A 57,671-nucleotide genomic window follows, 5' to 3' on the forward strand; every position below is an offset into this window, starting at 1 on the left:
ATATAGAAGCAGTAACGGTGCGGTAATTCCGTAGCGCTCACGGACCTCATGGCTGCGTTTTTTGGGGGTATACTGCTGGCAGTCGATGCCTCTGGACCATAGCTTCAGGCGATGAAAGCCTTGAGCTTGGAGGGAATCGAGGGTTTCGTAGGATGGTGCAAAGGTGGCATCACAGGAGCGGTGAAACCACTTCATGTATTTCCAATAGAGCGGAGCGATTTTTTTCATCCGGTAATATTCAAGATAGCGGTCAAAATGGGTATGATAGGAGGCGACATGGGGCAGATCATGTTTGCGCGCATAACGAAGGCCGCAGAGACCGATATTGAACGGAGTTGCCATATGAAGCAGATCGGGACGAAAAGCTTTCAGCTCTGATTGGATAGAGGACATATTGGGCAGTGCGAGTCTACATTCAGGGTATAAGAAAAAGGGGATGCTGGTAATGGGACGTATGGGATCGGCATAACTGTCTTCAGGAGCAGATTTTGGTGAGAAAAGCAGATGTTCAATACCGCGCTCTTTCAAATGGGTGGTTAATCGTTGAAGCGTACGTGAAACTCCGTTGGTTTGCGGAAGAAATGTGTCCGTGAATAAAGCAAGACGCATGGAACCCCTCCCAGGTACTCTTGATGCCCTGATCATAACAGGCGATTATTTGATGGAGGTCAAACGGATGTTAAACAGAATATAAAAATCCACTGCACCAGGTAAGATAAAGAGGTGTGCAGTGGATTTATTAGTTTTAATGGGATGAAGCCCTACAAGGATTCGTATATCTGTTGCAAAAAGGTAATGCTTTCTCCTAAATGTGACTCAGGAGTGCTTTCCAGGATTCCTTGAATATGAGGACGTTCATATTTCATATAACGAAGGATCGGCTCAAACTCTAGCCACCCTTGACCTACAGGGACTATTTTTATGGCTCCTTCTTGGACGATAAAGTCTTTTAAATGAATGACAGCAATTCGATTTCCTAGAAGCTTCAAAGCCTCCGTAATAATAGCTTCTTGATGCAAGTAATTTGTAGGCGACATTAGATTTGCGCAATCCAATATGACCTGAAGATTGTTAGAAGGGACTTCATCCAGAAGTCGGCGGGTTAAGGGCGCGGTGTACAGCGGATGATGAAGTCCTGCTTCGATTCCTACCGTCACACCAAAACGTTCGGCCTCCGCCACCATGGCCTTAACTGATGCCACCACCTCTTGGAAGGCTTCTTCTGTAAAATTATCTGTGGTATACCCAAGTCCCACACTTCCGGTTTCCGTACCTACCAGACTAGCGCCGAAATCCCGGGCCAAGCGCAGATGGGTATTAAATGCGGCTAACGCTTGCGCCCGTTTGTGAGGATCGGTGTCTACAATATTTACATAGCAGCCCAGAACCGCAATCTGAATACCTGCCTGTCTAAAGGCATTGCCATAATAGCTGGCTGTTCCAGGGCTTATAGCCGTCAGGCTAGGGGCACTATCAGGAAAAGATTTCTTAAGTGCGAACTGGATATGAGTGAAATGATAGGACTTAATCTTCTCAATTAACTCTTGCAATGGAACTTGTGTGAAATCATGTGCTCGAACACCTAGTTGAAGGGGAATGCTCATATGATCGATCGCTCCTATTAGTATTGTTGTTTGTGAGGTGCTAATTTGTCCCAGTCAAAGGTAACACCAGTGCCCGTTACTTCTGGCGCAACTGCCATCCCATTGTCTTTATTAATCACTAGCGGACGTGTAGTGTATTGATCGATAGGGAAGCTATGCATTTCGAGATAACCTGCATTTGGCATAGCTGCTAACAAACTAACGTGCAATTCCTGCATTCCATGTGTGGAAACGGAAAGGTTATAGGCTTGTGTTAAGTGAGCTACCTTTAACCAGCCCGTTATCCCGCCTATATTGGAAGCATCAGGTTGAGGAAAATCAACATGACCATATTGCAGCATGTGATGGAATTCGGTTAATGTGCGCAAGTTCTCTCCGCCTGCAACGGCCATTCCTGTTTCTTCAGCAATCCGTGCATAGCCGACATAATCTTCCGGAATCGTTGGTTCTTCTAAAAAGAGAATGTCGTATTTCAAAAATTCACGTGCGGCTTTTATCGCTTTTTCCACACTCCAGCTCATATTGGCATCGACCATAAAGGCTACATCCGGGCCGACCAATTGGCGTACCGCAGCCACTCGTTCCACATCTTCAGCTAATGTTTTTTGGCCTAGTTTAATTTTGACAGCCTGGAGGCCCATATCTAAGTATTTTTGATTGTTGCGCAGGAGCTTTTCTAATGGGAAGTTTAAATCAATCGCTCCACCATAACATTTGACCTCATTGCTTGCGCCACCCAGAAGTTTGTAGAGAGGTTCATCTGCTTTCTTTGCACGTAAATCCCATAACGCAATGTCACATGCCGCAATGGCGAAGCTAGCCAAGCCCCCGCGAGCAACATAATGTATTCCCCAGTTCATCTGCTCCCAGATACTTTCCACACAGCTGGCGTCTTTGCCAACTAAGATATGTGTTAATTCATTAGCAATTAGTGAGCAGATCGCTTTGCCGCCAAATCCGCCAGTATAGGTATAACCTACACCTTCACGACCGTCATCCGTTCTAATTTTGACAATGGGAACTTCAAAATGAGTATGCAAGCCATGTTTAGCATCCTCCATGATTTCTGGCAAAGGGATACGATAGTACTCCGTAATAACTTCTTTAATTAGAGACATCTTTGATCACTCCTTATAAAAGTTGTTGTAAGTTTGATAGAGATGAGGCTGTATTTTGTTTAAGAGCTTGAACCACAAGTTTAGCAATTTCCCGGGCACCTTCATCTGAGAAATGAGTATCATCCGTAACCCCATTTGGGTAATTGGGATGTGTTTTCGCTGGCAAATGCATGAATAACTTCTTGGATTCCTCTTCGCCTAATGAACGATAGAGCACTTGCGAGGCTGGGAAAATATCAAGTAGCGGAGTGTGCGTTTCTTCAGCCACTTGTCTCATTACCTCGGGATAAGCACCTACAGCAAACGGGTCCAGCTCTCCATCGGCGTTAAAGCGGCGGCGACTTACAGAGGTTAACAGAACCGGAGTCCCCCCTAGCTGCCTAGCAGCATCTATATATTGAATGAGATTATGGCGATATTCGGTTTCAGGATCGGTGTAACGTAATGGATCATCTTTTTTCTCATCGTTATGTCCAAATTGAATAAACAGGTAGTCGCCGGGTTGGAAGTCTTTTCTGATAGCATCGAGGCGGCCGTCTGTTATGAACGATTTGGTGCTTCGACCATTAATTGCACGATTCTGGATTTGAATAGAAGTCCGAAAATAACTTTGCAGGTATTCTCCCCAGCCGGTCATAGGTTTTTCTCCAGCGCCTTTAATGGCCGCAGTGGAATCGCCTGCAATAAATAGTTGTTGTCTCATAAGGTCTTCTTCTCCTTTAACGTATTGGCGTTCCCTTAACCATTTCTCAGCAAGGGAAAGCCATTGCTGGCAATGAGGGTGTTCTTTTGCAAGCCCTAAACCATGCCGCCCTTCTTCAAAGATATGTAATTCAAAAGGAATTCCCTGATTAGACAGGGCAGAGGCGAACAACAGACTATTCTCCACGGGAACGCTGGCATCGTTCGCTGTTGTCCAGATAAAGGTTGGAGGTGTGAGTGAATCCACCTGGGCTTCTGAGGAAAAGGAGTCAAGCTCCGCTTGTGATGGGTCGTCTCCAAGAAAATGTAGCCGGCTTCCCTTGTGCGAATGGGGCTCTTGGAAAGTGATTACAGGGTAACCTAATAGAAGAAGGTTTGGTTTCTCTGCTCTAGTGGTAGAAAAGATGGAAGCTAAGTGTCCTCCTGCCGAGAATCCAATCATCCCTACTTTGTCTGAGATCAAATTCCAAGCTTTGGGTGCTTCCCTAATCCATTTGAGAGCTTCCTCAACATCATTTAACAAAGAAGAGACGTTGAAATCTCCGACCTGATAATCTAGTACACCTGCATGAATACCTAGACTGTTTAGCCATTGAGCCACAGGTTCTCCTTCATGTTTGGCTAAGTGCTGATAACCTCCACCAGGCAATACCAATATAAAAGGACGGGGGTGATCCGTCTCAAGCGGATAGAGGGTGAGTAGTGAGGTTTCCTGAGAAATCGCATCTTGTTCTACACGGTTAGTATTTAGACGAAAGTTCAACATTGCGTTCAAATTCCTCCCTAAATGGTTATATGCACACGTTAACATATTTTCCGAAAAAAAGAGAGACTCTTTTTTTTTTAGATTCGGCCTTGAACGATTATTTTGTGATTTTTACATAGATTCGTCAAATGTTGGTTTGGATTTAGCGCCTGTATTGTTATCCCGGTACTGTCCAGGGGTCATCCCTTCCTGTTTACGGAAAGATCGAATGAAATTCTGAGAATTGTTGTATCTTAATTTGGCTGCGATATCTTTGATCGGCATATCGGTTTCCTGCAGCCATTTTTTTGCCATTTTAAATCGGTACATCGTTAAATATTCGCTGAAATAGTATTGGGTCTCCTTACGGAAGACACTGCTGATATAGTTGGCGTTGTAATGCAGTCGAGAAGCGCATTCTTCCAAGGTTAGATCCGTATCATATTCATGTTGGATCAGATCAATGATTTTCTCAGAGATGTTTTGGTATTGGGCATTTTGCCTGCTGATAAAAATTTTGATCATCGGGTAAATGACCATGCTCCAGAACCAATCCTCAATCTCAGCCACGGTATGAAGGTCATGTAATTCCTCAAAAATAGAGCCATTAGCATGATAGATCTGATTTAAGCTAATGCCCGATTCCTGCATCATAATGAGCAAGTTATTGAGTAAGCGGGTCAACGGGATTTGATATTCCTGTGGTGAAAGCTCAAGGGCAAAGATAGATTTAAAAAGCAAATGAATCAGTTCCTTGGCTTTATCCGTTTCAGCCAGCTTGATCGCATCCATTAGATCGTTTTCTTTATGCGTAGGGTAGTTCAAGTTCAGATAATGTTTGCCGGAGTTAATGTTCTCATATTGAATAATAACGCCTTTGCCAAGCTTAATGCGATGCTTCAGTGCTTCAAGACCTTCTCTGTAGGCGATGGCTAGTTTATCGAAGGCGTTGAAGGGCAGGCTCAGCCCAATACTCACCTGCACCTTTAGATAATTATTTATTTCTTGCTGCAGCTTCTCCGTTAACGAATACAGTGTCTTATGAAAAGACTGGGTATCGCAGTCTGGACTGCCCAATAATACGACTACCGCATGGTCCATGATCACTGGAGCCAGCCGTTGTTCAGGACAGATTAACTCTTCGATCATATTGTGGGCAGCGAACAATAAGAGGCTGAGATCTTTTTTCTCATAGCTGGAATCCTCGGCATAATCAATAGACAACGTAATTACTGCCATGGTTTTCCATTCTTCAAGCTGGGTTTGGTAACCGAATTGCCCTAATTCTTCGAGTAAATCACGTTTCTTAACATTGCCGTGGAAGGCATTGATCAGAAAAAACGTACGAACCTGCTGAAAGTGTTGCCGGACTTCTTTTTCCAGCTGTGATTTGGATTGGAACAAAGAATGAACTTGTTCTCCTATAATCTGAAATTCATTGCGATGTCTCGATTTAATATCCGGTTTGCGTTGGCCCATCTGATTAAGCAGTCTTTCGATAGGGGTGTACATACGCCTGGAGCCGATCCAGGCCAGAAGAATGGAGAACAAGAGCATAAAGGTACACACGATTATCGTAAACATACCAATTTTATTGGACTCCTTCGTCAAGCTTTCCATGGAAGTAACCGATAGATAAACCCAGCCATTTAACTGAGAACGCATGAAAGTGACGGAGTAATTCTTTTTGTTGATCACAGTCTTGAACTGTCCGGATTGTTTAGAAGGATCAGAGATTAAAGGGACTTCTTTAAATCCGCCTTGCTCTTTAGGTTTTCCGATTAAGCTGGTATCCGGGTGGAGCAGGAAACGGCCAGCTTGATCCAGAACGATAATGTCATCGAGTGGCTGCACATCTGAATTAATGAAATCCTGAAGACTGCAGACCGGAATATTAGCTAGGGCAAGCCCATATTTTTGCAGCTTATTGGTGGGAAGCTTTTTGATAAGACTGATGCTGTAATTGCAGCCAGTGACGTTAATGCTCTCCTCGCTATAAAATAAGGACGATGGATTCAAAATCCATGAAGTATCGTCAGCTATATTCATTAGATTAGAGAGTTGCGCGTGGTTTTTGTATTCATTCAGACGGTAGACGCCTGAATTTTTGATCATCCAGTTCTGCTGCTGATTGAGCAGGATGACATCCTCAAGTTTCGTATCGAAGGATTGCATATTGCGGATTTCGTTTCTTAAATCATTATATAAAATGAAATCGGTTTCATTTAAAGGGTTATTTAGTGCTTTTTTTAATACACTAGAGTTGATCACTTGGTTTAATGTTTGATTGACAGTTGTTAACTTATGTTCTACATTTGAGGTGATTTGTAATATAAGTTCCATTTTACTGTTGTTTACGTTCTTTTGGATCTCATTAGATGATGTGAAATAGGAAAAAGAACCGATGAATATCACCGGCAACGTGCTAATTACAAAGGCAAAAATCGTTAATTTACTTAAAAAGCTTAATGGTCTCACGGGACTCAGCACCTTTACTTATGTAGAAGTAGACACTTGTTCTTAGTGTATGAAACCTGGTGGAAAATAACAATAATCATCTCGTTCTGCAATAATCATTAACCCTAATTATGACTACAAAATGGAAAATCTTCAAGCTGTAGGGTGAAAATCCTTACAATACCTTAGGAGGCTGTAGAAATGTTTAGACAATTTTTGTGTAGAAGGGCAACGTTATGTTGCTGCTTATTCTTCATGCTTGTTTTCCCTATGTTAAGCGCTTGCAGTGATGGAAAGTCAGCTGGTTCTGTACTGCAAGAAGCTCGCCCGAGCATCTCCATCTTGGCACCCCTTCATTTTCCACAGCAGCCTTCAAAAAAGATTATGGCTGAGATTGAAAGATTAACAGGGGTGGAGCTTGATATCACGTGGGTGCCTGAGGGTGTTTATACCGATAAAATGAATACAGCGTTGACCACTAATTCCTTGGGAAAAGTCACCTTTGTGAAGTTCTCAGACTATAATCTGGTGAAAAACGCCATCCGTTCTGAAGCATTTTGGGAGATCGGCCCATATCTTCAGGAGTTCCCCAATCTTAAAGCACTGGACCCCGCTATTCTTAAGCAGACCGCTGTTGATGGTAAGATCTACGGCCTGTATACAGAACGCCCTTCCTCCAGACAGGGTGTCATAATACGTAAGGATTGGCTGGACACTCTTCATTTAAGCAATCCACAGACCTTAGATGACCTATATGAAGTAATGAGGCAATTTACATATAACGATCCGGATCAGAATGGCAAACAAGATACCCTTGGATTAGTCGATCGTAATGATCTTGTTTATGGTGTATTTAAGACACTAAGCTCTTATTTTGGCACACCAAATAATTGGAAGCTAGAGAATCATCAATTTGTTCCGGAATTCGTAACAGCGGAGTATATGAACACAATGAATTTTATGAAGAAATTATATGATGAAAAAATCATAAATCAGGACTTTGCTCTTACCAGTAAAGAGGTTCAACGCGATAAATTCATTAACGGTATCGCTGGTGTGTTTATTGGCAGCATGACTGATGTGCAGCGGTTGTCAATTGAAGCTCAAGCATACAATCCAAAGGCTGAACTTACGCTGATCAATCGTATCGAGGGGCCTGATGGATATAAAGTGTGGTCTATCCCCAATTACAACGGACTGTATCTCTTTTCCAAAAAGTCCATTGCCACAGAGAAGGAGCTTCGGCAGGTGCTTGGATTTTTTGATCGGACCATGGATAAAGATGTAGCCAATATAATGATGTATGGCTTTGAGGGGCGGCATTATAAGCTTGAAGGCGGAAAAATTATCCTTCCCGAGGAAACCTCACAACTGCGGGTACAGGAAGTGAATCCGCTATATGCTTTAATGATCGCGGACATTAGTAATAAAAACATTATGGAAGTGGCTCAGAAGGAGCAATTAACCTCTCTAGCAGATCAGTTGAGTAAAGATAATGAATTTTTTCTGGTTGATGACCCGACAGTTTCTCTGAGTTCATCTACTTTTGATGAGAAGAATATGGAGTTATCTACAATCATTGTGGATGCTACATATAACTATATATTAGGTAATATTACCGTCGAGGGATTCCAGCAAGAGGTTGAGAAATGGAGAGCTCGTGGAGGCAATCTTATTATTAAGGAATATGCTGAGGCTGAGTTTGGGACAGAAAAGTAAATAGGTTAAAAAGGTTTTGATCCACTGCGGATAATGCGGTGGATTTTTTTGTGCTGCGATATCCCGATAATCATTTGCTCAGATCCCTTTCAGAACGCGCCGTTATGGGGAAATGATTGTTTTCGTAACCTTGCCGACGATGTAACGTGGAACTCGTAACCAATACAAATTATGGAGGTCAAAATGGTATGAAGAAGAAATCCTTCACCATGTTGTTAACAGCACTGTTAACATTCAGCACATTATTAGCTGGATGCGGTGGTAACAACAATAACAAAGAAGAAGCAGCAGCCCCAACTACAAGTGCAGAGAACACTACGAAGGTGGAAGAGACTGAAGCACCTAAAGAGGAACCTACAGAAATCAAAATCATGCTTCCATTGAATACATCAGAGACTCCGCCTGATACGATTAAGAATGAACTTGAGAAATTGACCAACACGAAGCTGACTTATCAATTTTTTCCGGCTGATACTTATGAAGAAAAACTGAATTCATCTTTTGCAACGGGTTCATTGCCGCAAGTAACATATTTGAAGAATCAGACAACCTTCATTCAGATGAAAGAAGCGATAAAAGACGGACAATTCTGGGAAATCGGTCCACTATTAAGCGAATTTCCGAATTTGAGCAAATTGAAACCAGAAATTCTTAATAACACGAAAGTAGATGACAAGCTTTATACCCTATATATCGGGCGTCCACTTGCACGCCAAGGGATCATTTACCGCAAAGACTGGGCAGATAAATTAGGACTTGCTGCACCAGCTAATGTAGATGAATTATTTGAAATGGCTAAAGCCTTCACAGAACAAGATCCAGACGGTAATGGAAAGAAAGATACTACCGGTATTATTGACCGTAATGAGTTGACCTATGGAGCTTTCAAAACTGTTTCGTCTTGGTTCGGAACACCGAATACCTGGGGTGAGAAGGATGGAAAATTAGCGCCTGAATTTACCTTCGATGAATATTTCGACACAATGGATTTTTTCAAAAAAGCTCGTGATGGCGGATACATTAATCAAGATTTCGCTGCCACCAGTAAAACGGATGCAGTAAATATGTTTAAGGCTGGAAAGGGTGGACTCTATATTGGGGGCTCCATGCAAGATATTGATTCCCTCAATAAAGATACTATTAAGAATAACCCTGACGCTGTTTTGGATGCGCATAGTATGGTTGCAAGTCCAGATGGAAAATATGCTCAATGGATGATTCCAGGCTATAACAATGTTGTCTTGTTCCCGAAATCTGCTGTCAAGGATGAGGCAGAGCTGAAGAAGATTCTTGCTTTCTTTGATCAAATGATGACCCCAGAAGTAGCTAATTTGATGTATTGGGGAATTGAAGGTACTCACTATACCGTTGAAGACGGTAAAGCGAAAGCTACTGACGACAAAGAATTGATTGAACGTGAAGTAAAGGGATATAAGGACAGTGTTATCGGCGAAGCTGAAACCAATGGAATGTACGAGAACTATAACACGCTGCCAGGAAGAATTCATGCAGATCAATTGGTTCTTGAGAATGTCAAAGTTGGTGTAGCGGATCCAACAGCTGCTATGGATTCGGCTACCTATACAGAAAAAGGCGTAGAGCTTCAACAGATTATTACAGATGCAACCTATAAATATATTTATGGTCAGATTGACAAGGCTGGATTTGAGAAGGAAGTAGAGAACTGGAAGAGCCGTGGTGGAGATAAGATTATTGAAGAATACAACGCGTTATACAAAAAATAGTAACCCGTACTCGAATAGTTAAGCGACAAATTGTAGCTGAAAAGGTTGTTGATCTTGTTTCAACAACCTTTTCTATTCCTCACTGGGTTCAGAAATATCGTGTTTGAATAAAGAAGGAGAAAGGAAGAATATCATGCAGGAAGTCACCGCACAGCCCAGCTCAGCTCCTCAAATGAATCCTAAGCCTGAAATTTATAAAAGCAGCAGCGAACTGAAAAAGCGGCTGTGGAGAAATAAATGGCTCTACGTCATGCTAACTCCGGGAGTACTGTATTTTTTGATTTTTAAATATCTTCCAATGTACGGATTAATTATCTCATTTCAGGATTACAAACCCTATCAAGGGATCAACGGTAGTGACTGGGTAGGGATGAAGCATTTCAGCAGGTTGTTCACAGAGCCGGATTTCTTAAATATATTAGTGAACACACTTATTCTTTTCGGATTAAATATTCTTATCTATTTCCCGATGCCGATTATTCTTGCCCTGATGTTAAATGAACTTCAAGGCAGCTTTTTCAAAAGAACCTTTCAGACGATCTTCTATTTGCCCCATTTTCTGTCATTGGTTATCATCGTCTCCATTTCTTATGTAATGGTCACGATGGATGGAGGGATTATCAACGAGCTGCTTGTCTATTTTGGCTTTGAACCAATCAATTTCCTGCTTAATCCAGGGTGGTTCAGGCCCATGTATATTATTCAGGTGATTTGGAGAGAAGCAGGTTGGGGAACGATTATTTATCTAGCTTCCATAGCTGCGATTGACCCAGGGCTTTATGAAGCATCGCGTATGGACGGAGCTGGAAGACTTAGACAAGTCTGGCATATCACTCTTCCAGCGATTAGAGGCGTAATTATTACATTATTTATTCTGAAAATTGGTTCCGTTCTTGATCTTGGATTTGAACATGTATATCTGCTACTTAACTCCATGAATCGAGAAGTTGCGGAAATTATCGATACGTATGTATATACTGCTGGTTTGAGACAGGGGCAGTTTAGTTACAGTACAGCTATTGGATTCTTTAAATCGATTGTAGGCTTTGTAATGGTGATGATGGTGAATAAATTATCCAAGAAAATGGGAGAAGAAGGCGTTTATTGATATTTTGTGGGAGGAATCGAAATGGTAGAAGATAAAACAATCAGTGGTAGAATCTTTTCTGCTATAAACTTTACGCTGCTTGCGATCATTGCTTTAATTACTGTGCTTCCCCTTGTTCACGTTGTAGCAGGCTCTTTCACAACGAGTGCAGAACTAGCTTCTAGCAAATTTGTACTGATTCCAAAGGTATGGAGTCTGGAAGCGTACAAGTTCATCTTTTCGACGAATACAATATTTAAAGCCATGGGTGTTTCCATTGGTGTCACGGCAATTGGTTCTATTTTTAGTTTGTTTATAACTTCTTTGATGGCCTACGCTCTTACCAGAAAAGATCTGGATGGTCGTAAAGTGGTTAACTTCATGGTTGTGTTCACCATGCTTTTTCATGGTGGGATGATTCCAACGTTCCTCGTGGTGAAGGAATTAGGACTAATTGACACGTACGCCTCACTGATTCTACCGTCAGCGATTAGTGCCTTTAATATGATCATTTTGAGAAACTTTTTCCAAAATATACCTGAAGGTTTGGAGGAATCGGCCAAAATTGATGGTTGTAATGATTTTGGAATATTATTTCGGATTGTATTGCCACTATCCTTACCTGCGTTAGCGACGATCGGATTGTTCTATGCGGTAACGTATTGGAATACCTACATGAATGCGATTCTGTATTTGAATGATAGTGCGAAATGGCCAATACAGGTTCTGCTCAGACAAATTGTCGTCCTTGCCAGCGGTATGGATCACAGCGCTACACTGGATGCTGCTGTTCCACCGCCAGATCAATCAATTAAAATGGCTGTTATCGTTGTAGCTACCTTACCAATAGTTTGTGTGTATCCGTTCCTGCAAAAGCATTTTGCCAAAGGTGCCATGTTGGGTTCTATGAAGGGCTAGCAAGAAAGAGAGAGACTATACTTAGGGGAGGAGCTTCGAGATGACTGTACAGATACCTACAACGCCGATAGAGTGGGCAAAAAAAGCTTGCGATTCACTAATGGATACTTACAGGGCGGGAGAGCTTCCCCCCGCGCATCGATGGCACTATCATCAGGGTGTATTTCTGTGTGGCATGGAGCTTTTGTGGAATGCTTATCAAGAAGACCGTTATATCAACTATATTCAGGAATATGTAGATGATTTGGTGGATGAATACGGGAACTTTTATTTTGCACGTGATGAGCTGGATGCGGTTCAAGCAGGACAGCTACTATTCACTCTTTATGAACGGACAGGCAAACTAAAGTATCGTATTGCAGCAGAGAAGCTAAGGAATTTACTGCTCACACTAAATAAAACCTCTGAGGGCGGGTATTGGCACAAGGATAAGTACGCCAACCAAATGTGGTTGGATGGACTTTATATGGCAGGCGTATTCTCCTTGAAATATGCGAATGTCTACGATGAACCAAGCTTGCGTGAAACGGTCCTTCATCAGGAAATGTTAATGCGCAAGCATATGAAGGATGAGACAACGGGTTTGTTATACCATGCCTGGGATGAGAGCCGGCGGATGCCTTGGTCGAATCCGGAGACGGGTTGTTCACCGGAGTTCTGGAGCCGATCATTAGGATGGTATGGTCTCGCCTTATCGCAATTTCTGGATCTGTTACCTTCCCATGATTCAGCCCGGACAGAGCTTTCTACTACGCTGAGAGATTTTGTGGATGCACTTATTCGTTACCAAGATCAAAAAAGTGGACTTTGGTATCAAGTCGTAGATAAGGGGCATGAGCCAGATAATTGGCTGGAGACTTCAGGGTCATGTTTGTTCGTCTATACGATTGCCAAAGCCGTGAAGCATGGCGTTGTAAGTGATGTGACTATCGCTACAGCTGCCGCTAAAAAAGGATATGAAGGGTTAACCAAAGTAATCCAGTGGGATGAGCATAACCGATTAGTTCTGCCGGACATTTGTATCGGTACCTCAGCTGGAGATTACGAGAGTTACGTGACTCGGCCTAAGGTTAAAAATGATCTGCATGGTGTGGGCGCATTGGTGATGGCTTGTGTTGAAATACAGTCAATGCTTCAAGAGTGAATCGCTCCGTATCCTTACTAAACAATGACTTGATTCTCTGAGATTTCGGAGAATCAAGTCGTATTATTTTATGTGCAAAGAATCCTTAAATCGGCTGAACCTATTTTTAGTTTTTGAGCTCTTAAATTTATAAATATTTTGGGGGTTGGGATGAAGAAATCACAGTGGGCAATTCAAACGGCAGACTCTATTATGGCGCGGACACCGAAGCTTTATGAAGATAAAGGCTACAAAGGAAGCTGGACCTACGATTATGGCGTGGTATTGAACGGTTTTGAATGGCTTTGGAAGCAGACCGGTGATTCGAAGTATCTGCAGTTCATTCAAGATAATATGGACTACTTTATTCAGGAAGATGGCAGTGTCAAGGGCTACCACCTAGAGGAGTATAATATCGATCATATTAACAACGGAAAATTATTATTGACTCTATATAAAGAAACGAAGCAGGAAAAATACAAAAAAGCGGCTGCTTTACTTAGAAAGCAACTTGAGACCCATCCGCGAACCTCGGAAGGTGCTTTTTGGCATAAAAATATATATCCCTATCAGATTTGGTTAGATGGACTTTATATGGGCGCTCCTTTTTATTTAGCCTACTTGCTAGCTTTTGAAGAAGGGCAGGGACTTGAGGATGTAACCAAACAATTTATCTTGTGTGAGAAGCATACGAAAGATCCGGTAACAGGTCTGCTATATCATGCATGGGATGAACAGCGTATTCAACTTTGGTGCGACCCTGAAACAGGACTTTCGCCTAACTTTTGGGCCCGTTCACTTGGCTGGTATCTCATGGCTTTAGTTGATGTTCTGGAATTGCTGCCTAGTGAGCACTCAGATTATCCAGAGCTGGTACGAATACTAAATGATACCTTAACTGCGGTGAAGAAATATCAGGATAAGGAATCCGGGGTCTGGTATCAAGTGATGAATCTAGGGGAACGCAAAGGAAATTATCTTGAGGCCTCTGCTTCAAGTATGATCGTGTATGCCATGGCTAAAGGTATCCGATTAGGCGTGTTAAACGCTGGATGGTACGAAACATTAGATCTGGCTCAACAAGGACTTATCTCGGAGTTTGTACTAGAAACCAAAGAAGAATGGGTCAATTTAAATAAGAATTGCCAAGTAGCCGGATTAGGTGGAGTGGACCAACGTGACGGTACTTTCGCTTATTACATTAGCGAGCCTATTGTCACTAACGACCAAAAAGGTGTGGGTGCTTTCCTACAGGCTTGTGTGGAATATGAACAATTAAGAGGCTGGATCTGATATAGAACAGGGGGGCTTATGAATGTTGATCTACAATATTGAGGATTTTGGAGCGCTTAAGAATAGTAAAAAGTTAGCGACTGAAGCGATAACGCGTGCGATTGAAGCGGCAAATAAAGCCGGTGGAGGAACCGTTTATGTACCGGCTGGGACGTTCTTAACCGGTGCAATTCATATGAAAAGCAATATCGAATTGAATTTAAATCCTGGTGCCATTCTTTCATTCAGTACGAACCCGGAGGATTACCCTGCAGTGGAATGCAGATGGGAAGGGGTGAAGCAGCAGGTTCATTCACCTTGTATTTATGGAAGAGAGTTAGTTAATGTATCGATCACTGGCAGCGGAATGATTAACGGAAATGGTGAACTCTGGTGGGATAAGTTTCGGAACCGCCGGGAAGAGCTTCAGTATCCCCGGCCGACTCTAATCGGCTTGGACAGCTGTCAGCGGGTAACCCTTAAAGATATCGCGCTGGTCAATTCTCCAAGCTGGACCGTTAATCCGATAGGCTGTTACAATGTGACTATTGATAATATTTCCATTCTGAACCCGGCGGACTCTCCGAATACAGATGGCATTAATCCAGAGTCTTGCACCAATGTGCGAATTAGCAATTGCAATATTGATGTCGGTGATGACTGCATTGCGATCAAGGCAGGAACTGAGGATACCAAAGAACGAGTTCCTTGTGAGAATATCACGATCACCAACTGCACTATGGTACATGGACACGGGGGTGTCGTACTCGGTAGTGAAATGAGTGGAGATATTCGTAATGTCACGATTAGTAATTGTGTGTTTAAACAAACCGATCGTGGAATCCGGATGAAATCAAGACGGGGACGCGGGGGAACGATTGAAGATATTCGGATCAGCAATATTGTAATGGAGGACGTTATTTGTCCGTTTACTCTAAATCTATATTATTTCTGTGGACCACGCGGGAAAGAAAAATATGTGTGGGATAAAAATCCTTATCCGATTACAGAGGAAACGCCGTGTTTTAGACGCATTCATTTTGCCAATATTACCGCACGTAATGTTCATGCCGCAGCGGGTTTCTTATACGGGCTTGCCGAGCAGTATGTATCCGAGATTACGTTTACCAATGTGGACATCTCCATGGCGAAGAATGCAATTCCCGGCCATCCAGACATGATGACAGGGATCGAAAACATGAATAATCGCGGATTTTTCCTCGGGAATGCAAGAGATATTCAATTTCATCAGGTGACGATTGAGAACCATGAAGGGCCTGCTTTTTACATTGAAAATGGAGAAGCTGTAGAGATCATAAATTGTCGATCAAAAAACACGAAGAAGCCGGAAAAATTAGTAGAACAAGCTACAGTGTCACCTGAAGAACAGAATGTCAGTCCATAAGAGAGAGTCATCAATTTATTGAGAGGAAAAGAATCCACTATGCTTGTTGTAGGAAAAGAATCCTTTTGCGCTTATCACACGATTCAAGAGGCGATAGATTCACTAGAGCAGGGGCCATCCGGTCAAGCGGATACGCTTTATATTTTGTCAGGGGTCTATAAAGAGGCAGTGCGGATTTATCGTTCTAATCTTACAATCATAGGGATTGGCTACGTGGAGATTGTTATGAATCGTTACGCGAAAGAGCGTGATGAAGCGGGCGAAGAAATCAATACATTCTCTACACCAACGTTATTTCTGGGCGGGAGCCATCTGGTCTTGGAGAATCTGGTGATTACCAATAATGCAGGGCAGGGTGAAAATATCGGGCAGGCCGTAGCTGTGTATGCTAATTGTGATCAAACCGTATTCAGAAATTGTACTTTAAAAGGGTATCAGGACACGTTGTTCACGGGACCTTTGCCACCTGCACCCAAAGAGCGATCTACGTTTGGAGGTATACCACTGAGAGAACACCATGCCCAATATCGGCAGTTGTATCAGCATTGCTATATAGAGGGAACAGTGGACTTTATATTTGGTGGGGCTACAGCATATTTTGACAGATGTGAAATTCGCAGCTTGTGTCATAGTGAGAATCAAGCAGGTTATATTACGGCTGCCTCCACACCTGAGGGACAATCGTATGGTTATATTTTTAAAAATTGCTTTTTAACAGCAGCTCCTGATATTGCTCCGGTGTTTCTGGGCCGTCCATGGCGTGAGTATGCTAAAACCGTATTTGTAGATTGCCAGTTGGGTGCACATATTCATCCACTTGGCTGGGATAACTGGGACAACACCGCTAATGAACAAACCGTTAGTTATCAGGAATATGGCGTGAAGGATGCAATTCTCTTGAGTAAGCAACGTGTGTCTTGGGCAGATTGCTTTGAAGATGGCGACGAGACGCTGGATAAAGAGTTTGTTTTTGCTGGAACGGATTTTTGGAAATAGATAATTTAGTTAACGAGTACACAAGTAAAAAACGGTAGTCTAGACAGAAGCATAAAGTCTTAGACTGCCGTTTTATTTAAATGTTGTATCACTTTATTTTTAATATGATCTTTCCTTTAGCTCTGCCCGATTCGGAATACTCCATCGCTTTCTGCGCCTCTACAAAAGGAAACACTTGATCAATAACAGGTTTTATTTGTCCGGATTCAATAAGCTCTGAAATGACTTCTAATTGACTGCCACTTGGTTTCATGAACAGAAAGCTGTATTTGACCTTGTGTTTTGCCTCTAATTTGCTCAGCTTCCGGGTAATCAAGCGAAAAATATTAGTTTTTATGAACCCAGCTCCATACTCTTTTCCGAAGCGTGCATTAGGCAACCCTGAAACCGATACAATTTGTCCTCCTTGTTTGACTGTTTTAAAAGCTTTTTCTAATGTTTCACCGCCAATGGTATCGAATACTCCATCATAATTTTGTAAAATCTTATCAAATGCTTCGGTTTTATAATTGATAATTTGATCGGCTCCAAGTGACTTGACCAATTCTGCTCCAGCATCGCTTGTAGTAGTAGCCACGTATATCCCCATCGCTTTGGCAAGTTGGATAGCAAAGGTGCCAACACCGCCCGCTCCCGCTTGAATCAATACCTTTTGTCCTGCCGTTAGCTGTAATATATCATGTAAAGCTTGATAAGAAGTAAGCCCGACTAATGGGATGGATGCAGCTTCCTCAAAGGAAAGATTGTGAGGTTTGAGAGCTATATCCTCTTCATGTACGGAGATATATTCTGCGAAGGTTCCGATTCTATCTTTTCTGGGCCGTCCGTAAATCTCATCACCTATCTTGAATTTTTTAACATTCTTTCCTACTTGGATGACAATCCCTGAAAAATCATTTCCTAAAACTAGGGGCATGTTGTATTTCAACAGCGTACGTACTTTGCCATCCCGCACTTTGAAATCGATAGGATTAATACTTGCTGCGTGGATCTCTGCCAATACATCGTAATCACCCACTGCGGGTGTTGGGATGTCGGCTAGTTGAAGAGGGTAATTCCCGTATTTTTTTATGATCATTGCTTTCATCCTAAAAACTCCAATTCATTAATTATTCATTTTTGCTGATCCAGAAAAATAACTCATCTCAACAGGGGAGATGTTTTTTGATTTCGATTTGTCCTCGCTTTTATCTGAGCAGTCTCGGCGATATTTCCTTTGTTCCAGCTTCATATCAATAAAATCGACAACCTGCTGCAGCGACAAGATTTGGCTGACGATGTTTTCTCGATGGTTTCTTAAATGCTCCACCAGTTCAGGATAATCTGCGGGATCAGCGTCAGCGGAGACCGCCAAAAATGGCTGCATTTCCTGCAAGGGCATGCCTGTTTTCTTGAGGCAGGATAGCAGCAGGATTGTATCTATGTCTTCCTGCCGGTAAACGCGATGCCCGTTGTCCTTCCGGTCTGCCCGGGGAAGCAGCGCGATCTTTTCGTAATAGCGGATCGTATCCTCGGATATTCCGGTTTGCACGGCGGTTTCTTTTATCGTAAACGTTTGCTCTGCCTTCATAGTGTACCTCCAGGAGATTGCTTTGTGTGTGCATTATACAACTTGGAGCTGACTCCAAGTCAAGACCTTATCTCTGGGACAAAATCTTTTTATTACGCCTTGACTTGGAGTCGACTCCAATTAATAAAATGTGCGTTATAAGAGGAAGATATCCCGAATTCAGGAGGAGATTTACAATGAGCACACAGCAACGTGAAAATATCGCATTGATTACAGGCGCTAACGCCGGGATTGGATTGGAATTAACTCGAAAACTGCTAGCGGAGGATTGGCAGGTGGTTGCTTTGAACCGTTCCGGTTTTCCAGCCGATGATGAGAACATCCAAAAAGCCATCAAAAACGGCTGGCTTCGTATTTATAAAACAACCGATCTCGCGGATTTTGCCAGCTTGAGAGGGACACTGGAAGAGATCAAAGGCAAGGAGCAGCGGATCGATATTTTGTTCAACAATGCCGGCGGGAGCTTCCCTGAACTGAGCTATTCGACACAGGGGCGCGAAAAGCACTATGAGTTGATGACCATTGTGCCGTATATTATTTTAATGGAATTGAAGGATAGCCTACAAAAAGGACGCTTAAAAACGGTGATCAACACCTCATCCTCCGCGCTTAAGTTTACGAAAGAGTTTACGATTGAAATCCTGGAGCGTCCCACCACCTTCCGCAAGCTGCTTGGTCCTTACGCCACCTCAAAGCTGGCATTATCGTTATGGACACAGGCCGCTGCGCCGCAGCTTGCTAATGAGGGCATCATGATTCGCAGTGTTGATCCGGGTAGCAATAACACGCTGCGAAAAGGAAAAAATTCTGGACTGCCTCTAATAGTTAAACCGTTGATGAAGCTGTTTTTCTCTCCGCCTACCCACGGCGCCGACCAATTGTATGAGGGTGCTCTGGGAGAACACCGTGGGGAGACGGGGGTATTTCTTCGGAAAGGCCAGGTTGCGGATTTGAAATTTAAGGATCAAGCCCGGAATGTTTTGGAAAGGATTAATGATATTTACGAAAATGAGTATCTTCGTTAATAATCAGATCTTTAGTTGTCTCTAATTATTTTTTGTAATTCCTCCAAACGTATGAGATAATAGAGTTTTTCCGTTGATTCTATTTTTCATGGCATGGTAGAGATGCCTGATCAAATATTGGAGGTAGGCTTGTTGGCGAAACAGTATCCTTTTGAATATGATCGGACCAAACCTTTTATGGAGCAAGTAGGGGAATGGGTCGGAGATGTATTCTATGAAATTCTTCCTGAGGCTGGATTTGAAGTACGTGATGAACAGATATACATGGCCTTTCAGGTAGAGCGGGCTTTTGCCGAGAAAAAGACGATTTTTGCTGAGGCAGGGGTCGGAACAGGCAAGACATTAGTGTATTTGTTGTATAGCATTTGTTACGCGCGTTATATGGGCAAACCTGCGATTATTGCATGTGCGGATGAGTCCTTGATTGAGCAGCTTGTGAAACCGGAAGGCGATATCGCCAAGCTTGCGAAGCATCTGAACATGAATATTGATGCCAGACTAGCGAAATCTCCGGATAAATATATGTGTCTGAAAAAGCTGGATCAGGCTCGGAACCATGATGATGAAAGCTTACCACTGGAGAGCTTGTACAGTACATTACCTGATTTTGTACATTCACATGCACCGATGCAGCAATTCCATGCTTATGGAGACCGCAGAGATTACCCTGATCTGAATGACGAACAATGGAACAAGATTAACTGGGATACGTTTCAGGACTGCTTTACTTGCGATATGCGTCACCGCTGCGGGCAGACCTTGTCCCGTGATCATTACCGGAAATCAAGTGATCTGATCATTTGTTCCCACGATTATTACATGGAGCATATTTGGACCTATGAAGCGCGTAAGCGGGAAGGGCAAATCCCTTTGCTTCCGGATCACTGTGCGGTTGTATTCGATGAAGGACATTTATTAGAATCAGCGGCCATGAAGGCGCTTGGCTATAAGATGAAGCATGTCGTCTTTGAAGAATTGATTTCTCGCCTGCTACAGAATGAAATCCGTGAAACACTGGCCGTTCTGATTGATGAAGCGATCATGCAAAGTGAGCAAATGTTCAAAGCGATTCGCCGTCAATGCCGAAACATACCGGGATCAGATCGGAAAAGCATTGCGCTGAATGCTTCATTGATTCGTGAGGTACACCTGATGCGGAGTGTAATTGCTGCTATCGAAGAAGAATTAGTATTCGAAAGCGGACTCTACACGATTGATGAATATCAACTGCGAATTGTGGAGGAACGTTTGGAGACTATAGAAATCGCTTTGCGATTGTTTGAGGATTCAGGGGCTCTAATCTGCTGGGCGACAGAAGAAAGCGATGGTCTAACGCTGTCGGTCATGCCACGAAATGTCAAAGAGGTACTTCAAGACAGTCTGTTCACGCAAAAAATGCCAATCGTATTCTCATCGGCTACATTGTCTGTGGATAAATCATTCCAATACTTGAAGGACAGTCTTGGGATACAAGATTTTTTATCCTTCTCCGTAGACTCACCTTATGACTATGAGCACCAGATGAATGTCTATGTGCCAGAGCTTCAGAGTGGGGATTTTGCTGAGAAAATGGAAATTTCCCTGAAGCTTATTCAGCGGACTGAAGGTAGAGCACTGCTATTGTTCCGTACTCGTGAAGAGCTTCTGCAGTTCAAGCAGCTTAACTCGTTACGACTGGAAAGCAGTTCATATTCATTTTTATATGAAGGGGATCAAGAAATCAGCTATTTAATTTCGGCGTTTCAACGGGATGAGCATAGCGTGTTATGTGCGGTCACCTTATGGGAAGGGCTGGACATCCCTGGACCTTCATTATCTAATGTGATCATATGGTCGCTGCCGTATCCTCCGCTTGATCCAGTGTTTATGGCAAAACGGGCGGAAACCTCCACTCCCTTTGAAGATGTGGATTTGCCTTACATGCTGTTAAGACTCAAACAAGGGATGGGGCGGCTGATTCGAACCGGTACAGATCAGGGAATTGTAACTGTACTTGCGGAAGAGGAAGGGCAACATCCGGTACACGAATATATAACTTCTGTACTTCCAAAAGGGACTCGATTACAGAAGCTGGAAGCTTAAATATCACTAACGATTATAATTGCTCCTTTGGTGAGGCAGATGCTACGGCATTTATGTTTCACTCGAAGGAGCTTTTTTGTCTAAAATTAAGCATAAGTATTCCTAATCTTACGGATAGGATATTGGTATTTAACTTCCGGGCGGTGTCGTATTATTGTTGAGTCATGGGATGTATTTATACAGCATCATCTAGAGATTCATCAAGGAGTGTATACGACATGGGTCAATCAGAAGGTTTGTATCAACCAGATCACAACAAAAAGGTTGGGTTTGCATTAGGGATAGGGCTAACCTTAGTTATCGCATTATTGGCGAAATTTTTAGCGGGTTTTCCATTCCTATCTATTATGGGGCAATTGGTCATTGCCATCTTAATCGGGATTATTTGGCGAGCTACGATAGGAGTGCCAAATAGCATCACACATGGCACCGATTTTTCCAGTAAAAAACTGCTTCGTCTTGGGATTATCTTGCTCGGTATGCGGCTTAATCTAAAGGATATCGTTGCGGCAGGACCTCGGGTATTTCTTTTGGCAGTCATCGTCATTATATTTGCGATCTCCGTTGTATACGGACTGGCTCGACTGTTCAAAGTAGATAAGCGCCTCAGTATCTTAACTGCCTGCGGAACTGCGATTTGCGGTGCGGCAGCTGTGGTTGCCATCGCTCCACAGATAAAAGCCAAAGATGACGAAACTGCTATTGGTGCAGCTATAGTAGCTATATTAGGCACAATATTTACACTGCTGTACACATTTTTATATCCTTTTCTCGGCTTATCAGATTTAGGTTATGGGGTATTCTCAGGAGCGACTTTACATGAAATTGCTCACGTTATCGCGGCTGCGGATGCTGGTGGAAATGCTGCCGTTGATATGGCGGTCATCGTTAAATTGACCCGGGTGGCTTTACTTGTGCCGGTGGCTATTTTAATTGGGATTTGGTCCAATCGTGAAGAAAGAAAAGTGCAAGGTGGAGCGGCTAAAGCTTCGTGGAAAAGCATTCCAATCCCTTGGTTTATTCTAGGATTTTTAGTTGTCAGTGGTGTGAATTCGTTAGGAATCGTCTCCGCATCAGTAGCCAATGGGATCGTTACGATTGCTTATATGTTAATCGCTATGGCGATGGCAGGGCTTGGATTAAACGTTGATTTGGCGGCATTTAGACGGCTTGGAATGAAGTCTTTTGCTGCGGGACTTATAGGTTCGGTTATGTTATCTTTAGTTGGATTTATGTTAGTTCACTTACTTGCGCTAGCGTAGTTAGCATGTACACCCTGAGTATGAAATGAGTTACTTCATATCCAAACAGCATCCTTCTCTTTATCATTTAGTGTGGTAGGATATGCATGAAATGAATGGAGGGACTTCAAGTGAAGTATTGCATAGGTGAATTTGCTTCCATTCTCGGGGTAACTGCGGATACGCTGAGATTATACGAGAAACATGATATTGTTAGGCCTACAAAAGATAACAGCAATAATTATAGATATTTTAATGATTTAGATGCAAGGGATCTGTTAATGAGCAGATGGTATCGCAGTATGGAAATTCCATTGCCCGAAGTGGCACTTCTGATGAAGGATTCCTCTATTGAGCAAGTTATGGGATTGATGCAGCAGTCTCAGCAGAGTTTAGAAGAAGAGATTAAGCAAAAGACGATGCTGCTAAACAAGATGAATGAAATTCATAAAGAGCTTAAGGAAATAGAGTCCTCATTATATATATGTAAACTTAAACAACTGCCAGGCATGTACAGGCTTAAGCAAACGGATAAAAATGCATTATTAAAAAATGATATCGTAAAAAGCCTCGTCAACACTTGGATGGATAGGCTTCCTTATGCGTTTTATTCTTTTAAGATTGAGGACGCGGGGGTGTTATCCGGTGATAATAACTTTGACTATAGCTGGGGGCTTACCTTACCCGAGGAGGAAGTGCAGAAATTTGCAATGGATATCGATGAATATGTAGAGTATATTAGCCCGAGTACCTGTATCTCTGCTATCATGTTATCTACGGATGGACATTATATCACGAAGAAATCTTTGCAGTTTATGATAGATTACATCGAAGCAAATGGTTATACCATAGCGGGTGATGTGGTGGGTAAATTAATGCTTACTGAAAAAATAGAAGGCAATAACCGCTCATATTTGGAAGTGAATATTCCAATTGTATAAGTTTATTTTTATAAACACCTGCTCTAAGAGCGGGTGTTTTTTCTTTTTGGACAAGAATTGGACATTGACCTTGGTGCTGCACCAATGTTTATACTTCGGTATATAGCTTGGCAACGTTCGGTAGATATGTATAGATATGAATGTGAAAAATATCACGTTCTTGGCGAGCTATAAGATATTAGATACTGGGGGGAGAAGAGAATGCGCAACAGAAATTTCACCAAGAAGATGCTCATGTTAACTTTTTGTATGGTGCTGATCGTTTCCATGCTGAGCGGATGCAAAGGAAATGGGGAGTCGGCAAATTCGTCATCATCATCTTTTAAAGCCGGTACATTCGCAGGGGAAGCGGAAGGCAAAGAGGGCGTGATTAAAGTAGAAGTCACTATGGATGAGCCAGATAAAATTAAAGATATTAAGATCGTCAGCCAGTCAGAAACGGGTGGTCTAGGCGATAATGCACTTGAAAAAATAAAAGAACAAATTCTGGAAGGACAAACCTTGGCAGTAGATGCTGTTAGTGGTGCGAGTCTTTCCAGTGAAGCAATGCTCGCGGCAGTTGAAGATGCCGTAACCAAAGGTGGAGGAAATCTGGAAGTCTTCAAAGCCGGTGGCGTGCAAAAAGCAGGTGAAGGTAAAACGGAAAAGCTTGAATCAGACGTAGTGGTAGTAGGCGCCGGTGCATCTGGTGTGTCCGCAGCGGTAACCGCTGCTGATAAAGGTGCCAAGGTTATTATTATCGAAAAAACAGGAGTTATCGGGGGAGCAAGTAATCTATCCTGGGCCGGTAAGTTCTATAATTCTTCCGCAGCTACTGACAATAATCTTAAAGTAAATGTGGAAAAAGAAATTGCCGATTGGATTGTCAACAATCACTGGAGAGTTGACGCTGCAGCGATTAGACAATACGTAACGAAATCCGGCGAAACTTATGATTGGTTAGCAGAAAAAGGGTATAAAACCAGCTTCCTAAACTTCTTCGGAGAGCAGCTGCATGTACTGCCAGCTTATGAAACCCGGGAAGAGACCCTTCGGAAAATGTTGGCTGAATCGGTTGAACAAAAGGGTGGACAAGTGATCACCGAAACCACTGCCAAAAAGCTGATTACCAATGAAGCAGGAGAAGTTACAGGTATTGTGGCTGAGAAATCGGACGGGACTACTCTTGAAATCACAGCCAAAAGTGTCGTAATGGCAACAGGCGGTTATGCCGCAAATTCGGAAATGGTTAAAGAAGCTTTTGGTTTTGAAGGGGTTAACGGAGGACTAGGTCAGAATGTTGGGGAAGGTCTGAAGATGGCTTGGGAAGCAGGAGCCAAGGTTCCTGATAACTTCGGTGGACAAATGCTGCACCAAACATTAGCCAGAGCAACACAAGGACTAAAAACACAATATGAGCCTTTTGAAGCAAGTTATCCGCTGATGTTGACGTATCTGCCTAACTTCATGAATGTCGGTTCTTCCGGAGCACGTTTCAGAGATGAAGCAGCTACATTAACATCGGTCGCAGCAGCTAATACGAGTGCATTTAATGGTGCTTATCATATGGTTATCGTATCAAAATCTCAATTGGCTGCTCTTCAGTCCAAGGGGATGAAAGGTGTTAACGCACCAAGCCTGCCAGGAATGCCACCAGAATTTTATGCCGAATTTGCAGATCAATTCACGTTAGAGAATCCATGGGTAAATGCAGAAAAGGTGTTTGATTCTATGGTAGAAAACGGAGATGGCTTCAAAGGAAATACAATCGAAGAATTAGCAACAAATGCAGGTATGGATGTAGATGTGTTTGTAGAAAATTACAATAGTTATAAAGAAGCTACAAAAACTGGTGTGGATACTGAATTTGGTAAAGCTGCTGATTATTTAGAGCCAATGGGCGAAGAAGGACCGTATTATGCCATCGTCGCTGAAATCAACAACTTGGGTTCTGTGGGTGGCTTGCTGGTAAACACTAAGTTCCAAGTGCTAAATGATAAACGTACACCAGTAAAAGGATTGTTTGCTGTAGGGCTTGAATCGGAAGGCGTATTATTCAACGATACCTATGTGGGCAATGGGGTCGGAATTGGTTATTCCTTTACCTCAGGTCGTCTAGGTGGAGAGAGCGCGGCAAACAGTGCTTTGAAAGCTAATTAACGACAATTTCCCGGAAAATAATTCAATCTTTTTAAAGCCGCAGAGTAAACAACTCTGCGGCTTTTTTTGCTGGAGATTAGAGCCAATCTTCTTTTAGCAAAGATTTAAGAAGCTTTACATTTGTTACTCCCAGCTTGGCAGCGATCTGCTGCTCTAATTCAATTTTGGTGATCATCATTCTGTTATTGCATTCTATACCCTTTGGAGTGAGGACAATATTTTTGTCACGCTGATTTCCTTCGACTTCAACGGCTTCAACATAACCACGGGATAACATGCCTTGAATGCTTTTATGCGTGCCCTGTCTTGAAATGTGAATTATTCTACTGATTTCTGAGATCGATAACATTTCTCGGGCCTCAAGAACTGCAAGAATGTGGGATTCGGTCTTATTGATTTGATCCGGGTCTTTGTCTGTCACTATTTTACGTAAAGCTAGATGCTTCTCACTGAGTAAATCAATCAGGTTCATTTTTTGCAGCTGCTTATTCATTAGAACACTCCTAAATGATGTCTCGTTTATCCCAGTATAAGTCATTTGCGATTATTGTCAACTTGGTTGACTTGATTTGAGAATTTGTGTTATTGTAATCCAAGTTGACAATACAGAGATAAAAGGAGCTTGAAGATGGGAAGAAACAAAAAAGAAGCATTTTTATTTACGTTCATCATGTGTTTTTTGATGGTGCTGGGGATGAGTATTTACAATGTAGCACTAATGGAGGGTTGGTCAGGCACGTTAGTTAAGGATGTGATTGTCGGCTACTTGCCTGCATTTATAGTTGCACTCATTCTAGATGTGTTTGTTGTAGGCAAGGTTGCGAAGGGGATCGCGCATAAGCTGGTTAAAGAAAATGATCCGATGATCAAAAAAATCATGTTCATATCCTTTTTTATGGTGACCGGAATGGTATTGTTCATGTCCTTCTATGGCGCAGTTCTCCATGTTGGATTTTCTGCTGAGCTACCAAGAGCTTATCTGTCTGCCATAGGTAAAAATTTTATTTTTGCACTTCCACTGCAAATCATTTTAGTTGGGCCGCTTACACGATTTATTTTTGTGAAAATTACTCCAGCTGTGCCTGCGTAGGGAATAAATCAATAGAAGCAATATACAACAAAACGCTCTCCGTCTGCCCGAATAAGCAGAAGAGAGCGTTTTTTTTAGATGAGAAACGTTTATCTATGGCTCGCTCGTTTACGCAAGCGCGTGAACTCTCTTTTTTACAGGTTCGAGTAGATTTAGGGCATACTCATTTCCGCTACCTTTGGGACTATCGTTACGGATATGCTCCTCCAGACATAATCTGGAATTGTGATCCGCTTGATAATCAGGATGATTATCCAGATACCCCATTAGGGCTTGCCATGAGCCGTAGATATCATCAGTACTTTCTGTCAAAGCATAGAGGCCGCCGTCGAGGCGCATTTCTTTTAGGTGAGCTGGTATCTTCACATTTTCCGGAATTGAGGCACAGAATCCATATCCGTAAGGTTTATTCTCACCACTTGGATGCGGGTTCGTATTGCCGCCAAACAGCCGTGCTGTGCCTAATAGTTGACTAGCGTCCAGCCAATCATTAACTGGAATCATAGCTTCATCTTCTGGAGAGGTACTAACGGCAACATTGTAGGCAAATCTCATAGCTGGGAGAGTAATGAATCTTACATGAATAGGGGTAGAGTGATTAATAGTTGGCATAGATATAACCTCCTCAGTTTTAGTCATACCATCCGATGGACTGCATGACTTTTCGTTTAGTTCAGATAATAATTGATTTGTAATGGGTTCCTCGAGATGGGCGGATATCCACTGTAAAAAGAGATGGATTTCACCTTCTCTATTTGTTAGTTCTGTTTTTTGATTGTGAATAGAAGCCGCTTGCTGGCTGAGCGCTTCGTACATGGACTGAACGGACATATTTTTAAGGACGGTTCCAATATCCTTGATGCTAATATCCAGCTTTCTTAATAATGAGGTAACCCGAATGGCGAGTATTGCTTTCTCATCATAAATCCGCCAGCCAGAGCTGCTATCCCGCTTACTTTCAAACAATCCTTGAGCTTCCCAGTGACGCAGAGTCCGACTCGTCAGTCCGAATTGCGCAGAAAGCTTATCAATGGTAACAAATCCGCTCATAGACAACTCCCATTTCATAGTTTGATAAGGCGCCTTATGTGGATTATTTTAGCATTTAACGTTACGTCAATTGCAAGGAGAATTAATGATTGGGTATTCGAGATAATTTACATTTCTCATACAAAACATTGTCCAGTATTTAACGTCCAGCTTCTACAATCAAGATATTGGTAGAATGTACCTATTACAATATGAGGCTTTATACGGAGGATGATATTGTTGAAAGCTAGGTCTATGCATCTAACTATGAAATGGAAGTTGATTTTGAGTTTTTCCGCCGTTGTTCTTTTCTTTTTGGGAGTAGCGTTTTATCAAAACCATAAAATCAGCCAAGTGGAGATTTCTATGGAAACGCAAAAAGCTGAGATGGAAAAAAGAATTACCGTGTCTATAATTACGCAACTGCTGCAGGAAATGAATGCGGTAGAATCTTCGTTAGCGGGTTCGAGTGATTTGGAATTCGTCCAACCTTTTAAGGACAAGCAAACAAAGCTGACTAAAGAGTTGGCGACGGTGAATTTTGCGGCAGGTTCGCCGGCATTTAAAGAGTTAGAACAATTACATAGTCAGATTGGGGAATATACGGGATATTTTGACGAATTGGTAAAGACCATAGAAGACGAGCAGCTTGATCCCATGAGTGTGCTGGAACAAATCGATGAATTACATACGAAAGCTACAGCGTTGAGTGAAGTCATGCTAGTGACTAATGAACAATTGTATACGGCAGCAGCAGAGAATGCAGAAAAAGCACAGGAGTATTCTTTTGATCTGCTTAATCTGACCACCTCTATAGTTGCTTACGCAGCTGTGCTAGTGTTTATTTTCACATTAGTGATTGCGGTTATGCTCATACGTTCCTTCCTGAATCCTATTCATAAACTGCAAGTGGCTCTGCGAAAAATTGCCGAAGGAGATTTGCGTCAGCAGATTAATTCACCTTACAACGATGAGTTGGGCAGTTTGAGTCATCATTTTGATCATATGGTGGAGCGGGTCCGGGAAATGCTTCAGCATACCCAGTCAGTAGCCTCTTCGCTGGCAACTTATTCGCATTCTTTTCAAGAATCTTCATCTATAACGGCGCATACGAATCAAGATATCGTAAGCACTATACAGGAAATCTCGGTAGGCGCAGAACAGCAGGCAGGACAATCTGAGCAGAGCGCTGGCCTGATTCAGGAGCTGGAACGTGAAGTGAATGAGATCACGGAGTATACCGAGGTTATGCTGGCTACCAGTCAAACGGCTAATCACAATACTCGCAAAGGGTCTGAATCCGTCATCGCCCTCCGGGAGGTGTCTGAGCATTCTAGAGAATCTGTGAATAAAGTATATCTGGCTTTAATCAAACTGAGTGATCAATCAAAGGACATCTCGCGCATCACTAAATCCATAACAGATATTTCTAATCAGACCAATATCCTCTCACTTAACGCAGCAATTGAAGCAGCCCGGGCAGGTGCCTACGGAAAAGGGTTCGCTGTCATCGCTGATGAAGTAAGACAATTATCTGTGCAGACCAAAGAGTCCTCCGTACATATCAGTCAGATTATTAGCGAGCTGCAATCCGGGATGGATGAATTCCAGCAATATATGCTGGTGACCAAAGGAAATCTTGAGGAACAGGATCATAAAGTGGCCGAAACGTTGTCCTCCTTTGAAGCGATTGATCATTCTATTGTGGAGATTAGTAAACAGATTGGGCAAATTCACGACAAAGTGGATATGACTCAGACTATGAACCGTAGACTCGCAGAGTCTGTGCATGCCGTCGCGGCCATCGCCGAGGAAACTGCGGCCGGGGTGCAAGAGGTGAACGCCTCCAGCGTACAGCAAGATCATGCTATCCGTGATATAGCCCGTCAAGCCATTGAGATTAACGAAATTTCGCAGAATTTATTCAAAGAAATCAACATTTTTAAGATTGATTCGGATGGGGACGATGGGGTCAGATATGAAGGTGACAGGGATACAAAGCATGCTGGCAATCCAGAAGCCGGGGACACATTAGGAGACGTATTAGGAGATGATACATTAGGTGCTGGTGATCCTCCAGATGATAGCGGTACTCCAAATGATGGTGGTACACCAAATGCAGACGGTTCTAAAGAGGGGGCTTATCTGACAATCTCTGCTTAGCTCAGCGGGAAATGGCATTCGTAGCGTAAGGTGGAGTAGAGAATAGAGTAGTGAGTAGTGAGTAGTGAGTAGTGAGTAGTGAGCAGAGAATAGAGAAGGGAGTAGGGAGTAGGGAGTATGGAGTAGGGAGAAGGGAGTAGGGAGTAGTGAGTAGTGAGTAGTGAGTAGTGAGTAGTGAGTAGTGAGTAGTGAGTAGTGAGTAGGGAGTAGGGAGTAGAGAGTAGATTCTAGAGATTATAGAATAGAGTTTAGAGATGAGAGGCTAAAGTTTAGCGCTTAGTGAGGTTCTACCTGCCGTTTTGATTTTAAGTGTATTTTATACAACTAAAAAAGTTTGTATTTAGCTTGATTAGGGTTTAGTTGTATTTAGTGCAGTTATTTCGAGGCGAAATGACGATAACGGTGGTTTGGTGGGGATATAATTGCATGAAATACAACTAAAACCAGGTGGGAGTACACATACCTGAAAATAGTTGTATAGAGTGCAATTAAATCAACGTATAATTGTGTTTGGTTACATGAAGAAGCTGGCTCATTCGTGGGAGTTGTCCACGAAAAGCCAGCTTTTTATCGTAGTAACATAGTTAGTAATTAGTCCTCGTACGTTTGATTTAGGGTGCTAACTAACTCTGGGAGCCAGTCGCTTAGAGTGAGAAACTTGTATCCCTCCGATTGAGCTTTAGCTGTATCCATAAACCAGGATTGTGTGATCCCGAATGGAGAATTATGCGCATCCGCTGTTTCGCTTTGAATGACGGCTTGTTTTCCGGTCTCTTTTTCAATCAGCGAGATAAGGTCTTTAATACTAACCTTACCGTCTGAGCAAGCGTTGAGAGGACCCGTCACCGTCGAGTTGCCGAGCCAATACAGAAAATCAGCAGCTTCGTCCGAACGGATAAAACAGATATTTGCATCTGGATTCGGAATCCCGATGGGCAGTTCGTTACGTACATGTTCAATATGAAAATGGAGTCTTCGTGTATAATCGTCAGTTCCCAGAACAATAGGAAAGCGGACAGCGGCTACCGGGAACGTAGCTTGTTGGATAAGGACAGCTTCCGCAAGTCTTTTCCCCTCCTGATAGGTGAAATCCTTTCGTCCTCCATAACGAATTGGGTACGTTTCAGGATCGAATATCTCTTCCGTCAGCGCTTGCTCACTGAAATCATAGACAGATAAACTTGAAGTCAGTATGTAACGCGTGGTTTTGCCGTCAAAAATACGGCGCGCCTGATCCGCTTCATCAGGTGAAAAACAAATATTATCGTAAACTACATCCCAACTCGTATCACCTAATGCTTGAGCGAAGGCCTCCGGTTGAGACCGATCTACCTGTATCCGGTGAACGAGATCGCCAAAAGGATCGCTTGTTTCCCCGCGCGTTAGTATGGTGACTTCGTTCTTAGAATCCTCAAGCAGACGCTCGACCAAACGTTTTCCAAAAAAGCGTGTGCCGCCTAAAATAAGAATCTTCCTCATCAACCTCACTCCTTGATTGCTATTAATGGTTATTAAAACGACTGTTTATTGGTTTATATAAAGCTTCTGACTCATTGTAGATAAGCAGCGGGATCAGCCAGATCAGCAGCAATGTATTGAGTTTTGAGTGATACAAATTGGACTAAAGGGAAAGAGTTAGTTTGATTGTACCTCGTGCAATAGAATTCGTATTAGAGTGGAGAAAATTAGATCCTATTGCACTCTCTACAATCAATGGATGAGCAAGTGGCATTAAACTAACTTTTCACCAGAATCTATTGCAGAGAGTGCAGCAGATTCAATTTTTGCGGCCAGGACGGCGGATTCTGTTGCACAATATGCAACGTTTGTAGCTAGTTACCACAAACAGCCCAAATGTTAATTACATATTAAGCGCACTAATCACAATCATATCTGTTCGTTTTTAACGTAACGAGACACTTAGCTGCCCGAGATCCAGCTTAACGAAAAACTACGCCACCATACACATTCCTGGCGTGGTATAGTTCCAGCTGTTTGAACTGAATCCACCAGTTTGGAAGGTCTGGAAGCCTTGCAAGCTTTGGCTCGATACCGCCATTACAGGTTCCTGACTTTCGTCCGCAAATACAAGCTCGATCAGCTCGGCAATTTCCCCCTGTTCATACGCGGCTGCAAGGCGGCTCAAGACGATCTGCATGGCTGTGTCCTGTGGTAAGGAAGGACCATCGGCCTGAAGCAGCTCTTGTCTTACGAGAGGGAGGGCTTGCCGGGCTCGGTGCAGAGCGGCTTTTATTGCCCCTTCTGTGGTATCGAGAATCTCGGCAGCTTCCATTGCAGAGTGTCCCAACACATCTCGAAGCAGGAACACCGCCTGCTGCAGCGGAGATAAATACTCCTGTAGTGCTTGAAAAGCAGCTTCAATCTCAAATGAACCATACTCCGCAGAGGCCTCAGTGGGGGACTGATCCAGCTCCAACACTCGTGACAAGGTGGCTTTTCGCCGCATGATATCAATCCATGTGTTTCGGGCAATCCGAAAAAGCAATGCCTCAGGATTTGGGTGATTTGTAGAACGGGTATGATGAGTAGAATTTGTAGGAATCGTAGAATGCATTGCAGATTTTGTAGACGTTGCAGTCTTAGATGGCGTTACAGCCTTGGCAGACGTTGCAGTATTAGCAGACGTTGCAGTCTTAGATGGCGTTACAGCCGTTGCAGCCGTTGCAGCCGTTGCAGCCGTTGCAGCCGTAGAAACCATATAGTTCATTTGATTAGTTTGATTAGTTTCAAGTTTTTGATTAGCTCTATTAGCTCTATTAGCTCCGTTAGCTCCGTTAGCTTTATCATTTTCAATGGTTTCTTTATTTTGTTTAACTTCATTCATTGGACTGTTCCTATTATTTGCACTCGTTGAGTCCGAAGTCTTCATATAACCTAGGGCCTTGACCCATGTATCCTGAGCTAAATCATCGGCATCCCACGGGGATTGTGTCAATGCAAGACAATATCGCTTCAGAGCTTTCTGCAAAGACCTGGTGTTACTTTCATCCGGCGCATCTCCGGTGCTAAGCTTCTCAAGGATGATCACTCTGCATAACTCCTTTTCCAGTAAGGTGATTTCGATTACTTCTAATAATAAACGAATGAGCAGGAAATTAAGATACGCAATTTTAAAAAATAAAAATTCTCACGCCTAACGTATCCTATCCCCATACTAATCCGTTTACAGGGTAGATTTCAAAACTCTAAAACAGATGGAGGTCGAATACGGATGGCGTACGTTCCTTATGTAGTCGAACAAACGAATCAAGGTGAAAGATCTTACGATATTTATTCGCGGCTGTTGAAGGACCGGATAGTGTTCGTAGGTGCGGAAATTGAGGATCAGCTGGCTAACAGTATTGTTGCCCAGTTATTGTTTTTATCAGCAGAAGATCCGGATAAAGATATACACATGTATATTAATTGTCCAGGTGGCTCTATCACCGCAGGCTTCAGTATTTATGACACGATGCAGCTTATTAAACCGCCGGTGAATACCATTTGTACAGGAATGGCGGCTTCTTTTGGTTCTTTGTTGTTATTGGCTGGGGCCAAAGGGAAACGTTATGCCTTGCCGAATAGCGAGATTATGATTCATCAGCCGCATGGTGGGGCGCAGGGGCAAGCTAGTGACATTGCGATCAGTGCCAAACGTATTTTGAAGGCAAGGGAAGTGCTTGTGCAAATTACAGCGGACCGAACTGGGCAGACGGTAGAGAAGGTACTGCAAGATATGGATCGAGATTATTTCATGTCAGCCGATGAGGCGGTTGAATACGGAATTATCGATAAGGTCATCACAAATCTCTAAGACGAAGGAGTGAAGAAGGCTATGCTGGAGGTTTTGCAGGGAAAAGAGGTAACAATCTATTTTGTGGATGGCTCCAACGCTACAAAAGGAGTGCTGGAAACGGTAAGTGAAAAGTTCGTCAAATACCGGACGGATTTTGAAGAGTTTTATATTCCAATCAGCTCGATCTGTTCTATCTCTCTAGATACCAAAACGCGTGAACGAGCCAAAGTAGGATTCACACAATAACATCAATAACATCATCTGTATAAAAATGGGCTAGGAGCTCCTCAGCTCCTAACCCGTACTTTCCCGAATAGCCAAATAATGAGCCACATTTGCATGATGCGGCACAACGGTCTCCCCTTTAATCAGCTTGATTAAGGTTCGGGTGGCGGTCATCCCAATCTCCGTTCCTGAGTATTCAACCGAGGAAAGCTTAGGTCGAACGATAGAGGCAATGAAGCTGTTATCAAATCCGAACACGGCAACATCAGCTGGCACCCGTAGACCGTTATCGGTTAAATGATTCATGGCTCCAACTGCCATCCAATCTGTAGAGCAAAACACCGCAGTAGGTAACTCCCCGCTATCCATAATTCGGCGCATGGCGTCGCTCCCATCTTCGACGGCCATCGCACTTTCTACTACCCATTCTTTTCTTAAGGTTATGCCTGCATCCATAAGGGCTTGTAGATAGCCTTTATACCGATCCCCGCCCACCGCATTATCTCCCGAGCCGCGAATCATAGCGATTTTGCGATGACCTTTTTGAATCAGATAAGTAACAGCTTCATAAGAGGCAGTTATATTGTCCAGATGAACGGAAGGAATCGTATCCACCTGCGATTGTTGCCCGACAAGCACGCAAGGTGTATTTGAGCTGCGGATGATCTCCAAATGTTCATGGTTTGGAATAGAACCCACAAATATATTTCCTTCTGTCCCCATCCGCTGGAACATCTTCAAATAATGTTGTTCACTTTCTGCACTGCCGTCCGTTAATCCGACCATAATGTCGTATCCATACAAATCCGCGAGATCGCGAATGCCAACATTGAAGTCATCCAGTACAGTGTTGCTATTCTGCGGAATGATCACACCGATCAGCTGTGTATTAGCTTTGTCCGTTTCAAGGCCGATGACATTCGAACGGTAGTTGGTTTGTTTAATAGCTTCCAGTACTCGTTTACGGACATCATCGTTAACTGGTTTGCTGTTATTGATTACCCTGGACACCGTAGAGATCGAAACGTTCGCCAATTGGGCTATATCTTTTATCTTTACCTTCAAGAAGATCACCATAACTTTCCATATGATTCACTTGGTGTTTCAACTCTCGCAAGCATATCACGGATAGCTTCAAGAATCCAAAAGATTGTTGTTGACCTAGGAAATAAAAGGTCCTATAATGATCGCTGAAGGAAAATTATTTCCTTGAAAAAAGCTTTTTTTGAACGATAAAGTTGAATTTTTGCTAAAAACAATAACTGAATTATTAATTCTAATGAATTTCGGGAAAATATTTTCCTGTGAAGGGTATGTGAATACGAAGGAGCTGCATGCATTGAACAGAACATGGTGGAAAGAAGCCACAGCGTATCAAATTTACCCACGGAGCTTTATGGACAGCAATGGTGATGGTGTAGGCGATCTGCAGGGAGTCATTTCTAAACTTGATTATTTGCAGGAGCTTGGCATCAATGTCATTTGGATCTGTCCTATTTATAAATCCCCAAATGATGATAATGGTTATGATATTTCGGATTATCAGGATATTATGGCGGAGTTCGGCAGCATGGCCGACTTTGATCAGCTGCTGCACGAGGTTCATGCACGAGGCATGAAGCTGATTCTGGATCTAGTGATTAATCATACTTCGGACGAACATCCATGGTTTGTTGAAGCACGTTCAAGCAAGGATAATCCGAAGCGGGATTATTATATTTGGAGTGATCCTAAGGACGGGAAGGAGCCGAATAACTGGGAGAGTATTTTCAGCGGTTCGATTTGGGAGCTTGATCCCGCCACAGAGCAATATTTTATGCATGTATTTTCCAAAAGACAGCCAGACCTCAACTGGGAGAATCCTGAGGTGCGCCGTGAATTGTATAGCATGGTCAACTGGTGGCTGGACAAAGGAATCGACGGCTTCCGGGTGGATGCCATTTCACATATTAAAAAAATCACCGGACATCCCGATCTGCCGAATCCACAGAATCTTCCGTATGTTCCGTCTGGCGATGGGCACATGAACCGTGAAGGGATTCACGATTTCTTGCAGGAGCTCAAGCAGGAGACGTTTGACCGATATGACATCATGACAGTTGGCGAAGCGAGTGGTGTAAATGTTGATCAGGCGGAGTCGTGGGTGGGTGAAGAGCAAGGCAAATTTAATATGATTTTTCAATTCGAGCATTTAGCTCTTTGGAATAAGAGTGTGACAGGTGGATTGGATGTTCTGCAGTTAAAATCAGCGCTCTCCCGTTGGCAAAAAGGTCTTGAGGGCAGAGGCTGGAACGCATTGTTCATCGAAAATCACGACCAGCCGCGTTCAGTTTCTACTTGGGGAAATGATGGCCAGTATTGGAAAGAGTCAGCTAAATCGTTGGCTACGATGTATTTCCTGATGCAGGGAACACCATTTATTTATCAAGGTCAAGAAATTGGGATGACCAATGTAAGATTTGAATCAATGGATGATTACGATGATGTGGCGATGAAGAACTTGTATCGTTTGGAGACTGAAGCCGGTAAATCACATGAAGAAGTCATGGAGGTAATCTGGAAGAACGGTCGGGACAACTCTAGAACACCAATGCAATGGAGCGACTCTGAAAACGCTGGTTTCAGCAGCGGCAAGCCATGGATGAAGGTGAATCCGAATTATACGGAAATCAATGTGGAGCGGGCGAAGCAGGACCCTTATTCCATCTATCATCATTACAAAAAGCTTATCGCTCTTCGGGCTGCTAATCCCGTTACTGTTTACGGGATATATGATCTCATTTTGCCTGAAGATGAACGTATTTATGCTTATACGCGGACGCTTGGAAATAAAAAACTGCTGGTCATGTCTAACCTGACAGCAGAGGAAGCGCTGTTTGACCTTCCATTTGATTTGGAGTTTGATACTAGTGAATTGCTCTTGCATAACTATGAGGTTGATCCTGCGGAGCCGATTGAGACTGTCGCATTACGGCCTTACGAGTCCCGTGTGTATATGCTGGTTAACGCACCTGTAGAGCAAGAGGGTAGCAGTGAACTTGTACCTGTACAAGAGGTAAGTGAAGCTTCTTTTCCAGAAACCGTTTAATATATTCATTGTAATTCAAAGCGTCCGGTTATCCGGGCGCTTTTTTTGTTGCGGTAGTGTAGGGCTCTTGCACAAAATGAATGCGCTTACTTAGGCGAGTCGTATAAAAATATTATTTTTTCTATTATTTTTGTTCCCAAAATTAATAGAATACTATATTATGTTATGAATACAGATTCATATAAGTGTATATTCATTCAATTTGGGGTGAAAGTAGACAAAATTATAGGAGGTAAAAAATGTCCAAGAGAATACTATCTTTATTACTAGCTTTTACACTTATGATGTCGGGTCTGCTTCCAGCTGCATATGCAGGTGAAGTTGCAACCGAAATTAACCCGCAGGCGGTTGTTGCTCCGGTTTCTACGGAGAACACAGCTGATCCAGCGGTGCTTTCTTCAGAACAAACTACGGTAGCGACTGCTGTCTATGAACAAATAGCGGCGACAGTTTCCACAGAAGTATACAAAGCTTCTATGACGGAAGCTAGAACATTAGAATTGACTTTAGATCTTCCTGATGGGGCATCGCCTCAAGATATCATCTGGAATTTTGGCAGAACGGCGGAAGAGATGAAGCCGCTGGCAGAGTGGAAGAAATGGAATAAAGATGCGAAAGATTATTCAGGTAATCCTTTCGTAACAGTGACCTATGAGCCGATCTCAGGTTCAAAAGTAAAGGCTTTAATTCATTTTGATTTGCTGTACGGAGAGAATCTTTCATTAACGGGTATACGTGCAGAGTACGTCAAACGAGTGGGAATTTATAATCTAATCGGGACATTACCTGCTGGAGATGTGCTGGTAGAGCAGCAAGTCAAACTAAATCCATATGAAACCTATCATACATATGATGAGATTAAACCGGCGATCGATAGGATTACTGCTGAAAGCAATAATAAATATGATCGATATGTAGAGTATCAGCAAATTGGGACCTCAACTCAAGGTCGTGCCATTCATTTCTCTATTGTTGCTAAGGATAAGTCCTCAGTAGATCAATATTTGAACGAGACCTTACCGCTTATGATGAATGATCCTGAAGCCCTGCAAAAGAAAATTAACGACGGGGATCTGCAGGATTATAAGGTACCTATCTGGTTGAACAACATTCATGCCGATGAAGCCAATGGTGTCGATGTAATCATTAAGTTTTTGGATACGCTGATGACACAGCAAATTGTCACCTATGATACCACTGATGATAATGGAAATCCGAAAAAGGTAGTTCTGAACATCGACGAAGCGCTTGACCATGTGATTTTCCTGCTTGATTATGTAGAGAATCCTGACGGTCGCGCGTTAAACACGCGTCAAACTTCAACGCTGCTTGATCCAAATCGGGACAACTCTTACCAGACCCAGCCTGAGACACAAGCGGTAACTGCACAAATTGCTAAGTGGACGCCGCTTACCTTTTTGGACATGCATGGATTTGTAAGTGGCTTCTTGATTGAGCCTTGCACACCACCTCATGATCCTAACATTGAATATGATCTTGTAATGCCAAGTATGCTTGAGCAAGCAAATGCCATGGGGAAGGCGGGAATTGCTAATACTAAATATGATTCCTACCATATCCCTTATGAAGAATACGAAAAAACACAACAGGATCCGAACTATAAAGGAACGAATGCAACAGGTTGGGATGATGCTTCACCAGCCTACACAGCTGTATATGCCATGCATCAAGGAGCACTTGGGCATACGATTGAAGTGCCTGAATTGAATGAAGATTCACTGGATGCCTTTTATTATGCGGCTTTGGGGGCAACCGATTATGTGATCAACAACAAGCAGGAACTGTTCCTGAATCAATTGGAAATCTTCAAACGGGGTATCCAAAATGAGAATACTAATGCTGCTGTTAAAGATTATCTAATCAATGCACAGAATGAGTCCATTGGACGTCCAGGGGTAGATGAGAATACGAATTTCTTCCCTGAGTATTACATTCTTCCGGTTGCAAAAGATTTGCAAAAAAATGATCTGGAAACCTACAAAATGGTTCAGTACCTACTGCGTAACAATGTGAAAGTAGAACGGACAACAGCCAGTGTAACTGTAGATTCTGTAGTCTATCCGGCTGGAACCTATGTGGTGAATATGCATCAAGCCAAAAGAGGTTATGCGAATCTTGTCTTGTATGATGGACTAGATGTCTCGGATTTTAATGAGATGTATTCAGATACGGTACAGAATTTCTCGGCTATGCGTGGTTTTGACCGATATATTAGCCGTTCTGTTGGAGCATTCACTGGGAAAACAGAACAGGTTAGCAGTGTAACGATCCCTAGTACGAATCTGGATCAATCTCCGTTCGAGCAAAATTATGTGATTAAAAACAGCAACAATGATGCGATAAAAGCTGTGAATGAGCTGCTAGCCAACCATAAGGCAGTGACACTGCTGGAGAATGGGGGGACGGGTTACGAGAAGGGAAGTTTCCTTGTTTCCAGATCCAACCTTAGAACGGTATCGTCTAAATATCTGCTGGATATTGTGCCGTTTAGTGCTTCAGAGAACAGAACGGGTAAATTGCTTAAGGCTCCTAAGGTAGCTATTGCAGGAGCGACTGCATTTATGCTGAAGGATCTTGGATTTAACGTAACTACGGATACAGTGGCAGCAGATGTTCTAATCAATTCGGGAACGAATCTGATTGCTACAGGTAAACCATTTATCGGTTATGGAAGAACGATGCTGAAAACTGTTAAAGGGCTTAAGGTCCTCCCTGGACTGGACTATTCAACTCCGGTCAATAAGGATGGCAAAGAAGATGCTCATGAGGGATTGTTTAAGGCTGAGGTCTCTCAGGACAATGTAATTACAGCGCCTTATGCCGATAGCGAATACCTCTACACGGTTTCCGCGGCTTATATTACAAAAGTGCCTGAAGGCGCAGAGATCTTGGCGAAATACGGATCAGGCGCTGACTTTTTCAAAGCAGGCTGGTGGCCGAATAACGAGGCTGCACAAGACCAAGTATTGGCGCTTACTTACAATACAGACAACATTCATGTGACGTTATTTGCGAATGATCTGATGAATAAATATCATCCGCAAAATCAATTCAGATTGCTTGCCAATTCAATCTATGCTGCCGCTCCAGCGGCGACTGAAGAGGATGGTATGGATAACGGGGTGAATGAACAAGAGCCAACAATACCTTCGACACCGTGGCAGCCATCTGTAACATCAACACCTGCACCGACCGTGCAGCCGTCTGCAACACCAACGCCAGCTCCAACTCCAACTGTGCAGCCGTCTGCGACACCAGCCCCAATAGGTTCTAACTTCACGGATCTAGGTAAGGTGGCGTGGGCAGCATCGGCGATTAAAGAGCTGGCGGCAAAAGGGATTCTGCAAGGGGTGAGCGATAATACCTTTGTTCCGCTTAAAGAGGTGACGCGTGCCGAGTTTATTACCATGATCGTGCGAGCTTTTGATCTGCTTGATGTGAAATCATCCGCTGCCTTCAGTGACGTGAAAGCTTCTGACTGGTCTTACGGATACATTGCATCCGGGGTCAAGAACGGATTGATTAACGGTGTAGGCAATGGAAAGTTTGATCCTAACCGTGCGATTACACGCGAGGAAATGGCAATCATTGTATCCAATGCACTTGAGAAATTTAAAGGCAAGTCGGTAAGTGATACAAATGCCGCTTTGGCTAACTTTAAAGATCAGGCAACAATCGCTGCTTACGGTAAAGAAGCGGTGGCATTACTAACTCAGGAAGGTATTGTGCAAGGTCTGACTGCGGATACCTTCGGTCCTAAAAACATTGCCAACCGTGCTCAAGCAGCAGTGATTATCGATAGGATGTTGAAGCTTAATTAAGTTTTAGATTCTTATAAAAAAAACAAAAATGCCCCTCAGCTATTTGGCTGAGGGGCATTCTTTTTATAGTTACTTTGCATCATCCGTAGAAGGTAAATCCGGCAGTTGTTGAATGTAGCTGTTTGACATATTTAGAAGCCGCTGAACGGCGTCAAATTGTTCTTTTGTCGAACCGCCCTCTGTTTCAGAGCCATCGATTAGATTAAAGTTGTCTCCATCGTCGTAATCGACACCAGTTAAATACATGCTTGTGTCATTAATGAAAGAGCCGGTAGGCAAAAAGTGTCTGACAGGCAGCATGTTGGTCTGTTGGTTCATCAGGTCTTCTCCGAAGTGGAGCTGGTCTTTCATTGAAATCCCTAACAGGTTAGCTACAGTTGGCATAATGTCGATTTGGCCGCCAGTTTGGCTGTACACGGCAGGTTCACCTACACCAGGGGCATGAACGATGAAAGGAACATTGAACATATCGGTATAACCATATTCGTGGCCGACCATTTCTTCCATTAACGATTTCTCGTTGCCATCAAGGGAATATAGCGATACACCCTGATGGTCACCGTAAAAGACAATGACGCTATCATCCCATAGACCACTGGACTTTAATTGATCCAGGAATTGTCCCATTGCATAATCTGCGTAATTTTGAGCTAGAATATAGTTGCCAACTAGGGTGCCTTCATACCGTTTAGGCAGTGTCATTTTATTTTTTAACTCTGGCATTTTATAAGGGTGATGAGCACTCATAGAAATGACCATCGCGTAAAAAGGATCATCTTTAGCATCCATTTTGACTAATTCTGGAACAGTCTTGGCATAGAGTACCTCATCTGAAGCACCGAATGCGATATGATCATCATCCCCATAGAACGCTTGATCATAATACTTATCAAAGTCTAGAACTTTGTATAGGGTTTTGCGGTTCCAGAATTCTACGCTATTGGTGTGAAAGGTTGCTGTGTTATATCCATTAGCTTTCATTAACTTAGGCAGGCTCGGAAGCGCCTTATCCATATAATTGGATGAAGTGGCTACTTCGTGGTGAGGAACGTACAACGAAGTATTCACTACAAATTCAGCATCCGAAGTTGTTCCTTGCCCGGCATTAGTATAGAAGTTATTGAAATAATGTTCGCTTTTCAAAAGCTTATTTAGATTGGGTGTTACTTCCTGCCCGTCAATGCTCAGGCCCAGCAAAAAGTTCTGAAAAGATTCCATTTGTACCACGATTAGATTCTTACCTTGAGCTGCCGCCCAGTACTTCGGTGAGACAGGCTCTGTAATCCCTTTGGTCTCGTTAATGGATGGTTGCGTGATTTCTTTGCTGTCGATTATTTCTTCTGTTTCCCTTGTATCGGCAAAAATAGTATAGACCTCGTAATTAAGAATCCCCATACTCTCCGCTTTTTTGTTCTCGTTCATACTGGCATGATTTGGCCAAACATTAAAGACACAGACCGCCAAAGAAACACTGATGATTCCAAACAAAGCAGTCCGGTTCATGCGGCGGTTCATACCTCTTTCTTTCCAGATCGCAATATATTTCGGACGGAACATAAAAAACATGAAAACTACAATATCCACAAAAATGAACAAGTAGTAAGGGTCCAGCAATGAGTATGTGCTTTCTCCCACCTTAGTTACTTTATCTGCTTGTTCTAAGGCATGATAAGTAGCAATTACACCGTAATATTTGTAATACATTAGCACGGCAAAATATATGACTGAAATCAATAGGTTGGCTATCATGTAATACAGAAACTTTCGTTTGGAAGCCATCCATTCTATGAGTCCAAATACGATAAAGAAAAATGGGATCTCTGTCAGCAGCATGCTCCAGTTAGGACCGTCGCTAAAAACTACGAACCAGGCCACTGCGCATTTTAGCAGCAGGACGAAGCTAAAGACTAGGAAGGGTTTATTTTTTATATCAAAATCTTTTTTCACTCGTTATCATCCTCTCTGATGCAATTACACCAAGGTCCTGCATATACCTGTATTTCATGGAAATCCGTTGCAATATGCCGAAGCTTATTATGCTCTCGAAGTTAACAAGTGTCAAAAGGTGGACGAGAGCCCTAGAGCGAAGCAACAGGCGATTTATGCCGCATAAGCAGGTAAAATCAACGCCAATCCCAAACTACAGGGTCCTATGCGTATAAAATGATTTTAATAATTTCCAGTATCCCGCAACTTTGTATAATATTCCTCAGTCTAAATATAGAGGAGTGATTAGAGAGGCGGGAATCAGATGACTAAGCGGCAGTTTGTAACGATGGTAACGATTTGTTTTTTTGTACTCTTAAACTCTGGATGTAATCAAGGGGAGAACTCCATAGGTGTGGAACCTGCTGCCTCTATAGCTTCAACGTCTGTACCACAGGTAACGCCGACATCTGCTCAAGTAACTATGATTCCCGAAGACTTTTTGCAAACACTGGATTATAAAGTTCAGAGCCATCCGGAGGTATTTGCAGTTGAGGTACCGCAGAACTGGGAGGTTAAGCTGGGGGAGTATCCAGTGGGACTTTACTGGCAATTAGCGAATGAGTTCTCTAAAGATGCAGGATTGGATTTGACACTGCTGAAGGGGACCACGGTAGAGGTGCAGCGGTATTCCTTAGTCGATGGTTTACCTGGTTCTGGCGAACAAAAAGAATTTTCTTATCCCTCCAACCTCGTTTTGCTTGTGCAATCAGGGAATACCGTTGGTGCGTGGCTGGAATTTAATATTCAAAGTATCGGCCCGTCGATTAAGAAGCGTAGCTTGACCGACATTACAGGACTTACATTTGAGGAGTGGACGGAGAGAGAAGGTTTGTTTGCTGAGGAAGGTGAGAATGGTGACTTAGCCTCATTAGACCATTTCGAACTTCTGGATGCTTTCTTTCAGGCTATTCAGGATGGTAATCATCCCCGTGCCCGCGCATGTTTGAATCCTAATGCCTTACTCACTGCATTGACGGTTAACCGTCAAACGCATCAACTCTATAACCCGGATTTTGGTGGTGAAAATGCTCTCAGTGAAAGTATTGTTGAGGCTAAGCCTACCTCTTATAAAGTGATGGATTATGATACTGGCTCAGAAATTAAAGACATCGGTGACCGCACAACGTTAAATATTGTGGTCGATCTGTATATGAAATCACTAAATCCCGTCTTCAATACCCCAGATGGCCGGGAGACTCGCTTCGCAGTGTTGACCAAACACGCTAACGGCTGGAAGATTGGAGGTTTTGGAACGGGACCGTGAGTTGTTGCGTTATCTATTTTTTAATAAAAGGAGTGATCTCAAGTGTTTAAACAAAGCTTGATGTCAAAAGTGCAGGTAAGTCGGATTTGTAGAGTTGTTGTCGGGACTGTTCTTTGCCTGACTATGGTCTCACCTTTAGTGGCAGCAGCAGATAATGTGAATTCACTTGAAGAAAAGAAATTATTGTCTGGCATCACCCAACTGGACGCTGGTGACAGAAGTGCGTATGCCGTCACTGCGGATGGAACAGCCTGGGTGTGGGGTGGTGGGTACGGCTCTATTGGTAATGGGGCGACCACACCAGCGTATACTCCTGTCAAAATGCATATCGATCATGTAAAGCAAATCTCAGGTGGTTATCGCCATAACTTGATGTTGAAGGACGATGGTACAGTGTGGGCGGTAGGGGGGAACGAGCATGGACAACTTGGCATTGGAACACAGTCTTCTAAGATTCTTGTAGAGCCTGTTCAAGTGCAAGGGCTAACAGATGTGAAAGCTGTTTCTGCGGGGGGCACCTTTAGCTTAGCTCTTCTTAAAGATGGAACGGTCTGGGCGTGGGGAGGCAATGAACAAGGAGAACTCGGTGACGATTCGCGGAAAAACAAGCTAACCCCGGTGCAGGTGAAGGGACTACCCACCGTCCTGTCTATAGCAGCGGGATCGAATAATTCAGTGGCTCTTGGTAACGGCGGAGAGGTATGGGTGTGGGGATCACAGCAACCACTGGGAACTCAGAAGGGCGTAATCTTAAAGCCTACGCTTATTAAAGGAAGCGGAGAATATAGAGCGGTTGATATGGATGGAGCCTATGGACTTTATGGGGCGGCATTGAGATGGGATGGCACAGTATGGATTTGGAATAATTACATAGATCCATATCTGGGAGAAGCTCTAAAGCCTGTTCAGATTCCAGGACTTACAGACGTCATTTCGCTGACAACAGATTCCGCAGTGAAGGCGGATGGGACCGTGTGGCAGTGGACGGTTGGCGATAAGAACAAGATTAATGTTACACAGTCTAAAGGCATCCAGAATGCAGTTTCCGTTTCTAAAGGGAGCAGAAATCATTATGTACTCTTAAAAGATGGTCATGTCCTTGCCTGGGGGGCAAATGAATTTGGACAGACGGGTCTGGGGGTCAGAGAGATCGAGGTGAGTACGCCTCAGCTGGTGAAAAAATCTATTCAAGTGTTGTTGAATGGGAATGAAATGGAACTGACTATGCCGCCGTTACTAATCAATAATTCGACATATGTTCCTTTAAGAGGAGTCTTCGAGCAGATGGGAGTTAATGTTCGTTGGGATGTTCCATCGAGAGCTGTGGTTGCTGTGAAGGGATCTACAACGCTGATCTTGAATTCGGTAACTGGACAAACGACTGTTAATGGAAAGATTATCGCAACAGATCAAAAACCGGTCTTCATTAATGATAGCGTTTATGTACCCCTCAGATTGATAAGTGAAATGTTGGGGGCGCAGGTAGAATGGGATGCAGATGCTTATGCCGTTCGAATAAATTCCAATAAATAAGTTGACTATATATTAGAAGCTTTAGGCTGAACTCTCCTTCAGGGGAGCTCAGCTTTTTTGCGTGGAAGGCAGAAGATTTAGGGGGATATGCAATGACCGTAAACAAAGCGTACGCGATTTTGAAGAATGTGTGCGGGAATCTTTTCGAGGATTCTTTATACGGATGATGATGAATATTGGAAAAATGGGACAACTTATAATTATCCCAATGATCGTTCAATTATGGGCGCGAAACGGATGGGCATAGCAACAACGATTAATATTGGGACAAAAACGGGTAAGAGTATATATTACGGCCTCTTTGTATTTGCTGCAGTGCTGTTGATTGGAATGTGTGGAAACCGAACTTCTTTAGGCGGAGTTGAAAGGGTGGTGAGATTTTTCATTGATTTTAAAATAAATCGTATGAAGTATAACCCTCTTGTGATAGAATAATCTAGTTGCCCTAGTTTCTGAAAATCCACTCTGTTCCAGCAAAACACCTGATCTATACACGTGGATAATCGAGGAAATATGAGCATTTAAGAGTATTAACAAGATTTCTTAGAGATTTTACACAAAACACATCATTTTTTGTCGGTTTTTATTGATTTATTCAAAAATATTATGTATAATCAGCCTTGTTGATTTTGCAAATGGAATTTTAGGAGGTTTTTATTTTGGGAAAAGCGTTAATTATTGGCGCTGGCGGCGTAGCAAGTGTTGTTGTTCATAAATGCTGCCAGAACCCGGATGTATTTGAAGAGATCTGCATTGCTAGCAGAACTGTCGCGAAATGTGACGCTCTGAAAGATAAATTAGCCGGAGGCCGCACGAAGATTTCTACTGCTCAGCTCGATGCAGATAACACGGACGAAGTCATTGAACTGATCAAGAGCTTTGAGCCGGATGTCGTTATTAATGTCGCTCTCCCATATCAGGACCTGACGATCATGGATGCGTGCCTGGCAACAGGAGTGCACTATGTGGATACTGCCAATTATGAACCACAAGATACAGCGAAATTCGAATATTCCTGGCAGTGGGCTTACAAAGAAAGATTTGAGAAAGCTGGCCTTACCGCTTTGCTCGGCAGTGGATTTGACCCAGGAGTAACAGGCGTATTCACGGCTTACGCGCAAAAGCACTATTTTGACGAGATCCATACCATTGATATTGTAGACGCCAACGCTGGCGATCATGGATATCCATTCGCTACAAACTTTAATCCTGAAATCAATATTCGTGAAATTACAGCTAATGGCCGTTATTTCGAGAATGGCGAGTGGATTGAAACTGCACCACTTTCTGAGAAGAAAGTTTACGATCTTCCGGAAATTGGACCTAAAGATATTTATCTTTTGTACCATGAAGAGCTGGAATCCTTGGCTGTTAACATCAAGGGCGTGAAAAAGATCCGTTTCTGGATGACTTTCTCACAGAACTACCTGACTCACTTGAAAGTGCTTGAGAATGTGGGTATGACTTCTATCGAGCCTATCATGTACGAAGGTAAAGAGATCGTTCCTTTGCAATTCTTGAAGGCAATGCTGCCTGACCCAGCTTCCCTGGGACCAAGAACAAAAGGTAAAACTAACATTGGATGTATCATCCAAGGTACTAAAGACGGTAAGCCAAAAACTTATTATGTATACAACGTTTGCGATCATGAAGAATGTTATGCAGAGGTTGGCTCCCAAGCCATTTCCTATACTACAGGCGTTCCTGCAATGATCGGAGCAATGTTAATTATAAAAGGAATCTGGAAGAAACCAGGCGTGTACAACGTAGAAGAGTTCGATCCAGATCCATTCATGGAAGCTTTGAATAAACATGGTCTGCCTTGGCAAGAAGATTTCTCGCCAACGCTGCTAGACTAAGGCGCGATTGATGGATATTGATATCAGCGTTGTCCCGTCACCATGTTACCTTGTAGATGAAAGATTGCTTACCCGCAATCTTGAGATTATGAATTCTGTACAAGAACGTACAGGAGCTAAGATTTTGCTCGCGCAAAAAGGCTTCTCTATGCACTCCTTGTATCCGCTAGTTGGTAAGTACTTGCATGGCGTAACTTCCAGCTCCTTATTCGAAGCCAGACTTGGCTATGAAAAAATGGGCAAAGAGGTTCATGTCTACGCACCAGCTTATGTGGACAGTGAATTCGATGAGCTTCTTGAATACTCCGATCACATTGTGTTCAATTCTTTTGACCAGTGGAATCGATTCAAGGATCGTGTGAAAAATGCACCGAAGCACATCAGCTGCGGCATTCGAGTGAATCCGGAGTATTCCGAGATCGAAGTTCCCCTGTATGATCCATGCTACAATTATTCCAGAATGGGAGTAACTCTCCCTAACTTTAGACCTGAAGAGCTTGAGGGGATTGATGGATTACACTTCCATACCATGTGCGAACAAAATTCAGACACACTGGAGCGTACGCTCAAGGTAGTCGAAGAGAAGTTCGGACCTTATCTCAAAGGGATGAAATGGCTTAATTTTGGTGGCGGTCATCATATTACACGTCCCGATTATGATCTGGAGACCCTTGTCCGCTGCATTTTGCATATGAAAGAGACTTACGGTGTGGAAATCTATCTGGAGCCAGGTGAGGCCGTTGCGCTTAATACTGGATATTTGGTAGCTACCGTTCTGGATGTTATGCATAATGGAATGGACATTGCGATTCTCGATACTTCGGCTGAATGCCACATGCCAGATGTACTGGCTATGCCATACCGCCCGAACATTATCGATGCTGGACAACCTGGGGAATATCCTTATACGTACAGATTAGGTGGAATGACTTGCCTAGCCGGAGATGTTATTGGAGATTATTCCTTCAAGGAGCCTTTGAAATACGGCGATAGACTCGTATTCCTAGATATGGCGCATTATTCTATGGTGAAGAACCATATGTTTAACGGCGTGAATCTGCCAGCTATCGTCAGCTACAATGACGAAGAAGGAATTAAAGTAATCAAACAGTTCGCTTTCGAAGATTTCAGCGGACGTTTATCTTAATAGAATGATCTAAAAAGGTGTCCCTTCAGGGACACCTTTTTTGCTATAGTTCCAGTCCTTTGAATGCGCGATTACATCTAGGAAAAGAGAAGTGATGCTAAGGACCGTATAGCAGCTATTGGTATTTATTAGCTTATTTAGCTAAGGTAATGGACAGTATAGCTCTTATTGGCCGAATAGTGACTATTTTTAGGGCGCATTTGGTAGAATAGCTGCAACTGAGTCCGATTGTATGCTGATACAGCCGATTTTTCGGAAATAGAGTCTCCTCGGTCCGCTTCATGCTCGTGGGGATGGGGAGAAGATAGATATCGAACCGTTTTTTCATAGGGATGCTTCTCTTGTTATTGGGTTTATCTTACAGTTGGATACTTGTATTACTGGAAAAGTTTCTTCATAATTAGCCGCTCACAAGTAAGGTCTCATGTGATACAATAATTTAGTCTGTTTTTAAAAATAGTTATTGAAGGGTCCGTATCTGAGGAGGAAGTCAGCATCAATGAAACATGCACCGTTTATTGCAGTGGAAGGCCCGATCGGGGCTGGAAAAACAACATTAGCTTCGATGCTTGCAGAGGAATTAAACTTACCGATTATTAAGGAGATTGTTGATGAAAATCCGTTTCTAGCTAAATTTTATCAGAACATGGATGACTGGAGCTTTCAACTGGAGATGTTTTTTCTCTGTAATCGGTACAAGCAGCTTGAAGATACAGTAACTCAATACATAGATAAAGGTAAACCGGTGATCTCGGATTATCATATTTATAAGAACCTTATCTTTGGGGAACGAACGCTGAAGGGAACGAAACGAGAAAAGTATCGACAAATCTATCATGTGCTGACGGATGACCTGCCGAAGCCAAATATTATTCTCTATATAAAAGCGGATCTCGATACCTTGTTAAAAAGAATTGCCAAACGCGGACGCCCTTTTGAAGGGGATATGGATACTGCGTATTTGCAGCAATTGATAGAAGATTATGATGATGCGATGGCCTCTCTAGCGATTCAAGAGCCGTCTACCGTTATTATTACCATAGATGGAAATGCAGTCGATTTCGTGGAGAACCCAGAACACTTCGTCGAAATTGCCTCTCACCTAAAGGAGCTAATGAAATGAATCCATATAACATCCCAGATAACGCCATAATTACCGTGGCAGGAACCGTGGGGGTGGGGAAATCCACTTTAACAGGTGCTTTGGCTAAAAGGTTGAATTTTCAAACCTCGCTGGAGCAAGTTGATCATAATCCTTATCTTGAAAAATTCTATCATGATTTTGAGAGATGGAGTTTTCATCTACAGATTTATTTCCTAGCCGAACGTTTTAAAGAACAGAAGAAAATGTTCGAAATGGGCGGTGGTTTTGTTCAAGATCGCTCGATTTATGAGGACACTGGTATTTTTGCTAAAATGCATGCGGATCAAGGCACGATGTCTAAGACAGACTATGAAACCTATACAAGCTTGTATGAAGCTATGGTTATGACACCCTATTTCCCGCACCCTGATGTACTGATTTATATTGAAGGCAGTCTTCCTTCTATTTTAGCGCGAATTAATGAACGTGGCCGTGAAATGGAAATTCAAACGGACGTGTCCTACTGGGAGCATATGCATGGCAGATATTCGAAATGGATCAATGAGTTTACAGCTTGCCCAGTGCTCCGACTGAACATTGATGATTATGACGTGAATGATTCGGCATCAATGGCGGATATTCTTACGAAGGTAGGCAACACCATTCGTAAGCCTGTTGATACAATATAATAGTTGATGATTAGCAGCTCCCGTGGTTTGGGGGTTGTTTTTTTATATGCTCATAAAAAAAGACCCAAATCTATGATTTGGGGTAATAGGGAAGTGTCAGTTGTCCTAATCATAAAATACGAAAAGTAAATTAAAATGGTGTGGACATTGTAATGTGCTTAAGGGCCACCTCCTATTTTATTAGCCTTTTTTTATAAAAATAGGTTCCAGTCTAATAGAAACTAGTTATTGGTCCATGTCTAAAATTAATAAGATGCGTACACTGAACTATCTTTATAGGGAGGTGTACGCATTGAGTTGTCCAGACGATAAAAAGTGTCATAAGAAAAAAGTCGCCACTGTATTTCCTTCGAAAAGAAAAAGAAAAGAACATCGCCGAAAGGTTATTAAGAAGATTGTAAAAGTAACCTGTCCTCCACCAGAAGTGAATGTTACTACTCCCACAGTCGTTGGTGCTACAGGACCGCAAGGGCCACAAGGAGCACAAGGACTCCAAGGAATACAAGGGGCCCAAGGTATTCCCGGAGCTCAAGGAGCACGAGGACTCCAAGGAGCTGAAGGACCTCAAGGACCTGCAGGCGGCCCTCCGGGACCCCAAGGACCTCAAGGTGAACCCGGGCCAGCGGGAGCGATTGGTCCTCAGGGGGTAGCGGGCCCCGTTGGTCCTCAGGGTGCGCAAGGCGTTCCGGGTGCCCAAGGAGTTGTAGGTCCTCAGGGATCGCAAGGTTTACCGGGTCCTGCAGGAGCTATAGGACCACAAGGTTTTGTAGGAGCAACCGGAGCGCCGGGAGCGCCGGGAGCACCGGGAGCACCAGGAGCACCGGGAGCAACCGGAGCAACAGGAGCACCGGGAGCGCCGGGAGCGCCGGGAGTAGCTGGAACAACAGGAGCACCGGGAGCAGCAGGAGCAACGGGAGCAACCGGGGCGCCGGGAGCAGCAGGAGCACCGGGGGCAGCAGGAGCCGCGGGAGCAACGGGAGCACCGGGAGCAGCAGGAGCCGCGGGAGCAACGGGAGCACCGGGAGCAGCAGGAGCAACGGGCGCAACCGGGGCAACAGGAGGCGTATTAGGTTTTGCTGATTTTTTTGCCCTAATGCCTCCTGATAATGCAGCAACTGTAGCACCGGGCACAGACGTAAGTTTTCCTCAAAACGGACCTACTAGCGGGACAACAATAGCACGAACAGGTCCTAGTTCTTTTAATTTAGCGGCAATAGGGACTTATCAGGTGTTGTTTCAGGTTAGTGTAACCGAAGCGGGACAACTCATCTTGACTCTTAATGGCGCAGATCTCGCTTATACCGTAGTTGGACGCGCAACAGGTACATCGCAAATCGTAGAAATGGCTATAGTGCAAACAACGGTCATTAACACCATCCTGACCGTTCGGAATCCTGCTGGTAACTCTACTGCGCTTACTATTACTCCTCTCGCTGGAGGAACAAGATCTGTTTCAGCACATCTCGTTATTACACAATTAGCGTAACAAGGTGTATTTCGTATAGATAAGTTGGTCATCTTAATATTGGTGATTTTACTTATGATTATTGTAAAGAGGAGGACGAACGAAGGTCTTCCTCTTTACTCAGAGTATTTACTGGCTTTCAAAAAAGCAGCAATCGAACAAGTTCATTTTTTAATCAAGGTGATGCTAACATTCTATTGTTTTTCTATCGTCTAACAACTTAAAATTCATCATCTATTTATGTGAATTCTTTTGATTCTATCTTAAGATGCCATATCGGTTTCCTCATGATACAATAAAAGATAAGTTTATAAGGATGAGGTGACTTTAGTTGAAGTATGATTTCGATCGCGTAATTGACCGCCGTAATACTAGCTCTTACAAATGGGACCAATCCGAGAAGTTGTTTGGTGAGAAGGATATTATGCCGCTTTGGGTGGCAGACATGGATTTTGAAAGTCCTCCCGCAGTGAAGGAAGCCATTCTGCGCCGCGCAGAACAAGGAGTTTACGGTTACAGTGTACCTAGTGATACTTATAAAGAAGCCATCACGTCATGGTTTAAAAGACGGCATGATTGGCAGATCAAACCGGAGTGGATTTCAGATTCTCCCGGAATTGTAACTTCCTTAAGCCTCTCTGTTGAACTGTTTACTGAGCCTGGGGACGAGGTTATTTTACAATCGCCAGTTTATTATCCCTTCTATGATGTCATCCAGATGAATGACCGGAAGGTTGCCAAGAATCCGCTTATCGTCCGTAATGGGCGCTTTGAGATGGATTATGAGCAATTGGAAGGGTTGATGTTGGGTGGAGCGAAGCTGCTGCTGTTATGCAGTCCGCATAATCCAGGCGGTAGAGTATGGGAAAGAGAAGAGCTGTTGAAGCTCGGTGAACTGTGCTTGCGTCACGGAGTGACAGTTATCTCTGATGAGATCCATTGTGATTTGGCGCTTCCAGGTTATGAGCATATTCCTTTTGCGTCCTTGTCTGAGGAAATTGCCAATATTACGTTAACCACCCTTGCTGCGACCAAAACCTTCAATCTTCCGGGGCTTCAATCCTCTTTTATCGTGTCCTCGAATCCGGAATTAAAACGTAAATTTGATCAAAAAATGAAAGCCTTGAGCTTACATATGGCTAGTTTCTTCGCGCAAGGAGCGGTACAAGCCGCTTACAATGACGGAGAAGAATGGCTGGATGAGCTGTTACAATATGTATCAGATAATGTGGATTATACAGTCAGCTATTTGGCGGAGCATTTACCACAGGTTCATGTGATGCAGCCGCAAGGAACCTACCTGCTCTGGGTGGATTGCCGCGAACTGAACTTGGAAATAGACGGTCTGAAGCAGCTGATGTACAAAGAGGCTAAAGTGGCTTTTAATGAAGGTTCTGTTTTTGGAACAGAAGGCAAAGGCCATCTACGGATTAATCTGGCTTGTCCGAGATCCACATTAGTTGAGGCATTGGAACGCTTTTGCAAGGCAGCCGCAGCTTATACAACGAAATAAACGGTGATTACTGAAGCTTGATGATTCCGCTAATGGGATCGTTAAGCTTCTTTATTTTGCAATAGGGTAAAAAGAATAATAAAATAGAGTCCATTACGACAAGCAGGAGGACTGCAAATGAAATGGGTAGCTCAGCTTCCGTATTATAAGATACAACGAGAAATTAGGGATGGAGAACAACGAAGTGTTGCTTCGAATCGGCTAATGTATCTGTATCAAGATAGAATTGTAACACGCCATCGGGAATTCCCGCTAAAAGATATTTTCGATATGTCTTATCGCTCAATGGGGGATATGGGCGGCATGTTCTATCTCCACACGAGTAAGGGCGTGTATGCTTATTTGATAGAGTGCGATCCTGAGCGGTTTATTGAAGCGTTTAAAGAACAGGAATTGAATAAAAATTGAGCGACCCTCGTTGGCCGTGATATGATAGCTTTTATGAAAAAAACATAATGGGAGAGAACATAAATGAGCAAAACACGAATTATTATTGATGCAGATACAGGTATTGACGATGCACTGGCGATTCTATATGCCTTGCGTGCTCCAAACGTAATTGTAGAAGGAATTACAACCGTTTTTGGAAATATTGAGGTCGAAAAGGCGGCGGACAATTCACTGCGGCTAATCGAGCTTGTTAAGCCCGGTTATGAGATTCCTGTAGCGATCGGAGCATCCAAGGCACTTGTTCGTGAGCACTCAGGCTACGCCACTCATGTGCATGGTGAGAACGGTATTGGCAATGTGGAAATTGCTCCATCCAGCCAGCGTCCCATTAGCGAAACTGCATCTGAGTTTATTGTTCGGATGGCTAATGAGAATCCCGGAGAGATTGTATTAGTCACACTGGCACATCTAACCAACCTTTCAATGGCGCTTGATATGGACCCTGGTATTAAGAATACTTTGAAAAAAGTAGTGGTGATGGGCGGTACGATCTTCAGTCCCGGCAATAGAACACCGGTTGCGGAAGCGAATATTGCCGGGGATCCGGAAGCTGCTGATCATGTATTTACATCTGGGCTTCCTGTTATGATGGTGGGTCTAGACGTTACGCTTAAGACGCGGATTACACAAGAGCATATCGATTTATTAAAACGTTTTGGACGTGAAGAAAATAAAGCGATCATTTCGTTTATGGAACAATCGCTTACTCATTATTTTAATTTCTATCGTGAAGCGAACTTTTTGATCAACAGCGCACCGCTGCATGATCCACTCGCACTTATGGTTGCGCTGCAACCAGATCTGGTAACCTACAAAGAGATGAATGTTCGTGTGGAGCACAAAGGTGAGTTTACAGCGGGAATGGTCGTAGCGGACTTGCGGGCTCAGCCAAAAGTGGGTAAACCCATACAAGTTGCAGTGGATGTAGATGTTGAACGAGCAGTGGGAACCTTTTTGAGCGTGTTTATGTAATTTTGCCGACCTCTTCTAATATGAAAAATAATTTCGCAGCTCATAGATGACAATCTATTAATTTTACAATTGGATAATCTTTGGTAAAATGGTAGAGGACATATAAGAGTTTACAAGATTAGACTGCATATCATAGAAGAGGGAGACTTAACATTCATGAATAAGCGAATCGGTAAAGTAGTATTATGTATGGCTATTTCGCTAGGAGGCACCACGGCGTTATTCCAAAATACTACACAGGCAGCCACAGCTGGTGGAGTTAGTATTGTGCTGGATGGTTATCCACTACCATTTCCAGTAGAACCTGTTGTGATGAGCGGAACAACGATGGTGCCATTCCGAGCTATATCTGAAGCTTTGGGAATTAATGTCGAGTGGAATCAAGCGCAGAAGAAAATTACGGCTACCAAAACAGATACTGCAGGGACCAAAGTGGTAACCCTGACCCTTGGCAGCAAAAATGCAGGTGTTAACGGCGCGGTTGTGAAGTTAGGAGTTGCTCCGCAGACGATCCGGGATACAACGATGATTCCCCTTAGCTTCTTCGGCCAGCAGTTTGGTGCGGGTGTAGCTTGGAATCAATCCACGAAGACCGTATCTATTACTTCGCCGAAGACTGAGCTGTACACTCTTGGTTTCTATGCGCTGAGTTCTTATAGTGAGATTTCCTTACTTCCTAATTTTGATGCTATGGCCTTCGGTTGGAGTGGGATTGATAAAACCGGGCAATTCACCACAACGGGGACTGATTTCAAATGGCCTCAGGCGGCTGGTGACGTAACACCGGAATCAATTGTCACGAATGCAGCGGCAGGTGGAACAGCTCCTTATCTGATGGTCTTCTCTGGAGACACCGCATCAGAGTTAACTAAGAACCTGGAAGATAAACAGCTTCAAGAACAGACGATTACTGGAATCGTAGATCTTGCAACGCAAAAAGGATTCCAAGGCATTACCCTGGATCTGGAGGGCCTAGGTCTAACAGGTGATAAGGCGAAGGTGCAAGCAGATTACAATGCTTTTGTGAAAAACCTATCACAAAAAGCACATGCAGCAGGACTTAAACTTACCGTTATTCTTCATCCATTAAATAGTTCTTATAAAGGTTATGATTACAAAACTTTAGGAACACTTGCAGATGATTTGGTCATTATGGCGTACGATTATTTACAAGAGAAAAAAGTTCCAGAGCCGATGAGTTTAGTTGATGAAGGCATCCGGCTTGCGCTTCAGCAAGTGAGTAAGGATAAGCTGATCCTCGGGATCTCTGTGTATAGCGAAAACGAAACTTCAGTGAATTCGAAGGTAGGACTTGCTAAACGTTATGGCCTTAAAGGAATTGCAATCTGGCGTTTAGGTCTGATCGGACAGCCTGTCTGGAACGAGATGGGGAAGTCAGTAGAGCTGTAAGTGGAATTTGTATTGACAGGGAATAATTTCTATATATATACTAGGTCAAAATACAATACGGAATAAACGTGATGATTGGGAGTATTAAGGAATAACTACTGCCCAGAGAGCTGCCGGTTGGTGCAAGACAGCGGAGTAGGGTTCCCCAACTCACCCATGAGCGGTAAGATCGAACCTCAGTAGATCTTAACGGCTAACCCTCCGTAATCGGGTTCTAAGATTCGTTGTTTATTATAAGCAATATGCAACGATCAAAAAGAGTGGTACCGCGAAGGTTAAACCTATCGCCTCTTTGGAGGCGATAGGTTTTTTCTGTTCTCTACAGTAAAAAAATACAATTAAAGGTCGGTGTTTTGGCAATGGGCAATATTATTGATTATTACTCCCAATTTGATGAGTGGGGAAGATTGGATAGGGAGCCGCTGGAGTTCATCATTAATCTGCATTATATAAAACAGTATTTAACTACCGCACAATCTATACTGGATAATGGTGCTGGACCCGGTAAATATGCCATGGAGCTGGCGAAGCTGGGCTATAACGTAACGTTATCGGATCTTACCCCTAAGTTAGTTGAAATAGCTCAGCAGAAGGTTAATGAATTAGGATTAACTGAGCAATTTAAAGGTTTTCATGTGCTGAATGCAACTAGTTTAGAGGGAATATCAGACGAGAGCTTTGATGCTTCTCTGATGTTAGGCCCTTTATATCATTTGCAAGAAGAAGAGGATCGGATTTTAGCAATTAAGGAATTGTTTCGTGTGACAAAGAAGAATGGCATCGTATTTGTAGCCTTTCAAAGTCGGATGAGAATGACTCTTACATCCCTACAGTTCCCACAACATTGGAAGCCTAATGACAACATGGATTCAATACAAGAGTTTTATGGTAGCGGGATTTTTAATCATAAAGATGAAGGTAGGTTTACGGGAGCTTATTACTTCAATATTGAGGAAATAAAACCTTTCATGGAGGAGAATGGATTTCAAACCATAGATTTAATTGGTTCTTCTAGCCTCGGAGCATTACTGACAAATGAGCAGAAACAATACTGGACTGACCGGGGTGAACATGAGGAGCTCTTAGAATTTCTCATTAATGCAGCAAAGGATCCATCCATTTTGGGGATTTCATCTCATCTGTTGTATATAGGGCGAAGAAAATAAATAAGAAA

The 57,671-nt window shown here is 43.1% G+C and carries 44 protein-coding genes and 1 other annotated feature (1 of these 45 cut by a window edge); of the genes, 31 read left to right on the forward strand and 13 right to left on the reverse strand.

Annotated elements, in window-relative coordinates; translation table 11 throughout:
- The 5 genes from MHH89_RS01160 to MHH89_RS01180 all read right to left on the reverse strand — a co-directional run.
- Nucleotides 1-609: the 5' portion of a glycosyltransferase family 4 protein gene (locus MHH89_RS01160; RefSeq protein WP_340034248.1), read on the reverse strand. 552 nt of this gene lie to the left of the window's left edge; 609 of the gene's 1,161 nt are visible here — the first part of the coding sequence; its start codon is at nucleotides 607-609; the stop codon falls past the left edge of the window.
- A gap of 152 nt (nucleotides 610-761) precedes the next feature.
- A complete protein-coding gene (locus tag MHH89_RS01165) occupies nucleotides 762-1,604 on the reverse strand; it encodes a sugar phosphate isomerase/epimerase family protein (RefSeq protein ID WP_076301282.1) in 843 nt (280 codons plus the stop codon).
- A 17-nt stretch (nucleotides 1,605-1,621) separates the two neighbouring features.
- Entirely contained in the window at nucleotides 1,622-2,722 is a 1,101-nt protein-coding gene (locus MHH89_RS01170) for a mandelate racemase/muconate lactonizing enzyme family protein (protein WP_340034249.1), read from the reverse strand.
- 13 nt (nucleotides 2,723-2,735) lie between these two features.
- Nucleotides 2,736-4,190, reverse strand: coding sequence for a GDSL-type esterase/lipase family protein (locus MHH89_RS01175; protein WP_341086098.1), 1,455 nt, complete (start codon nucleotides 4,188-4,190; stop codon nucleotides 2,736-2,738).
- A 111-nt stretch (nucleotides 4,191-4,301) separates the two neighbouring features.
- On the reverse strand, nucleotides 4,302-6,647 hold the full coding sequence (locus tag MHH89_RS01180; protein WP_076218529.1) for a helix-turn-helix domain-containing protein: 2,346 nt from the start codon (nucleotides 6,645-6,647) through the stop codon (nucleotides 4,302-4,304).
- 180 nt (nucleotides 6,648-6,827) lie between these two features.
- Here MHH89_RS01180 and MHH89_RS01185 point away from each other — a divergent pair, with 180 nt between their 5' ends.
- The 8 genes from MHH89_RS01185 (at nucleotide 6,828) to MHH89_RS01220 (ending at nucleotide 16,891) form a co-directional block, all read left to right on the forward strand.
- Nucleotides 6,828-8,345: an extracellular solute-binding protein gene (locus MHH89_RS01185; RefSeq protein WP_341086100.1), complete on the forward strand. Its 1,518-nt coding sequence runs from the start codon at nucleotides 6,828-6,830 to the stop codon at nucleotides 8,343-8,345.
- A gap of 188 nt (nucleotides 8,346-8,533) precedes the next feature.
- Entirely contained in the window at nucleotides 8,534-10,090 is a 1,557-nt protein-coding gene (locus MHH89_RS01190; protein ID WP_076191234.1) for an extracellular solute-binding protein, read from the forward strand.
- A gap of 133 nt (nucleotides 10,091-10,223) precedes the next feature.
- Nucleotides 10,224-11,198 (forward strand): ABC transporter permease, encoded by a 975-nt coding sequence (locus MHH89_RS01195; protein WP_036679252.1) that lies wholly within the window; start codon nucleotides 10,224-10,226, stop codon nucleotides 11,196-11,198.
- Nucleotides 11,199-11,219: 21 nt separating this feature from the next.
- Complete coding sequence (locus tag MHH89_RS01200) at nucleotides 11,220-12,095, forward strand: carbohydrate ABC transporter permease (protein WP_036679255.1); 876 nt, start codon at nucleotides 11,220-11,222, stop codon at nucleotides 12,093-12,095.
- 40 nt (nucleotides 12,096-12,135) lie between these two features.
- The gene (locus MHH89_RS01205; RefSeq protein ID WP_076124980.1) at nucleotides 12,136-13,239 is read left to right on the forward strand and encodes a glycoside hydrolase family 88/105 protein; all 1,104 of its coding nucleotides are present in this window, start codon (nucleotides 12,136-12,138) and stop codon (nucleotides 13,237-13,239) included.
- A 150-nt stretch (nucleotides 13,240-13,389) separates the two neighbouring features.
- Nucleotides 13,390-14,511, forward strand: a complete 1,122-nt coding sequence (locus MHH89_RS01210) for a glycoside hydrolase family 88/105 protein (protein WP_076124981.1) — start codon at nucleotides 13,390-13,392, stop codon at nucleotides 14,509-14,511.
- A 22-nt stretch (nucleotides 14,512-14,533) separates the two neighbouring features.
- Complete coding sequence (locus tag MHH89_RS01215; RefSeq protein ID WP_341086103.1) at nucleotides 14,534-15,895, forward strand: glycoside hydrolase family 28 protein; 1,362 nt, start codon at nucleotides 14,534-14,536, stop codon at nucleotides 15,893-15,895.
- A gap of 39 nt (nucleotides 15,896-15,934) precedes the next feature.
- Nucleotides 15,935-16,891, forward strand: coding sequence for a pectinesterase family protein (locus MHH89_RS01220; RefSeq protein WP_076218533.1), 957 nt, complete (start codon nucleotides 15,935-15,937; stop codon nucleotides 16,889-16,891).
- 88 nt (nucleotides 16,892-16,979) lie between these two features.
- Here the strand turns inward: MHH89_RS01220 and MHH89_RS01225 are convergent, their stop codons facing one another.
- Together MHH89_RS01225 and MHH89_RS01230 are read right to left on the reverse strand one after the other, a co-directional pair.
- Complete coding sequence (locus MHH89_RS01225; RefSeq protein WP_341086104.1) at nucleotides 16,980-17,978, reverse strand: NADP-dependent oxidoreductase; 999 nt, start codon at nucleotides 17,976-17,978, stop codon at nucleotides 16,980-16,982.
- Nucleotides 17,979-17,996: 18 nt separating this feature from the next.
- Nucleotides 17,997-18,461 carry a MerR family transcriptional regulator gene (locus MHH89_RS01230; protein WP_340034254.1) on the reverse strand — a complete coding sequence of 155 codons (465 nt, stop codon included), beginning with the start codon at nucleotides 18,459-18,461 and terminating at the stop codon, nucleotides 17,997-17,999.
- A gap of 176 nt (nucleotides 18,462-18,637) precedes the next feature.
- Between MHH89_RS01230 and MHH89_RS01235 the strand changes: the two genes are divergently transcribed.
- The 5 genes from MHH89_RS01235 (at nucleotide 18,638) to MHH89_RS01255 (ending at nucleotide 25,889) form a co-directional block, all read left to right on the forward strand.
- Nucleotides 18,638-19,486: an SDR family NAD(P)-dependent oxidoreductase gene (locus tag MHH89_RS01235; protein WP_076309841.1), complete on the forward strand. Its 849-nt coding sequence runs from the start codon at nucleotides 18,638-18,640 to the stop codon at nucleotides 19,484-19,486.
- Between the two features lie 177 nt (nucleotides 19,487-19,663).
- The gene (locus MHH89_RS01240) at nucleotides 19,664-21,568 is read left to right on the forward strand and encodes an ATP-dependent DNA helicase (protein ID WP_438269368.1); all 1,905 of its coding nucleotides are present in this window, start codon (nucleotides 19,664-19,666) and stop codon (nucleotides 21,566-21,568) included.
- A gap of 218 nt (nucleotides 21,569-21,786) precedes the next feature.
- Nucleotides 21,787-22,830, forward strand: a complete 1,044-nt coding sequence (locus MHH89_RS01245) for a YeiH family protein (protein WP_076184311.1) — start codon at nucleotides 21,787-21,789, stop codon at nucleotides 22,828-22,830.
- Between the two features lie 110 nt (nucleotides 22,831-22,940).
- The gene (locus MHH89_RS01250; protein ID WP_076124994.1) at nucleotides 22,941-23,750 is read left to right on the forward strand and encodes a MerR family transcriptional regulator; all 810 of its coding nucleotides are present in this window, start codon (nucleotides 22,941-22,943) and stop codon (nucleotides 23,748-23,750) included.
- Between the two features lie 201 nt (nucleotides 23,751-23,951).
- Nucleotides 23,952-25,889, forward strand: a complete 1,938-nt coding sequence (locus tag MHH89_RS01255) for an FAD-dependent oxidoreductase (RefSeq protein WP_341086105.1) — start codon at nucleotides 23,952-23,954, stop codon at nucleotides 25,887-25,889.
- Between the two features lie 76 nt (nucleotides 25,890-25,965).
- On the opposite strand, the gene MHH89_RS01260 is transcribed toward MHH89_RS01255, so the two are convergent.
- Nucleotides 25,966-26,382: a MarR family winged helix-turn-helix transcriptional regulator gene (locus MHH89_RS01260; protein ID WP_341086106.1), complete on the reverse strand. Its 417-nt coding sequence runs from the start codon at nucleotides 26,380-26,382 to the stop codon at nucleotides 25,966-25,968.
- 135 nt (nucleotides 26,383-26,517) lie between these two features.
- Between MHH89_RS01260 and MHH89_RS01265 the strand changes: the two genes are divergently transcribed.
- Nucleotides 26,518-26,979, forward strand: coding sequence for a DUF2798 domain-containing protein (locus tag MHH89_RS01265; RefSeq protein ID WP_076305938.1), 462 nt, complete (start codon nucleotides 26,518-26,520; stop codon nucleotides 26,977-26,979).
- Nucleotides 26,980-27,087: 108 nt separating this feature from the next.
- On the opposite strand, the gene MHH89_RS01270 is transcribed toward MHH89_RS01265, so the two are convergent.
- Nucleotides 27,088-28,029, reverse strand: coding sequence for a MerR family transcriptional regulator (locus tag MHH89_RS01270; protein WP_076124998.1), 942 nt, complete (start codon nucleotides 28,027-28,029; stop codon nucleotides 27,088-27,090).
- 345 nt (nucleotides 28,030-28,374) lie between these two features.
- On the opposite strand from MHH89_RS01270, the gene MHH89_RS01275 reads away from it, so the two are divergent.
- A complete protein-coding gene (locus tag MHH89_RS01275) occupies nucleotides 28,375-30,171 on the forward strand; it encodes a methyl-accepting chemotaxis protein (protein ID WP_341086110.1) in 1,797 nt (598 codons plus the stop codon).
- Between the two features lie 591 nt (nucleotides 30,172-30,762).
- On the opposite strand, the gene MHH89_RS01280 is transcribed toward MHH89_RS01275, so the two are convergent.
- Nucleotides 30,763-31,650 carry an NAD-dependent epimerase/dehydratase family protein gene (locus tag MHH89_RS01280; RefSeq protein ID WP_341086113.1) on the reverse strand — a complete coding sequence of 296 codons (888 nt, stop codon included), beginning with the start codon at nucleotides 31,648-31,650 and terminating at the stop codon, nucleotides 30,763-30,765.
- A gap of 472 nt (nucleotides 31,651-32,122) precedes the next feature.
- Nucleotides 32,123-33,220: a sigma factor-like helix-turn-helix DNA-binding protein gene (locus tag MHH89_RS01285; protein WP_445739118.1), complete on the reverse strand. Its 1,098-nt coding sequence runs from the start codon at nucleotides 33,218-33,220 to the stop codon at nucleotides 32,123-32,125.
- Between the two features lie 183 nt (nucleotides 33,221-33,403).
- Here MHH89_RS01285 and clpP point away from each other — a divergent pair, with 183 nt between their 5' ends.
- Together clpP and MHH89_RS01300 are read left to right on the forward strand one after the other, a co-directional pair.
- Nucleotides 33,404-33,985 (forward strand): ATP-dependent Clp endopeptidase proteolytic subunit ClpP, encoded by a 582-nt coding sequence (clpP, locus tag MHH89_RS01295; protein ID WP_036679301.1) that lies wholly within the window; start codon nucleotides 33,404-33,406, stop codon nucleotides 33,983-33,985.
- A 21-nt stretch (nucleotides 33,986-34,006) separates the two neighbouring features.
- Entirely contained in the window at nucleotides 34,007-34,213 is a 207-nt protein-coding gene (locus tag MHH89_RS01300) for a hypothetical protein (protein ID WP_076125006.1), read from the forward strand.
- 48 nt (nucleotides 34,214-34,261) lie between these two features.
- Here MHH89_RS01300 and MHH89_RS01305 read toward each other — a convergent pair whose 3' ends face one another.
- Nucleotides 34,262-35,257 carry a LacI family DNA-binding transcriptional regulator gene (locus tag MHH89_RS01305; protein WP_256717185.1) on the reverse strand — a complete coding sequence of 332 codons (996 nt, stop codon included), beginning with the start codon at nucleotides 35,255-35,257 and terminating at the stop codon, nucleotides 34,262-34,264.
- A gap of 274 nt (nucleotides 35,258-35,531) precedes the next feature.
- Here MHH89_RS01305 and MHH89_RS01310 point away from each other — a divergent pair, with 274 nt between their 5' ends.
- Both MHH89_RS01310 and MHH89_RS01315 read left to right on the forward strand, forming a co-directional pair.
- Complete coding sequence (locus MHH89_RS01310) at nucleotides 35,532-37,280, forward strand: glycoside hydrolase family 13 protein (protein WP_341086115.1); 1,749 nt, start codon at nucleotides 35,532-35,534, stop codon at nucleotides 37,278-37,280.
- A 239-nt stretch (nucleotides 37,281-37,519) separates the two neighbouring features.
- Nucleotides 37,520-41,122: a M14 family metallopeptidase gene (locus tag MHH89_RS01315; protein WP_341086116.1), complete on the forward strand. Its 3,603-nt coding sequence runs from the start codon at nucleotides 37,520-37,522 to the stop codon at nucleotides 41,120-41,122.
- A 69-nt stretch (nucleotides 41,123-41,191) separates the two neighbouring features.
- Here MHH89_RS01315 and MHH89_RS01320 read toward each other — a convergent pair whose 3' ends face one another.
- A complete protein-coding gene (locus MHH89_RS01320) occupies nucleotides 41,192-43,069 on the reverse strand; it encodes an LTA synthase family protein (protein ID WP_076220704.1) in 1,878 nt (625 codons plus the stop codon).
- Nucleotides 43,070-43,373: 304 nt separating this feature from the next.
- On the opposite strand from MHH89_RS01320, the gene MHH89_RS01325 reads away from it, so the two are divergent.
- The 12 genes from MHH89_RS01325 to MHH89_RS01380 all read left to right on the forward strand — a co-directional run bounded on the left by MHH89_RS01325 (nucleotide 43,374) and on the right by MHH89_RS01380 (nucleotide 57,663).
- A complete protein-coding gene (locus tag MHH89_RS01325) occupies nucleotides 43,374-44,375 on the forward strand; it encodes a DUF4830 domain-containing protein (protein ID WP_339190423.1) in 1,002 nt (333 codons plus the stop codon).
- Nucleotides 44,376-44,417: 42 nt separating this feature from the next.
- Nucleotides 44,418-45,908 carry a stalk domain-containing protein gene (locus MHH89_RS01330; RefSeq protein WP_341086119.1) on the forward strand — a complete coding sequence of 497 codons (1,491 nt, stop codon included), beginning with the start codon at nucleotides 44,418-44,420 and terminating at the stop codon, nucleotides 45,906-45,908.
- Between the two features lie 659 nt (nucleotides 45,909-46,567).
- Nucleotides 46,568-47,767, forward strand: a complete 1,200-nt coding sequence (locus MHH89_RS01335; protein WP_036679313.1) for a saccharopine dehydrogenase family protein — start codon at nucleotides 46,568-46,570, stop codon at nucleotides 47,765-47,767.
- Nucleotides 47,768-47,777: 10 nt separating this feature from the next.
- Nucleotides 47,778-48,914: a carboxynorspermidine decarboxylase gene (gene nspC, locus MHH89_RS01340; protein ID WP_076125019.1), complete on the forward strand. Its 1,137-nt coding sequence runs from the start codon at nucleotides 47,778-47,780 to the stop codon at nucleotides 48,912-48,914.
- Nucleotides 48,915-49,413: 499 nt separating this feature from the next.
- Nucleotides 49,414-50,037, forward strand: coding sequence for a deoxynucleoside kinase (locus MHH89_RS01345; RefSeq protein ID WP_076278612.1), 624 nt, complete (start codon nucleotides 49,414-49,416; stop codon nucleotides 50,035-50,037).
- A complete protein-coding gene (locus MHH89_RS01350; RefSeq protein ID WP_076125023.1) occupies nucleotides 50,034-50,687 on the forward strand; it encodes a deoxynucleoside kinase in 654 nt (217 codons plus the stop codon). The genes MHH89_RS01345 and MHH89_RS01350 overlap by 4 nt, the downstream gene beginning before the upstream one ends.
- A gap of 292 nt (nucleotides 50,688-50,979) precedes the next feature.
- A complete protein-coding gene (locus MHH89_RS01355) occupies nucleotides 50,980-52,173 on the forward strand; it encodes a collagen-like protein (protein ID WP_445739119.1) in 1,194 nt (397 codons plus the stop codon).
- 310 nt (nucleotides 52,174-52,483) lie between these two features.
- The gene (locus MHH89_RS01360; protein ID WP_076125027.1) at nucleotides 52,484-53,665 is read left to right on the forward strand and encodes a MalY/PatB family protein; all 1,182 of its coding nucleotides are present in this window, start codon (nucleotides 52,484-52,486) and stop codon (nucleotides 53,663-53,665) included.
- Between the two features lie 117 nt (nucleotides 53,666-53,782).
- Nucleotides 53,783-54,073 carry a hypothetical protein gene (locus MHH89_RS01365; RefSeq protein WP_036679330.1) on the forward strand — a complete coding sequence of 97 codons (291 nt, stop codon included), beginning with the start codon at nucleotides 53,783-53,785 and terminating at the stop codon, nucleotides 54,071-54,073.
- A gap of 63 nt (nucleotides 54,074-54,136) precedes the next feature.
- Complete coding sequence (locus tag MHH89_RS01370) at nucleotides 54,137-55,087, forward strand: nucleoside hydrolase (RefSeq protein WP_341086120.1); 951 nt, start codon at nucleotides 54,137-54,139, stop codon at nucleotides 55,085-55,087.
- Nucleotides 55,088-55,243: 156 nt separating this feature from the next.
- Entirely contained in the window at nucleotides 55,244-56,497 is a 1,254-nt protein-coding gene (locus MHH89_RS01375; protein WP_445739120.1) for a stalk domain-containing protein, read from the forward strand.
- Nucleotides 56,498-56,559: 62 nt separating this feature from the next.
- Nucleotides 56,560-56,792 (forward strand) — a binding site (T-box leader).
- A 64-nt stretch (nucleotides 56,793-56,856) separates the two neighbouring features.
- A complete protein-coding gene (locus MHH89_RS01380; RefSeq protein WP_341086121.1) occupies nucleotides 56,857-57,663 on the forward strand; it encodes a class I SAM-dependent methyltransferase in 807 nt (268 codons plus the stop codon).
- Nucleotides 57,664-57,671: the final 8 nt, after the last annotated feature.

Source organism: Paenibacillus sp. FSL H7-0323 (genome assembly GCF_038002725.1).
In the GTDB taxonomy this organism is placed as follows: Bacteria; Bacillota; Bacilli; order Paenibacillales; family Paenibacillaceae; genus Paenibacillus_AQ; species Paenibacillus_AQ odorifer.

Bases quoted from the DNA above. Each gene is read 5' to 3' on its own strand.
- MHH89_RS01165 (WP_076301282.1), bottom strand. From the start codon at position 1,604: ATGAGCATTCCCCTTCAACTAGGTGTTCGAGCACATGATTTCACACAA.
- MHH89_RS01170 (WP_340034249.1), bottom strand. From the start codon at position 2,722: ATGTCTCTAATTAAAGAAGTTATTACGGAGTACTATCGTATCCCTTTG.
- MHH89_RS01175 (WP_341086098.1), bottom strand. From the start codon at position 4,190: ATGTTGAACTTTCGTCTAAATACTAACCGTGTAGAACAAGATGCGATT.
- MHH89_RS01185 (WP_341086100.1), top strand. From the start codon at position 6,828: ATGTTTAGACAATTTTTGTGTAGAAGGGCAACGTTATGTTGCTGCTTA.
- MHH89_RS01190 (WP_076191234.1), top strand. From the start codon at position 8,534: ATGAAGAAGAAATCCTTCACCATGTTGTTAACAGCACTGTTAACATTC.
- MHH89_RS01195 (WP_036679252.1), top strand. From the start codon at position 10,224: ATGCAGGAAGTCACCGCACAGCCCAGCTCAGCTCCTCAAATGAATCCT.
- MHH89_RS01200 (WP_036679255.1), top strand. From the start codon at position 11,220: ATGGTAGAAGATAAAACAATCAGTGGTAGAATCTTTTCTGCTATAAAC.
- MHH89_RS01205 (WP_076124980.1), top strand. From the start codon at position 12,136: ATGACTGTACAGATACCTACAACGCCGATAGAGTGGGCAAAAAAAGCT.
- MHH89_RS01210 (WP_076124981.1), top strand. From the start codon at position 13,390: ATGAAGAAATCACAGTGGGCAATTCAAACGGCAGACTCTATTATGGCG.
- MHH89_RS01215 (WP_341086103.1), top strand. From the start codon at position 14,534: ATGTTGATCTACAATATTGAGGATTTTGGAGCGCTTAAGAATAGTAAA.
- MHH89_RS01220 (WP_076218533.1), top strand. From the start codon at position 15,935: ATGCTTGTTGTAGGAAAAGAATCCTTTTGCGCTTATCACACGATTCAA.
- MHH89_RS01225 (WP_341086104.1), bottom strand. From the start codon at position 17,978: ATGAAAGCAATGATCATAAAAAAATACGGGAATTACCCTCTTCAACTA.
- MHH89_RS01230 (WP_340034254.1), bottom strand. From the start codon at position 18,461: ATGAAGGCAGAGCAAACGTTTACGATAAAAGAAACCGCCGTGCAAACC.
- MHH89_RS01235 (WP_076309841.1), top strand. From the start codon at position 18,638: ATGAGCACACAGCAACGTGAAAATATCGCATTGATTACAGGCGCTAAC.
- MHH89_RS01240 (WP_438269368.1), top strand. From the start codon at position 19,664: ATGGAGCAAGTAGGGGAATGGGTCGGAGATGTATTCTATGAAATTCTT.
- MHH89_RS01245 (WP_076184311.1), top strand. From the start codon at position 21,787: ATGGGTCAATCAGAAGGTTTGTATCAACCAGATCACAACAAAAAGGTT.
- MHH89_RS01255 (WP_341086105.1), top strand. From the start codon at position 23,952: ATGCGCAACAGAAATTTCACCAAGAAGATGCTCATGTTAACTTTTTGT.
- MHH89_RS01260 (WP_341086106.1), bottom strand. From the start codon at position 26,382: ATGAATAAGCAGCTGCAAAAAATGAACCTGATTGATTTACTCAGTGAG.
- MHH89_RS01265 (WP_076305938.1), top strand. From the start codon at position 26,518: ATGGGAAGAAACAAAAAAGAAGCATTTTTATTTACGTTCATCATGTGT.
- MHH89_RS01270 (WP_076124998.1), bottom strand. From the start codon at position 28,029: ATGAGCGGATTTGTTACCATTGATAAGCTTTCTGCGCAATTCGGACTG.
- MHH89_RS01275 (WP_341086110.1), top strand. From the start codon at position 28,375: ATGGAAACGCAAAAAGCTGAGATGGAAAAAAGAATTACCGTGTCTATA.
- MHH89_RS01280 (WP_341086113.1), bottom strand. From the start codon at position 31,650: ATGAGGAAGATTCTTATTTTAGGCGGCACACGCTTTTTTGGAAAACGT.
- clpP (WP_036679301.1), top strand. From the start codon at position 33,404: ATGGCGTACGTTCCTTATGTAGTCGAACAAACGAATCAAGGTGAAAGA.
- MHH89_RS01300 (WP_076125006.1), top strand. From the start codon at position 34,007: ATGCTGGAGGTTTTGCAGGGAAAAGAGGTAACAATCTATTTTGTGGAT.
- MHH89_RS01315 (WP_341086116.1), top strand. From the start codon at position 37,520: ATGTCCAAGAGAATACTATCTTTATTACTAGCTTTTACACTTATGATG.
- MHH89_RS01325 (WP_339190423.1), top strand. From the start codon at position 43,374: ATGACTAAGCGGCAGTTTGTAACGATGGTAACGATTTGTTTTTTTGTA.
- nspC (WP_076125019.1), top strand. From the start codon at position 47,778: ATGGATATTGATATCAGCGTTGTCCCGTCACCATGTTACCTTGTAGAT.
- MHH89_RS01345 (WP_076278612.1), top strand. From the start codon at position 49,414: ATGAAACATGCACCGTTTATTGCAGTGGAAGGCCCGATCGGGGCTGGA.
- MHH89_RS01350 (WP_076125023.1), top strand. From the start codon at position 50,034: ATGAATCCATATAACATCCCAGATAACGCCATAATTACCGTGGCAGGA.
- MHH89_RS01365 (WP_036679330.1), top strand. From the start codon at position 53,783: ATGAAATGGGTAGCTCAGCTTCCGTATTATAAGATACAACGAGAAATT.
- MHH89_RS01370 (WP_341086120.1), top strand. From the start codon at position 54,137: ATGAGCAAAACACGAATTATTATTGATGCAGATACAGGTATTGACGAT.
- MHH89_RS01375 (WP_445739120.1), top strand. From the start codon at position 55,244: ATGAATAAGCGAATCGGTAAAGTAGTATTATGTATGGCTATTTCGCTA.
- MHH89_RS01380 (WP_341086121.1), top strand. From the start codon at position 56,857: ATGGGCAATATTATTGATTATTACTCCCAATTTGATGAGTGGGGAAGA.